Consider the following 57,671-nt stretch of genomic DNA (forward strand, 5'->3'; position numbering starts at 1 on the left):
TGAAAAGTGAAAAGTGAAAAGTGAAAAGTGAAAAGTGAAAAGTGAAAAGTGAAAAGTGAAAAGTGAAAAGTGAAAAGTGAAAAGGGGGGGCGAGTGATTCGCTCCCCTTTTTTTAGTGGCTACCGGGAATGGTTTTGACCTTGCGGGACAAAGATGGTATAAAACCCTTTCTTTTTGCGAAACAATCACGTTCCTGGAGGATATCATGAGCTTTACTGACTACCACGTAGCTGACCTTTCCCTTGCACCCTGGGGGCGCAAGGAGATGATTATCGCCGAAACCGAGATGCCGGGGCTCATGGCGATCCGCGAGGAGTTTGCCGCGGCGAAGCCCCTCAAGGGTGCCCGTATTGCCGGTTCGCTCCACATGACCATCCAGACCGCCATGCTCATCGAAACCCTGACGGTGCTGGGGGCCGAGGTGCGCTGGGCCTCGTGCAACATCTTCTCAACCCAGGATCACGCTGCGGCCGCCATCGCCGCAGCCGGCATCCCGGTCTTCGCCTTCAAGGGTGAGTCCCTGGCGGACTACTGGGAATTCACCCACCGGATATTCGAATGGCACGACGGCGGCGCCCCCAACATGATCCTGGACGACGGCGGCGATGCCACCCTGCTGATGCATCTGGGGAGCGATGCAGAGAAAGATCCTTCCGTCATCGCCAATCCCACCTGCGAAGAGGAGGAATTCCTGTTCGCCTCCATCAAAAAGCGGCTGGCTGAGAAGCCGGGGTGGTACGCGAAAACCGCCGCCGCCATCAAGGGGGTCACCGAGGAGACCACCACCGGCGTCCACCGGCTCTACCAGATGCACGAGAAGGGGCGGCTCAAGTTTCCCGCCATCAACGTCAACGACTCGGTCACCAAGTCCAAGTTCGACAATATCTATGGCTGCCGCGAATCTCTCGTTGATGGCATCAAGCGGGCCACCGACGTCATGGTTGCCGGCAAGGTTGCGGTCATCTGCGGCTATGGCGAGGTGGGCAAAGGTTCGGCCCAGGCGCTGCGTGGCCTCCAGGCCCAGGTCTGGGTGACGGAGATCGATCCGATCTGCGCCCTCCAGGCGGCCATGGAAGGGTACAAGGTGGTGACCATGGAGTATGCCGCCGACAAGGCTGACATCTTCGTTACCGCCACCGGCAACTACCACGTCATTACCCATGAGCACATGAAGCGGATGAAGCACAACGCCATTGTCTGCAACATCGGCCACTTTGACAACGAGATCGAGGTGGCAGCCCTCAAACAGTATACCTGGGAGAACATCAAGCCCCAGGTGGACCACATCATCTTCCCCGACGGCAAAAGACTCATCCTCCTGGCGGAAGGCCGCCTTGTCAACCTCGGCTGCGCCACCGGCCATCCTTCCTACGTCATGTCCTCCTCCTTCGCCAACCAGACCCTGGCCCAGATGGAGCTCTACTGCAATCCGGGCAAGTACCCGGTGGGGGTCTACATCCTTCCCAAGCATCTGGATGAAAAGGTGGCCCGGCTCCAGCTCCGGACCCTCGGTGCCATGCTCACCGAGCTGACCGACGAGCAGGCGGCATACCTTGGGCTGCCGAAGGAAGGGCCGTACAAGACCGACCATTACCGGTATTAATGTAATGGATCCCTTCTCCCTCTGGGAGAGGGGCTGCAGTGAACAGGGCCGTCGGAGAGCATTCTCCGGCGGCTTTTTTCTTGGTAACTATCCGATATTGCAATGTGATTTTTTGTTGGCAAGGCATATGCAAATTTACATAACCGGAAAAGTTGAGGATAAGTGTAAAACGTTGTTCGGTTTGGTTGTTGTCCCTTATGGAGGAGTGTAATGTGGTAGGAACGGGGAGGGATTTCCGCTAAATTACGTAATGGTCGTACGTCTTATTGCGTAGTTTCTGGTTTGTAATGATAATGACACGTGTCCCTGTCTTTCCGGGTGTGAGTTTTTTGTTTTCTCGTTTTGTATAACATTCTGATTGTCTCGGTCAAATGTGTTCAGCTTAGAGGATAGTGAAAAGGAGGGTGTATGAAAGGTTTACGTGGTTTCTGGAGCCGGATCATTCCGGTGGTAACGTTTCTGGTGCTGCTCGTCGGCGTGGCGTCGGCCCATGCCTGGAACATCAGCGGCACAATCAGCAACACGAGCGGCCGGACGGGGCGGGTCTACCTGTACCTCCAGCAGCAGTACGGCGGCGATACGGGACTCGGCCTGAGTATCGGTTCCACTGCTCCCACCTGGCCCAATTTCCAGATCCGAGGTGTCCCCAGCGGCAGCTACATCCTTAAGGCGTTCGTGGACGGGTCAGGCACTGGTGTTCCCCATCCCAATGACCCGACCTGGACCTCTCCCGGAACGATAACCATCTCCAATGGCGATTACACGCTCAACAGCACCACTACCGTCACCTTCACTTCCCGCCCGAATGTTGCTCCGGTGGCGCCAGCCGGAGCCATGATCCTTCCCGGCGCCAATGGCGCCTTCGTTGGTTGGGACGAGCCGAGGGATGGCAACGGCAACAAGATTGCCGACTCCTACAAGATCTACTGGTCAACCACAAGCTCCACGCCGAAGACGACGAACCCCTTGCAATACATTGCTGTTCCCGGTGGTGACAACGCCTTTGCCCTTTTAAACGTCAGTAACGGTACTCCCCTCTATGTCCAGGCAGCCGCCTTGGTCGGCACCACGGAATCGGCAGCCAGCCCGGTCGCCTCGACGACCATCAATCCGCCGGCAACAGGTGTGACGGTCTCCGGTACGGTCAACCTGTCGGGGATATCAGCTCCCACGGGGAACCTCTATGTAGCCTTGGTGCCGAGCGATGGGCCGCCGGCAGCCGTCGCCTGGGTGGCCAACCCTCCCCAGCTTTCCAACCCCTTCACCATATCCGGTGTGCCCGACGGGACCTATTCCCTCTACGCCCTGGGCGATGCGAACGGTGACGGGAAAATCGGCTCCGGCGATTATATGACCTCCGACCAGCAGGCGCTGGTGATCACCGTGGCGGGATCTTCTCTCACGGGCCAGACGGTCACCCTGGACGGCAGCAAGTCCTCTCCGTTCCTCACTACCAGTCATTACCAGGATTCCAATACGCCGCCCAACGACAGTTACAACGTGGTCATCGGTGCCCGCTCCATGACGGAGGTCCTGACGAATATCACGGTGACGGGCGGCCCTTCCGCTAACGGGCTTACCTATCCCATGGACCTCGGCATCAGCAGTTGGGGAGGGTTCCAGTCGTGGCTCAACGTCAACAACAACCGCCCCCAGGCGACCGATGCCTACAACGTGGCGATCAAGTATGCCGGCATAACGACGGCGGATACGGTCACCCTCAATCCAACGGTGGTCCTTGACAGCTTCGCGACTCCTACGGTGCCCCAGGGATATTTTACCTGGCCGATGCCGGACTCGAATCCTCTTACTTTCTCCTGGACTGCGCCGGCATCTCCTCCAGCCCAGTATACCTACTCCATGTGGGCCAATATCCCTGGCTTTAACTATAATTACAACAATATGCCGAGCAGTACGCTGTCGCAATCTGTTTCGGGATTGACAATCAACGACGGAAGCCGGAACGAGTGGACCATTTCCGTTCAGGACGCGGCCGGCAACCAGGCGCAGAAGAGCACCTGGTTCGTTTCTACTTCCAAGCCGGCCATTGCCACCTTTACCCCGACTACCGTGCTGCCGGGTGACACGGTGACCATCAGCGGATTCAATTTCAATACCACTGCCGGGAACAACAAAGTCATTTTCGGTTGCGGTGCAGAGGCAACGGCGGCAACCGCGACCGCGACCCAACTGACGGTGGTCGTTCCGACGAATGCCTGTAACTTCAATCTTCAGGTACAGGATACCTCAACCGGCAAGACCAGCGACAACAGTGCCGCGCAGCTCAACGTCCTGCAGACCCTCCAGATCAATGGTATGGTCACCGATGCCGGGACGATGGCCGGCATCACGGGTGCCACCGTCACCGCCTCCTTTACCCTCAATGGGACGCCCCACACGCCCAGCACCACCACCTCCTCCGGCAACTACGCCCTGAATGGTGTCGTCCCCCAGAACACGGATTTCACCCTTGGCTTCAGTGCCACTGGCTATGCGCCGGCCTACACCGGGACCATTAACACCAATCAGTTCAACCTGAGCCAGAACATGGCGCTTTACCCCGCTGCAAGCTTCACCGCCTGGAATGGTGGCGACACCACAACGGGAGTGATCCGCGGCCGGGTATACGACGCCACGAACACCGCCAACGGTGTCGCGGGGGTAGCGGTCAGTTCCACCTCTGGGACCGTCATGTATGACAACGGCAGCGGTACGCCGGTCGCCGGCACCTCTACCGGTGCCAACGGGGTTTTCTATATCACCCATCTGCTTGGTTCCGCAACGGTCACAGCTGCGAAGACCGGCTACCAGATCAATTCCGTCATGGCGAGCGGCTATGCCGGTGCCGTTACCAATGTGGATATGCCGGCGGCTTCCATCATCTCCGTTTCCGGGTCGGTCATCGACAACGCCGGTAATCTCCTGGGCAATATTTCGATAGAACAACTGGGCAGCACCAACACGGCCACCTCCGCTCCCGACGGTACCTTTACCCTCAACAACATTCCGTCCAGCGGCTTTGAACTGAGGATGAGCCAAGGGGCCACCTACGTACCGGTCTACACCGGCTGGCTCAACAGCCCGTCCAACGTGACGCTGCCGTATTCCTACAGGCTCTTGACCCCGACTGAAGTCTCCACCGTCCTCGGCGTTACCACCGGCAAGGGGGCCATCCTCGGCCGGCTCGTAAACAGTGCCAATCTCGCCGTTGCCATCAGCGGCGGGACTGTTACCGCGTACGGACCGAGTCCGAGCTATGTTGTCCGCTACTTTGATTCCGTTACCGGGCAGTTCACCGGCACGACGGCAACCGATGCCAGCGGTATGTTTCTGGTGAGGGACGTGGAAGATGGGGCGAATATCGGCATCAATGCAAACATTGGGACGGGTGGCAATGGCTTCCTGAACGTCACCACCCATGCCCCTGGCGTGTCGGAGATTGCGGTGCAGTGCAATGTGCCGCAAGTGGCGTTTAGTTGGCTCACTTCCCCTTCTGCCATTACGGTGACGACGACAACGTCGACGCCAAATATCTATGGCCAGGTGACGGTGTGGAATGTTACGACCGCAGGACCGGGGCCGGTAGCCGGCCTGGTTGGCGAAGTGGGGTACGGGCCCCAGGGGACCGATCCCAGCAGTCCGTCCTGGATCTGGAAGACGGCAACCTATAACACCCAACAGGGAGGGAACCACGAGTATGTAACGAACCTTTCCGTGACGACCGCCGGTTCCTACGACTACGCCTATCGCTTTTCCTACTTCGGTGGGCCGTATGTCTATGGTGATCTGACTGGTTCCAATGACGGGTACAGTAGTGCCAATGCCGGCAAACTGACGGTCAACCCCGCTGCCGGCAATACGGCTGCCAAGATCGGCATTTTCAGCGACGGCTACTGGTACCTGGATGCAAACCAGAGCTGGGCATGGGACGGTACGCCTACGGACAAACTCGGACTTTTCGGTCTGGGAATTGCCGGGGCAATTCCCGTGGTGGGTGACTGGAACGGCGACGGCAAGACCGAGATCGGGGTGTTCGTTGACGGCATCTGGTATCTCGATATGAACGGCAACGGCCAGTGGGATGGCGAGGGGATCGACGTCATGGGGATGTTCGGCGTCGGAGTCTCCAATGCAATTCCCGTGGTGGGTGACTGGAACGGCGACGGCAAGACAAAGATAGGTATCTATGCTGACGGCATCTGGTATCTGGACATGAACCAGAACTGGGCCTGGGACGGGGAAGGGACAGATGTCCGAGGCGTGTTCGGTGTCGGTCTTCCCAATGCCAAGCCGGTGGTCGGGGACTGGACCGGCGACCACATAACCAAGATCGGGGTCTACAGCGATGGAAACTGGTTCCTGGACAAGAACCACAACTGGGCCTGGGACGGAGCCCCAACCGACACGTTCGGCGTGTTCGGCGTCGGCCTTTCCAACGCGGTCCCGGTGACCGGAGACTGGACCGGGGACGGCATTACCAAGATCGGCATATACAGCGAAGGGAACTGGTTCCTGGACAAGAGCAACAACTGGGCCTGGGACGGCGAGCCTACGGACATCTACGGGATGTTCGGCGTCGGCCTCGGCAACGCGGTTCCGGTGGTGGGGAACTGGTAACGAAGCATAAGTCGACCTAAATCAAAGGGCTTGGTGTTTGCCAAGACCAGCTGGCAGATAAAAATCCCCGCCTAGGCGGGGATTTTTTTATGCTGGTGTGGCGGAAAACAGTCACGGCGGCGGGTCTGGGACTTGTCGTTGGGCTCGGGCTTTACTTTGACAGAAAAGGTCCTGCATGGCTTGGTCTGCATCCGGAACAGAGGCTGCGCTTTTCTGGTAACAACATCTGCCAAGGTATCGGTGCAGGCCATCAAAAGCAAACTGGCCGACGGCGACAAGCTGTGCAGGAGGGTGGGTTACGGTGGCTTTCGGGGATGTCCTACGGTGCCGTCACCTGCACCACGGCACTCTCCTCACCGTTCTGGTTGACGACCTGGAGGCGGAAGTTCTTGGGGGTGGAGTCGTAGGGATGGCGTTCGTAGACAAGGCGGTTGCAATCGAAGTAGATGAGCCGCTCCCGTTCGCCGGCCGGACCGCTGCTGCTCCCCAGCCGCTTGCCGTCAACGGTGAGCACCGATCCCTGTAGGAAGTTGCGCCCCTCGATGATCAGTTCATAGTAGTTGACGTAATCATTCCCCTGGGAAACGCTCGTTACTTCGGGTCGGCTGTTGATCATGAGGGCCAGGGGGATGGTCATGGTGTCCTCGGGGTTTTTCACCTGGATCTGGTGGAGCCCGCCGGCTACGGTGGGGGTGGTGAAGGAGAGGGCCTCCTCGGAGCCGAAGCGGCTGGCGATAACCGCCCCGTCGAAGAGGACCTGGGATCCTTCCTGGAAGTTGCGGCCGGTGAGGGTGACGTCCCGTTCCCGGCCGGTGGCGCAGCTCTGGATTGTGTCCGGCGTGAGGGAGAGGGCGACCGGCTTGAGGGGCATGACGGTGAAGGAGTATGTCTTGCTGGTGGTGCCGTCTTCCCGGCGCAGATAGATGGCGTAGAGACCGGGTGCCAGCCTGGGAATATCGAAGTTGAGCTGCCTTGCACCGATGACCCGGGGCTGAATCTCGTTGCTGCCGAGGAAAACGGTGGTCGTGTCGGAGAACCCTGCTCCGGAGAGGGTGACGTTGTTACCCGGTTCACCCTGGGTAGGGACAATGCTGAGGATGGAAATGGCGGGACGTTTGTCCTGGCCTGCCGGTTTGGAATTTGCGGATTTCTGGGCCAGCTGCTTACCGGCGGCCGGGGCGGTGACCGGGATCGCCATGAGCAGCAGGACGGAAACTGCTACGAACCGTATGGGCACGGCGGTTTCTCCTTTCGCGGTAACTGCATGCGACATGCTCCACCGCAATTAAAACACGGTCGCCCGGCTTGTCAACGGTTTACCGTCAGGGTCAGCCAGACCCCGATTGCGGCGAAGATGGCGTTGGCGGCCCAGGCGGCAATAAGGGGGGGAAGAACTCCCCCCTGGCCGAAGGTGATGAGGGTAGAGTTGATGACGAAGAAGCCGAAACCTATGAGGATGCTCAGGCCGATACCGACGGCGATGCCGCTGGAACGCCCGCTTTTCAGGGCGAAGGGGATGCCGAGGAACGCCATGACCAGGGTGGAAAAAGGGAGTGACAGCCGGGAGTGCATCTGGGTAAGGTAACGGGTGGCATCATACCCGCCGCTCTGGAGTTTCTCGCAGTAGTTGCGCAGGGCGATGAATCCCATGTTGTCGGCATACTTTTCCAGGACCTTGAGGTCGGCGGGTTTGAGTTGCAGTTGTACCGGTAATTCGGCAACGGTCCGTGTCGCGGTTACGTTGCCGTTGGCGAAGTCCCGGATGGTCACATTCCGGAACAGCCAGCCGTTGTCGGAGAGGGACCCCGTGCCGGCGTCGATGCGCCGGACCGGCCGCATGTCGGGAGCCAGTTGCCAGAAAGTTATCCCCTGAAGGGTCCGGGTGGCGGGGACGAAAAGCCGGGACTGGAGCAGGATGTTCTCTTCCCGGTGCCAGATGTTGCTCTGACGGAAAAAGGTGTCGGCGCTCTTTTTCTTGATGAGAATGTTTTCTATCTGGTCAAGCCGCGCGTTGGAGCGGGGGACGATGAATTCTCCGTTCAGGAGAACCGCCAGGCTGATGAGCAGGGCGGTGGCCAGGAGGGGGATACTTATGCGGACAAGGCCGACGCCGCAACTTCTCATGGCGATTATTTCGCTGTTTTTTGCCAGCGTGCCGAGGGTCAGCATGGTTGCCATCAGGGTAGCGAGGGGGGCGACCTGGTTGACCATTTCCGGGATCTTTACGGCGAAGTAAAGGGCGAGGTGCTGCAATTCAGGCTCGTACTTGGCAAGCCTGGTGACTTTTTCCAGGAAGTCGATCACCAAGTAGATGGCAATGAACGAGCCGCCACAGAGGCAGATCATCCGCAGGTAGACGGTGGTGATGTAGCGGCTGAGAATTCTCATGGCGTTCTTCCGGTAGTGAAGGCATGACGGATTCTGCGCCCTGCTTCCGCCAGCGCCGTGAACAGGTAGAGACGCCGCTCCTCTGCGGTCTGGTGAAACAGGTAGATGCCGAAGGCAACGAACAGGAGGTTGGGAGACCACATGGCAACCAGCGGTGTCACCATCCCTCGTTCACCCATGGCCTTGAAGGCTGTAAGAATGACATAGTAGACGATCAGCACGCCGATGCTGAGCGAAAAACCGGCCCCCTTGCCGGAGCGCTGGTTCTGAATGCCGAGGGGTATGGCGATCAGGGCAAAAACGAAACAGGCAAAGGGGAGTGAAAAGCGTCGCTGTACTTCCAGCTCCATGTCGGTGCGGAGCTTGCGGTCAAGGCGGGGCGAATTGATGTTTGCATACAGTTCGGACAGGCTCATGTCCATCTCGTTTTTCAGTACTTCCTGCGTAGCCTGGGGAATGTTTATCTTCAGGTCGTATTCCTGGAATTCCACCAGTCGGTAGCCGGTTTTCCCGACCGGGCGGTGAATTCCGCCGTTATAGAGGAGGAGGCGTATCTCCCGGGTTGCGGGATCCGAAAAAATTACGCCTGAGGAGGCAAAAATGGTTGACGGTTCGGCGGGGTTCCGGTCGTCCTGGATGAGAATGCCGGTGATGCGCTGGTCCTGGGGGGAATAGCGGTTGAGGTAGAGCATCAGGCCGGGAAAGTCATCGATGAAAACCTGTTCCTTGAGGGCCTTTGCCCCCCTTTCCTCGGCGATGCTCGTCACGAGTCGCCTGAAGGATGTGTTTCCCCAGGGGATGCCGTAGAGAGTTACGAGGGTAGTCGCTATATAGGCGAAGAGTGCGAAGGCGATAACGGGGGGAAGCAGGCCGTAGAGGCTTATGCCGCAGGCCTTCATGGCAGTTACCTCGCTGTCAGCCGAAAGCCGGCCGAAAGCCAGCAGCACCGCCAGCAGCACCGCCATCGGGATCGTGACGAGACAGAAGTAGGGAAGCAGATAGACGACCATCCAGAGAACGTCGCTGAAGGGAACCCCCTTTGCCACCACCATGTCGGCCAGCTTCAGAAGACGGCCCATGAGGAGGACGGAGGTGAAGGTTGTCATGCCGAGCAGGAACGGCACGCTTATTTCCCTGAAAAGATAGCGGTAGAGGGTGGCTTTCATAACCGGGGCATGATACATGAGATGGGGGGGGAAGTAAAGAGCGGGCGGCTTTGCGGGGGAAGCCGACGGCTGTGTCTTGACGTCTGCGGGTTGTGGTTGTATCAGTGCCCTTTCTGCAGCGGCACGAAATGCTTGTTGACTATGGCCTGCCCCTCTTTGGAGAGCATGAAAGATATGAACTGCCGTTCCTCGTTCCTCGGAGGGCTTTCCCTCACGAGCTGCAGCGGGATGGTGATGGGGTACCTGCCGGAGGCGATGTTGTCGGGGGTCGGTGCATAGTCGTTCATCATCACGACCTTGAGTCTTTTGCCGAAAGCCGGGTCCAGTGACGGGAATATGCCGAGATTGACGACGCAGATGCCATTTTCCGTACGGGCAGTATGTTTCAGCTGGTCCAGCGGGGACTCAATCTGCTTCAGCCCCTTGGCATAAGGTGCTCCGCCCATCACTATCTTTCGGAGCATCTCCACCGCAGCTCGTCCGCCGTTCGGGTCCTCGATGGTTGCTGCGATGGGGGCGTTTTCCCCTCCGACCTCCCGCCAGTTGGTGATCCTGCCAGTGAAAATGCCCTTGAGTTGTGCCGTTGAAAGGTTCTTGACCGGATTGTTCTGGTGGACAAAGATGCCGAGCGTATCGTAGCCGATGGTGATCGCGACCAGATTCCTGGCTTTTTCGGCGGGTGCTATCGGCCTTGTCAGTCCTGCCAGAGAGGCTTTTCCTTGCAGCAGCGCCTTGATTCCCTTGCCGGAGCCGGCTGTGTCGATGGACGTGAATTTTATGCCGGTCTTTTTTTCAAATGCATGGGAGGCGCCGGCCTGGAGGATGCCGATGCCGATGGAGATGGAGCCGCTGTAGTCGATGGTCCCCGCCGCACGCGCAGCGGACGTTAGAAAAAAAACGCTTACTGCCGCCATCGCAGCTGCAGACCATGCCCCGCAGAAAAATGTCTTGGTAATAAATATTCTCAAAGTGATATTTCCAAATACTCAGTTTTCCCAATCAGGTCCTTGAAAAATGGACGTTTTTGGTTGCGGTACGTTAGCAAATATTTGTTCGTAATACAAGCTTATTATAATAGTGTTTGTTAATATTGTTTTGTTCATCTTTGTTGAGGGATGGACTTGCTTCGCCGGGACGCGACGGTAAATTCTCCTTGCCAAACGGAAGCGCCTTGTGATATACAGAAATGCTTTTCAAATTCGCACGCACCCTTTGTGGCCCGGTGGTGTCCGCATGGCGCGGATTCCGGGAGAATGGGGGTGCGGAGGGAAAACCAAAAGGAGAAAAAACATGTCCAACATCACCATGAAGGAACTGCTGGAGGCCGGCGTCCATTTCGGCCACCAGACCAAGCGCTGGAACCCGAAGATGAAGCCGTACATCTTCGGCGCCCGTAACGGCATCTACATCATCGACCTGCAGAAGACGGTCCGCCTCTTCAAGAATGCCTACAACTACGTCGTTGATTCGGCCCGTTCCGGCGAAACCATGCTGTTTGTCGGGACGAAGAAGCAGGCCCAGGACGCGGTGGCAGAAGAGGCCTCACGCTGTGGCATGTACTACGTGAACCAGCGCTGGCTGGGGGGGATGCTGACCAATTTCGCCACCGTCAAGCAGAGTATTGACCGGCTCAAGAAACTCGACGCCATGTTTGCCGACGGCACCATCGATGCGTATACCAAGAAAGAGGCGTTGCAGCTCGAAAAAGAGCGGGAGAAGCTGGAAAAGACCCTCGGCGGCATCAAGGGGATGGGGAAACTCCCCGGAATGCTGTTCGTCATCGATCCGAAGAACGAAGAAATCGCCGTTGCGGAAGCGAAGAAACTCGGCATTCCCGTTGTGGCGATCGTCGACACCAACTGCGATCCCGACAGCATCGACTACGTCATACCGGGTAACGACGATGCCATTCGCGCCATCCGCCTGCTGACCAGCAAGATGGCCGATGCGATGACGGAAGGTGGCCAGGCCCGGAATATGGATCTGCAGGCCGACAAGTCAGGCGACGAGCAGGCTGAAGCCGCTGAAGTCGCCGCCGCCGAACCGGCTGCCGAAGCCTGATTCTGCCCTGCAAGGGGCGCGTGACATACTACCTGTCAGGCCCGCTACGGGCCGTTATGAACTGGAGGATATCGTGAGCATTACAGCAGCACAGGTTAACGAACTGAGAAAAGCGACCGGCGCCGGCCTGATGGATTGCAAGAAAGCACTGACGGAGACCGGTGGTGACCACGAGCAGGCCATCGACTACCTGCGCAAGAAGGGGCTGGCCGCTGCATCCAAAAAGGCTGGCCGGGCTGCCACGGAAGGGCTGGTCGGTTCCTACATCCATGCCGGCGGCAAGATCGGCGTGCTCGTGGAAGTGAACTGCGAGACCGATTTCGTGGCCAAGAACGAGAATTTCCAAGCTTTTGTCAAAGACGTCGCCATGCACATCGCCGCTGCCGGACCGCAGTTCGTGCGCCGCGAAGAGGTCACTTCCGACGTTCTGGAGCGGGAGAAGGAGATTTACCGGGCCAAGGCACGGGAAACCGGCAAGCCGGAGAACATCATCGAGAAAATCATCGAGGGGCAGGTCAACAAATTCTTTGCCGACATCTGCCTCATGGAGCAGGCCTACGTGAAGGACCCGGACAAGACCATCCAGACCTACCTGAACGAGACCATCGCCACCATCGGCGAGAATATCTCCATCCGGCGTTTCGCCCGGTTCGTCCTCGGCGAAGGTTTGGCCAAGAAAGAAAGCGACTTCGCCGCTGAGGTTGCTGCCACGGCCGGCCTTTAGAGTCAAGCCAACAGCCGGCCAGTCACATGGCCGGCTTTTTTGTGCACTATACCTGACAAGCGGAGAAAACATGGCGAAACCCTACTACAAGCGGGTGCTGTTGAAGCTTTCCGGTGAAGCCCTCGCCGGCGACCAGGGGTACGGTATCGATCCCCTCATCATCACAACCATTGCCAACGAGGTCAAGGAGGTGGTAGCGTGCGGGGTCGAGCTCGCGCTGGTGATCGGCGGCGGCAATATTTTCCGCGGGCTGGCGGCGTCCTCCAAGGGGATGGACCGGGCCAGCGCCGACTACATGGGGATGCTCGCCACCATGATCAACTCCCTTGCCATGCAGGATGCCCTGGAGAAGATCGGCGTCGACACCCGCGTCCAGTCCGCCATCGCCATGCAGGAAGTTGCTGAGCCGTATATCCGCCGCCGGGCAATCCGCCATCTGGAAAAGGGGCGGGTGGTCATCTTCGGGGCCGGTACCGGGAATCCCTATTTTACTACCGATACGGCGGCAAGTCTGCGGGCCATGGAGATCGGTGCCGAGGTTATTCTCAAGGGGACCAAGGTGGACGGGGTCTACTCCGCCGACCCGAAAAAGGATGCGACCGCGGTCAAGTATTCTACCCTTACCTATCTGGAAGTCCTGAAAAAGGGGCTCCAGGTCATGGATGCCACCGCGACCTCCCTCTGCATGGACAACAGTCTTCCCATCATAGTGTTCGATATCACGACCGACGGCAACGTGACGAAGGTGGTGTGCGGCGAGGATATCGGCACCATCGTGAAAGGAGCATAGCATGACCAAGAACGTTATCTCCGCCATGGACGTCCACATGGACAAGACCATTGACGCCCTGCGCAAGGAATTCCAGAAAATCCGTACCGGCCGTGCTTCGACGGCGCTTCTCGATGACGTGAAGATAGACTATTACGGCAACCCGTCTCCCCTCAGCCAGGTGGCGACCCTGGCCGTTCCCGAAGCACGGACCATTACCATCCAGCCATGGGAAGCAAAGATGATCCCGATCATCGAAAAGGCGATCATGAACGCCAACCTGGGGTTGACGCCGGCCAATGACGGCAAGGTGATACGCCTCAACCTCCCCCCCCTCACCGAGGAACGCCGCAAGGATATCGTCAAGCAGTTGAAGAAGATGGGGGAAGAATCCAAGGTGGCGTTGCGCAACATCCGCCGGGATGCCATCGACGACCTGAAAAAGCTGGAGAAGGACAAGAAGATATCCGAAGACGATCTGAAACGGGCGGAGAAGGAAGTCCAGGACCACACCGACAAGCACGTCGCAAAGGTTGACGAGGTGGTGGCGCACAAGGAAAAGGAAGTCATGGAAGTTTAGAGCACTATTTGCCCGCAAGCGAAGGGAGGATATACCTCCCTTTTTTGCTTGCGAAGTATCCGTAATTATGATTAAATCCCCTGCACCCCTGTGTTCATGGGGATTTTTTGTTTTAGGGGTTGTATGCACACCTTGAATCCCGACAGGCTCCCCCGTCATCTGGCCGTTATCATGGACGGGAACGGACGGTGGGCCAAACAGCGCATGCTGCGACGGATAGTCGGTCATCAGCGGGGGGTGGAAACCGTCAGGCTTATCGTCGAGGAATGCTCCACTCTCGGCATCGGGTATTTGACGCTCTACGCCTTTTCGACCGAGAACTGGCTCCGTCCCAAGAGCGAAGTCACGGCCCTGATGACGCTCCTCAAGAAGTACATCCGTTCCGAAACCCCCCGCATGATGAAAAACAACATCCGTTTCAATGTGATCGGCGACCGTTCCGAACTGCCGCCGGACGTGGAGCGCGAGGTGACGGACGCTCTGACCCAGACCGCCTCCAACAGTGGCATGGTGCTGACCCTGGCGCTTTCCTACGGGTCACGCCAGGAAATCGTCCGGGCTGCCCGGCAGCTGGCAGGCGACATGGCTGCCGGAAGGATTACTCTCGACGAGGTCGATGAGACGCTCTTCAACGGCTATCTCTATACCGCCGACATGCCCGACCCGGACCTGCTTATCCGGACCAGTGGCGAGATGCGCATCAGCAATTTCCTCCTCTGGCAGCTGGCGTACACTGAGCTGTATTACTGCGACGTCAACTGGCCCGATTTCGGGAAGAAGGAACTGCACCGGGCGCTTCACGATTACCAGGCCCGTGAACGGCGCTTCGGCCAGACCAGCGACCAGCTGCAGAAAAGGAGCTGAGTATCAAACGGTTACTGACAGCGGCAGTGGCACTCCCCCTCCTTATCCTCCTCATTCTCAAGGGGAGCGCGTTTCTCTTCGCCTGTTTCGTTCTGCTCCTCACCTTCCTGGGGCTGACGGAGTTCTATGGCATGGCGCTTCCGGAGAGGAGGCTCGAAGGGATACTGGCTTCACTGCTCGGCTCTCTCCTCCCCCTGGCCATGATCGGTACTGACCCCCTTCGCTTCCCGGCGCTCCTGACCCTCATTGTCCTGCTCTTTGCGCTCCATTTCCTGTTTCGCTTCCGGGATATCCGGCTGGCAGCAGGGGAGACCGCGCTGCTCTGTTTCGGCTTTCTCTATGTGCCGCTTCTCCTTGGCCATCTCGTTCTGCTCCGAATGGCGCCCCATGGGGTCCAGTGGATATTCCTCCTTCTCGTGATAGTCATGACCGGCGACAGTGCGGCATACTACGTGGGGAGCAGTTGGGGGAAGCGGAAACTCTACCCGGCGGTCAGCCCGAAGAAGAGCATCGAGGGGGCACTGGGGGGGGTGGCCGGCAGCCTGGCAGGAGCGCTTGGGCTCAGGTTTCTCTGGTTCCCCGAACTGGCAGTGGTCGACTGTCTTGTCGTGACCCTTTTGGCTGCTCCGCTCGGACAGCTGGGTGACCTGTTCGAATCGCTTCTGAAGCGGAGTTGCGGGGTCAAGGATTCGGGTGTGATCATTCCTGGCCATGGCGGCATCCTGGACCGTCTCGACAGCATACTGTTCGCCGCACCGGTACTCTTTTACTACCTGCACTACGTCATCCAGCGCGGATAATCCATCCCGTCCACAGAGGGGATTTATGAAAAAACTGAGCATACTCGGCTCCACCGGCTCCATCGGCGTGAGTACCCTGGAGATCGTCGCCGCCCACCGTGACCGCTTCCAGGTGGTGGCACTCACGGCGGGGAACAATCTGGAACTGCTGAAGGAGCAGATCGAGGCGTTCTCCCCCCGGTTGGTGGCGGTCATGACCGAGGAGCTGGCGGAAACGCTCCGGCGGATGCTCCCCGACCCGAAACCGGAAATACTTGCCGGTGTGCCGGGGCTCATAGCCGCCGCCACCACCAGCGAAACGGAGATGGTGGTGGCAGCCATCGTCGGTGCCGCCGGGCTGGTGCCGACCGCGGCAGCCATCAAGGCGGGGAAGGACGTAGCCCTGGCCAACAAGGAAACCCTGGTGACCGCCGGTCACCTCATCATGGGGATGGTGGCAGAGAAGGGGGTAAAGCTCTATCCCGTCGACAGCGAGCACAGCGCCGTTTTCCAGTCCATCGAGGGGCACCGGAACGAGGATATCAAAAAGATCATTCTGACCGCTTCGGGAGGACCGTTCCTCTCCTGGCCGGCGGAGCGGCTTGCCGACGTCACCATTGCCGATGCCTTGAACCACCCCAACTGGAGCATGGGGAAAAAGATCACCATCGATTCCGCCACCATGATGAACAAGGGGCTGGAGGTGATCGAGGCGCGCTGGCTCTTCGATGTGCCGGCAGCCAGGATCGATGTCAATATCCATCCCCAGAGCATCATCCACTCCATGGTGGAGTACATAGACGGCTGCGTCATCGCCCAGCTCGGCACGCCGGACATGAAGGCTCCCATTGCCTATGCCCTTTCCTATCCCGGACGGGTCGCGACCGGGGTAGCTCCCCTGGATCTGACCCGTTTTTCCGGGCTCACCTTTTTCCGGCCGGATCTGGCAAAGTTTCGCTGCCTGAAACTCGCCTATGACGCGCTTGACGCGGGAGAGAGCATGCCGGCAGTCCTGAATGCCGCTAACGAAGTGGCAGTGGAGGCCTTTCTCGCGGGGCGTATCCGGTTCGTCGATATACCGGCCGCCATCGAACGGACCATGTCCTTACACCAGCCCCATACCCTCGGCACTATTGAGGAGGTCCTCTTCGTCGACCGCTGGGCGCGGGATAAGACGCGGGAACTGCTGCACATCAGTGACTAGGGAACGGTCGGCACGTTTGTACTGCTGACCGCTTTCCGCTTCCCGGCTTTGAGGTTTTTTATGACCAGTATCATCTCTGCAATCATAGTCCTCGGTGTCCTCATCTTCGTTCACGAACTGGGACACTTTCTCTTCGCCAAACTGTTCGACGTCGGCGTGGAGAAGTTTTCCCTCGGTTTCGGCACTAAGATTGTCGGCTTCAGGAAAGGGGAGACCGAGTACCTGATCTCCGCATTCCCCCTTGGCGGCTACGTGAAGATGATCGGGGAGAACGGCGAAGGAGAACTCTCCGAAGCGGACCAGGCTCGCTCGTTTGCGGCCAAACCCCCTCTGCAGCGAATCGCCATCGTGGCGGCAGGACCGGTATTCAACCTGCTGTTCGCCTATCTGCTCTTCATCCTGATTTACATGGCAGGCGTGCCGGCGGCCACCACCAAGATCGGCGAGGTCATCAAGGACAAGCCGGCTGCCCGGGCGGGCCTCATGGCCAACGATGTGGTGACCGCCATCGACGGCAAACCGGTACAGCGCTGGGACGAGCTGGCAAAGACCATCGCCGAGGGGAAGGGGCAACCGGTGGAGTTGCAGGTTCGGCGCGGCGAAACCACCCTGACCATCCGGGTCACTCCGGAGTCGAGGAGCGGCAAGAACCTCTTCGGCGAGACGGTGACGTCGCCGGTCATCGGTGTGGTGGCGGCTGGCGAGATCATCACCGACCGGTTCGGGCCGCTTGACGCCTTTGTGAAGGGGAGCGCCCAGACCTGGAACGTCATCAAGCTGACCATGCTGTCGCTGGTCAAACTGGTGGAGCGTGCCATCCCTCTCGATACCATCGGCGGGCCGATCATGATCGCCAAAATGGCAGGGCAGCAGGCGGCGGCTGGCGGTGTGAGCTTTCTTGCCTTCATGGCTCTTCTTTCCGTCAATCTCGGCATCCTCAATCTTCTGCCCGTCCCTATTCTGGATGGCGGCCACCTGTTCTTCTATTTCTGGGAACTTGTTTTCCGCCGCCCGGTCAGCATGAAGACCCGGGAAATCGCCCAGCAGATCGGTCTGGTCCTGCTCATCGGTCTCATGGTACTTGCCTTCTACAACGACATTGCCCGCTATTTTCTCGGCCAGGGATAGACGAATCCGGCAAAAGTCCATCTGCTACGTTACGCTCCTCCTTTGTCGCTGCGGCGTAGCCGTGCTACGCCTTACCCCTCAGGACTCGCACGCCTTGCCTCTGGAGCTTTTTCCGAATTCGTCGATAGAACTTCATCTGAACGCTTGAGAAAAATATCATGAAACTTCTTGCCATCGACACCTCCACGAACACCTGCAGCGTTGCCCTATCCTGTGACGGGCGGCTGGTGGGAGAGTACCTGCTGGAGATGCAACGGACCCTGTCGGAGCGGTTGCTGGACGGCGTCGAACTGCTCCTGACAGGTGCAGGGTTGACGGTGCAGGATATGGACGGGTTCGGCGTTGCCCTCGGCCCCGGCTCGTTCACCGGCCTCCGCATCGGGATCGCCACGGTGAAAGGGCTGGCGCTGGCCACGGGGAAGCCGGTGGCCGGTTTCTCCTCCCTGGCCATGCTGGCCATGAATCTCCCCTGGGCCGACGCGCCCGTCTGCCCCATGTTCGACGCCCGCAAGAAGGAGGTCTACACGGGGCTCTACCGTTGTCGGGAGTTACCGGAACCTGTTATTTCCGACTGCGTGCTTTCTCCGGAAGCATTTCTGGAGCAACTGGATGGCCCTGTCATTTTCGTTGGCGATGGTGCCGTTCGGTACCGGGAACGTATCGAGTCCCGCCTTGGTGCCCGGGCACGCTTCGCACCGGCAAGCGTCACCCAGCCCAGAGCTGCAGCAGGTGCTCTTCTGGCGGAAGCGGAGTTCGCCCATGGCGCATCCGTTACGGCAGCGGCTCTCGCCCCCCTTTATATCCGCCCCTCTGAGGCGGAACTGGCCCGGTTACAGAGAGAAACCCCATAACATCATTCTATTCGTATTGACAGCTGTCGGTGAATGTATTATTGTTCCAATTTCACTCTTTACGACAAGTAACTCCTGTTAATTCCAGCGAATTTTTGATTTCTTCAAGCTTTGTTTGACGTCACCGAAATCCGTATTCAGTAGAGAGGCACCCCAGCATGCGCAGCGATACGATAAAAAAAGGTCTTGAGCGGACTCCGCACCGGGCGCTCCTCAAAGGGACCGGTATGCCCCAGAGTGCTCTGGAAAAGCCGTTCATCGGCGTGGCCACCAGTTTTACCGACCTGATCCCCGGTCATGTGGGGATGCGGGACCTGGAACGGTTCATCGAGAAGGGGGTTCACTCCGGCGGCGGCTATTCCCTGTTTTTCGGTATTCCGGGCGTCTGTGACGGGATAGCCATGGGGCACAAGGGGATGCACTACTCCCTTCCCACCCGCGAACTCATCGCCGACATGGTGGAATCGGTGGCCGAAGCGCATCGCCTCGACGGCCTGGTGCTCCTCACCAACTGCGACAAGATTACCCCCGGCATGCTCATGGCGGCTGCACGGCTCGACATCCCCTGCATCGTGGTGACGGCCGGGCCGATGATGAGCGGACGCGGCGAGGCGGGACGCAAGTATTCCTTCGTCACCGATACCTTCGAGGCGATGGCCCGTTACAAGGCAGGGGTCATTGATGCAAAGGAACTGGCGGTCTGCGAGGACAATGCCTGTCCCGGTATGGGATCGTGCCAGGGGCTCTTCACCGCCAACACCATGGCAATTCTCACCGAGACCCTCGGCATGAGTCTTCCCCGCTGCGGAACCGCCCTCGCCGTGTCAGCCCTGAAGCGGCGGATTGCCTTCGCCTCTGGGGAAAAAATTGTCGAGCTGGTCACCAACAACGTTACGCCGCGGCAGATCATGACCCGCGCCGCCTTCGAGAACGCCATCAGGGTGGACCTCGCGCTCGGCGGCTCGTCCAACACGGTCCTCCACCTGTTGGCTATCGCCCGGGAGGCGGGAGTGGATCTTCCGCTGGAGACCTTCGACATCCTGGCCAAGGAAACCCCCCAGCTCTCCTCCATGAACCCGGCCGGCGAGTTTTTCATGGAAGACCTGGACGCGGCAGGGGGTGTGGCCGGGGTGCTGAAGCAGCTGGGCGACAAGGTGAAGGAGAGTCGGACCGTCATGGGGCTCACCACCCTGCAACTGGCTGCCAGCGTGGAAAATGTCGATGAGCAGGTGATTCACCCCCTGACCGACCCGGTCAAGAAGGAGGGTGGGATCGCGGTGCTGTTCGGCAACATTGCGCCCAAGGGGGCCGTGGTGAAGCAGTCGGGGGTGTCCGCCGCCATGATGAACTTCGAGGGGACGGCCCGCTGCTTCGATGCCGAGGAACAGGCCATGGCCGCTATTATGGAGGGGCGCATAGTCTCTGGCGATGTGGTGGTCATCCGGTACGAAGGGCCTAAAGGTGGTCCTGGCATGCGGGAGATGCTCGCCCCCACCGCCGCCATCATGGGGATGGGGCTGGGGGATTCGGTTGCGCTCATCACCGACGGGCGTTTCTCCGGCGGGACCCGGGGGCCGTGCATCGGCCACATCTCCCCCGAGGCTGCCGAAGGCGGCCCCATCGCCCTCGTGGAGGACGGCGACCGGATTCGTCTCGATATTCCGAACCGGAAGCTGGAGCTCCTGGTGGACGAGGCGACGCTCACGGCCCGTCGGGCAGGCTGGTCTGCTCCCGAACCGAAGATAAAGACCGGCTGGCTGGCACGCTATGCGAAAGTGGTGACGTCGGCCCACACCGGAGCTGTCACGACAGCGGACTAGCGAGAATTTTCGCCGCAGGGACACAAAGAGAGCAAAGGTTTATTTTTCACAGCCGAAGTCATTACCCTTAGACGAGGGAGAACCCATATGAAGATGAACGGTGCACGCATATTGCTGGAGTGTCTCAAGCTGGAGGGGGTGGAGACGGTGTTCGGCTACCCGGGGGGGACGGTCATCAACCTCTATGATGAACTGTTCTCGTTCAAGGCTATCCGTCACATCCTTCCCCGTCATGAACAGGCCGGGGTCCATGCGGCTGACGGCTACGCCCGTGCCACCGGCAAGGTCGGTGTCGCCATTGCCACCTCGGGGCCCGGCGCCACCAATACCATCACCGGTATTGCCACCGCCTACATGGATTCCATCCCGCTGGTGATCATAACGGGGCAGGTCCCGACTGCCCTCATCGGCAATGACGCCTTCCAGGAGGTGGACATCATCGGCATCACCCGTCCCTGCACCAAGCACAACTTCCTGGTCAAGGATGTGAAGGATCTGGCGACCATCGTCAAGAAGGCTTTCTATATTGCCCGGAGCGGCCGTCCCGGCCCGGTCCTCATCGATCTCCCCAAGGATGTCCAGATAGCTACGACGGAGTTTTCCTATCCGGAGAGCGTTGATATTCGCGGTTACAAGCCGACCGTCGAAGGTCATCCTCGTCAGATAGAGAAAGCGGTTTCCATGATCCTGGCTTCCCGGAAGCCGCTGATCTACGTGGGGGGAGGTGTGGTCCTGGCCAACGGGGCCGAGGAGTTGACCGATCTGGCACGAAAGCTGGGTGTTCCGGTTACCACGACCCTCATGGGGCTCGGCTCGTTTCCGGAGAATGACCCCCTTTCCGTTGGTCTTCTCGGCATGCACGGCACCTACTGCGCAAACATGGCGGTGACCAACTGCGACCTGCTCGTTGCGGTCGGGGCCCGCTTCGATGACCGGGTTACCGGCAAGATCGCCACCTTTGCCCCCCATGCCAAGATCATCCATGTGGACGTGGACCCGACCTCCATCAAGAAGAACGTCCGGGTTGATCTCCCCATCGTCGGCGACGTGAAGGGCGTCCTCTCCCGGATGCTGAAGGTGGCGGCAGAGCAGTCTGCCAAGGTGAAGGCGTTTGCCAAGGATCTCGCTCCCTGGCGCGGTGAGATTGAGGCGTGGCGTGTAAAGCACCCCCTCGGCTACAAGTCGTCGACGTCGGTCATCAAACCCCAGCTGGTGATCCAGAAACTGCGGGAGCTTTCCGACCCTGACGCCATCGTGGCCACCGACGTGGGTCAGCATCAGATGTGGACCGCCCAGTTCTTCCAGTTCAACAAGCCCAGGACCCTCCTCTCCTCGGGGGGGCTCGGCACCATGGGGTACGGGCTCCCCGCTGCCATGGGCGCCCAGGCGGCATTCCCCAAACGGCAGGTCATGGTCATCTGCGGTGACGGCGGATTCCAGATGAACATGCAGGAGATCGCCACCCTGGTGCAGAACCGCCTGCCGGTGAAGATCGTCATCCTCAACAACAACTTCCTCGGTATGGTGCGGCAGTGGCAGGAGCTTTTCTTCGACAAACGCTACTCCCAGACCTGCATGGAGCTTCCCATCGATTTCGTCAAGCTGGCCGAGGCCTTTGGCGCCAAGGGGTTGCGGGCGACCAAGCCGGCCGAGGTCGAGAGCGTGATCAAGGAAGGGTTCAAGATTCCCGGGCCGGTCATCATGGAGTTCAAGATCGCCCGGGAGGAGAAGGTGCTTCCCATGGTTCCTGCCGGGGCTTCACTCAACGAAATGGTCCTGAACGCCTGATCAGTTAACGGTCGGTGCAGGGCGCTACTTACTGCGTCCTTTCTGGGCAACAGGTACTGCCCTTAAAATGAATGTGGAGGTCTTCCTATGTTGCACACCATTACCGTGCTGGTTGAAAACGAGTTCGGGGTCCTGTCACGGGTGGCCGGCCTCTTCTCCGGGCGCGGCTTCAATATCGATTCCCTTTCGGTGGCCCCCACCAACGAGGAAACCTTGTCCCGCATGACCATCGTCACCCGGGGGGACGATCAGATACTGGAGCAGATCACCAAGCAGCTCAACAAGCTGATCGACGTGATCAAGGTGATCGACTTCACCGACGGGAGCGCCATAGAGCGGGAGATGGCCCTTATCAAGGTGACGGCGGAGGATGTAAGCCGGGCGGAAGTGCTCCGGATCGTCGATATCTTCCGGGCCAAGATCATCGACGTGACCCCCAAGTCGTATACCATTGAGGCGACTGGCGCGCCGGCCAAGATAGATGCCATCCTGGAGCTGCTCCGACCCCTCGGACTGAAGGAGCTGGTGAGGACGGGGCCGGTGGCGATAGGGCGGGGAGCCAAGGGCTGGAAAGGGTAGCAACCGCCAGGATGAAAAATCGACAGTTGCATTGTGCATAGAGGAATTTATACAGATTCATTACGAATCAACATCACATGGAGGCAAGAAATGAAGATCTATTACGACAAAGACTGCGACCTGAGCATACTCAAGGGGAAGAAGGTGGCGATCATCGGCTACGGTTCCCAGGGGCATGCCCATGCCAATAACCTGAAGGATTCCGGCATCGACGTGGTTGTCGGGCTCAAGTCTGATTCCTCTTCGGTTAAGAAGGCTGCCAATGCCGGTCTTACCGTTCTCTCCACCCAGGAGGCGGCAAAAGTGGCGGATGTGGTCATGATACTCCTCCCCGACGAAATACAGGGGGATGTCTACCGCGAGGAGATCGGTCCGTACCTCAAGCAGGGAGCCTACCTGGCGTTCAGCCACGGCTTCAACATCCACTTCGGCCAGATCGTGCCGCGTCCCGACATAAACGTCATCATGATCGCTCCCAAGGGACCGGGGCACCTGGTTCGCCACGAATACCAGAAAGGGGGCGGCGTCCCCTCTCTTATCGCGATTCATCACGATCCGGCCGGGAACTCCAAGGCGGTGGCCCTTGCCTATGCCTCGGCCAACGGCGGCGGGCGTGCCGGCATCATAGAGACCTCCTTCAAGGAAGAGACCGAAACCGACCTGTTCGGTGAGCAGGCGGTTCTCTGCGGCGGCATTTCCGCCCTGATCCAGGCCGGCTTCGAGACCCTGGTGGAGGCAGGTTATGCTCCGGAGATGGCCTACTTCGAGTGTCTCCACGAGACCAAGCTGATCGTCGACCTGATCTACGAGGGAGGCATCGCCAACATGCGCTACTCCATCTCCAACACTGCCGAGTACGGTGACTTGACCCGCGGCCCGCGCGTCATCACTGACGAGACCAAGAAGGAGATGAAGAAAATCCTGACCGAGATCCAGACGGGTGAGTTTGCCAAGGAGTGGATGCTGGAGAACAAGGCCAACAAGCCGGTCTTCAGTGCCCTTCGCCGCAAGGGTGCGGAGCACCAGATCGAGGACGTTGGTGCACGTCTCCGTTCCATGATGGCCTGGATCGGCGCCTCCAAGATCGTGGACAAGTCCAAGAACTAGCGGTCAGCAACTGGCAACCGGAAGGCCGGGCGGGGGAATTGCGTATAATTCCTTGCAGCCCGGCCTTTTTCTGGTTACTATAGCGCAGTTTGTTTCGCTCCAAAGGATGATTGATGCGTAATCAAAATACACCTGTCGCGCTGGAAGGGATTCCATTTCTGGCGGTTGCCGGTGCGGCAACCCTGGTCCTGATCCTGTTGACCGGCCGTTTTCCCCTGCTCGCCGTTCTTGCAGTGCTGGCTCTGGTTTTGACCCTGTTCATCGCCTTCTTTTTTCGCAACCCACAACGGCTAACCCCGGCGGACGAGCGGTCGGTCGTGGCTCCGGCAGACGGCGTGGTCATCTACTGCGGGCCGGCCCGGGAAGAGTATTCGGGGGAGGAGATGCTGAAGATCAGCATCTTCATGTCGGTCTTCAATGTCCACATCAACCGGGTTCCAGTGACCGGTCGGGTGGCGGACACCTTCTACCGTTCCGGCAAATTCCTCGATGTACGGGATGAGCGGGCCACTTTCGAGAATGAGCGACTCGGCATGGTGCTGGATACCGTTGCCGGTGCGAGGCTTGTGGTGGTGCAGGTGGCAGGGTTAATCGCCCGACGTATTGTCTGCTACGCCAAAGAAGGTGATAGCCTGCGGCGCGGCGAACGTTACGGTCTGATCCGTTTTGGCTCCCGCCTCGACGTCTACTTGCCGCTCACCACGGAACTGAAGGTGGCTCTGGGGAACAAAACCGTGGCTGGCGAAACCGTACTGGGGATACTCGCGTGAGCGGCGAAAAAATTGACATGACGGAAAGTATGCGGAAGGGGATATACATCCTTCCCAACCTCTTCACCACCGGCAGCCTGTTTGCCGGTTTTTACAGCATGGTTGCGACCACCAATGGCGATTTCCGGACCGCCGCCATCTGGATTCTCGTTTCGTCCATCTTTGACGGCCTGGACGGCAAGGTCGCCCGGCTTACCGGCACGGCCAGCAAGTTCGGCGTTGAGTACGACTCCCTTGCCGATCTGGTTGCCTTCGGGGTGACGCCGGGGCTTCTCATGTATTCCTGGGCGCTCAAGCCCTTCGGCCGTCTCGGCTGGGTTGCGGCGTTTCTCTTTGTCGCCTGCGCCGCCCTGCGTCTGGCACGCTTCAATGTGCAGGTGGCCACGGTGGAGAGCAAGCGTTTCGTCGGCCTCCCCACGCCGGCTGCCGCCAGCATGGTTTCTTCCACCGTCCTTCTCTTCTATCACTTTGGTTGGCCCAGTTCGTTCAAGAAGCTCGCCATCCTCATTCTCATCTATTTCGTCGCGTTCCTCATGGTTTCCAACTTCCGCTATTATTCTTTCAAAGACCCTGAACTCATCAAGCGCCAGCCCTTCGTCTTCCTGGTCCTGGCGGTCCTTCTCCTTACCATCATCGCGGCGCAGCCGGTGATAATGCTCTTTGTCGTCTTTCTGTGCTACGTTTTCTCCGGACCGGTTGCCTATGTGATGACCTGGCCCCGGCGACGACGGCTGGAGAAAGCAGTGCACAAGGGGCATGAGGCGGTAAGTCAGGGGGAAAGGCACGAGTAGAGACGGTAGTGTCTGACCGGAGAAAGTTACCTTTTTGGCAAACTTTGTTTGAAACCACGGAAATAATTAAAATGACAAAGAAAATCCCTTGACAGCCGTCGGGGGATTTTCTTATTATCAGTCAAAATCAAAAGGCAGTGAAGAGGAGTAGTAGCCGTTCATTCCCTTAGACCATGGTGACAGATGGTCGTCAGAGAGCTGGTGGGTGGTGCGAACCAGCAAGCGGAAACGGTGAACTCGCCTCGGAGCCGCTTCAGTGAACCAGAGTTTGATGGCTGGCTAGCCGAAGACGTCGTGCCCACGTAACGGGTAAATGAAGGTTCCTGTCGGCGTGCGGGTGAGTCGAGAGGGACGAATGAGGGTGGTACCGCGGAGCTTCGAGCCTTCGCCCCTTATACAGGGCGGGGGCTTTTTTGCATTCTGCGAGCCCCGTTTTTTTCGACATCCGGTAGTGTTCCGGAAATTATGTGGAATACTTTAGCGTGCAAAACGAAAGCAGCATACTTTTGCAGATCATCAAAGGAGGTTTCAGGACATGGCCAAGCAGAAAAAATCTGAACTCAAAACCATCAAAATTTTCGATACCACGCTGCGGGACGGGGAACAATCCCCCGGTGCCAGCATGAACATCGAGGAGAAACTCAGGATTGCCAAGCATCTGCAGAAACTGAACGTGGATGTGATCGAGGCGGGCTTTCCCATAGCCTCGGAGGGTGATTTCGAGGCGGTGAAGAAGGTTGCCCAGACCATCAAAGGGCCGGAGATCGCGGGGCTGTGCCGGTCCGGTTTCAAGGATATCGATCGTGGCTGGGAGGCACTCCAGTACGCGGGGGAGAAGGGACGCATCCATACCTTCATCGCCACGTCGGACATCCACATGAAGTACAAGCTGAAGATGACCCCATCCCAGGTACTCGATGCAGCGGTGAAGGCGGTGAAGCGAGCAAAGTCCTATACCCCCAATGTGGAATTTTCCTGCGAGGATGCGGTGCGGACCGACCTCAAGTTTCTTGGCGAAGTCGTGGGTGCGGTCATCGATGCGGGGGCAACCACGGTCAACATCCCCGATACGGTCGGCTATACCATTCCCTTCGAATACTTCAACATCATCACCTACCTGAAGGAGAATGTGGCCAATATCGACAATGCGGTGATCTCGGTGCACTGCCACAACGACCTGGGGCTTTCCGTGGCGAACTCCATCGCCGCCGTACAGGCGGGGGCAGGCCAGGTAGAGTGCACCATCAACGGTATCGGCGAGCGGGCGGGAAACTGCTCTCTTGAAGAGTTTGTCATGACCCTCAAGACCCGCGGCGACATTCTCCCCTTCAAGACCAATGTAGTGACGGAGCAATTGACCCCGGCCAGCCGCCTCCTCACGACGGTGACGGGCATTGTGGTGCAACCCAACAAGGCGATTGTCGGTGCCAACGCGTTTGCCCACGAGGCGGGAATCCACCAGCACGGCGTACTCATGGAGAAATCCACCTACGAGATCATGACGCCTGAGTCGGTGGGGCTCAAGACCAACGTGCTGGTGCTCGGCAAGCACTCGGGACGGCACGCCTTCAAAAAACGGCTGGAAGAGCTGGGCTACGAGCTGAGTGACGAGATGCTCAACAAGGCGTTCGAACGCTTCAAGGCCCTGGCGGACCTGAAGAAGGAAGTGTACGACGAAGACCTGGATGCCATCGTCACCGATGAGGAGTTGCTGCGTGCCGAGGAGAAGTACATGCTCTCCCACATCACCGTGACCTGCGGTTCCTTTGCCGTTGCCACCGCCACGGTGCAGATGGAGATCGACGGCACCCCCTGTCGGACCGCCGAACTGGGGGACGGGCCGGTGGATGCAACCCTCAAGGCGATCAAGAAACTGACCAAGACCAAGGCAAAGCTGACCCAGTACAACGTCGGCTCCATCACCGGCGGTACCGACGCCCAGGGCGAGGTTACGGTGCGTCTGGCGGACGGTGAGCGGACGGTCATCGGTCGCGGGTCATCCACCGACATCATCGAGGCATCGGCCAAGGCTTATATCCACGGGCTGAATCGGCTTGCCCTGAAGAAGGACCGGGTCACCGACAGTCTCTAAGAAGCTCTGCTTGTTCAGCGGTCGGGGCAGGGGTGCGCTTTTGCACCCCTGCCTTTTTTAAATCCCGGAGATCGGTGGCCTGACGGGCGCTTTGCTCCTTTGTCCATGGAGCTGGATTTGCCGTGCATTCCCTGGTATGCTTGGGCAACGTCACCCCCGCGACAAGGAGTCTTTCACCTATGCTGAAGACCATGGCACTTTTGCCGGTTATCATGACTCTGCTCGTAACCTGTTGCTGGGGTGAGGAGGGGGGGGCGCAGGGGTGGCGGCGGTTCGCCTTTAACGGCAGGGATTTCCAGGAAATTGCGCAGCCGAGGAAAATCTCCATCCAGTTGAAAAACGGGTATCTTCCCGATATTGTCATGGCAGGCGAGGCGCCTCGTGAAGATGCGCTGCCGGAAGGAACCGGCGGTGTGGCCGGTATCTGCTACATCGAGAACGTTGGAGGTAAGCAGAAGCGGGGAGGCCATATTCCCCTGGCGGGTGCAGCCATCGAACTGTCCCGCGGTACGTGGCGAATGGCTGCAAGGGCCGACGCACGAGGTTACTTTGTGCTGGCACTGCCGCCAGGAGAGTACGAATTGAAGCTGTTCGGGTTCAGTGGCAGATTCCGTGTCGAAGCAGGGAAAAACGCGCTCGTTGCGGTCAGAGGGGGGAGGCAGGCGGCAGACTAGACTCCGTCGCCGACTGCCGGTTGAGATGAAAAAAGCCCTGCCAGGAGTGCCTGACAGGGCTTTTGGTTGTCACAGCTGAAAGCTGTTACAGTTTTCTGACGTTGGCGGCCTGCAGCCCCTTGGGACCGTTGACCACGTCAAAGGTAACTGCTTCACCTTCTGCGAGGGACTTGAACCCCTCGGACTGGATTGCGGAGAAATGCACGAAGACATCTTCGCCGTTCTCCTGCTCGATGAAGCCGAACCCTTTTGCGTCGTTAAACCATTTTACCTTACCCTGAGCCATCTTTCCTACCTCCTTTGTGCGCCTCCGGATCATGTGCCGGAACTTCGTTGATGCAGTTTCCGGAGTCTTGAGGCAGGAAACGGCTGACTTCTGATGAGCATGTGCCAATTTCCAGGTTCTGCAAAAACTTCCGAAACTTGCTACTGTGGCACATTAACAAGGTCAACAGGGCATGTCAAGGGGAAATTAAGCCCAGGATAAATTTTTTTTCACGTGAAAAGCCGGGCTATTTCATCCCGCCTCAAAACAAGTTGATCCTGCCGATGAAGGCCATGAGCAGACCGTAATGCTGGTGGTCGAAGTGAAGTGCCAGGCGCGGCAGCTTCAGAAGGTCCGGTTCGTCCGCTTCCTCCGGCAAGGGGCTGGTGCGGGTTATCCTGGTACCGGGGGCCAGTAGCTCCGGAAACTCGCTTTGCAGCTCCTCGATGTTTTCCTGTGACAGCTCCTTGGTGAGCCTGATAATGAGCCGGCCGTCAACAAAGCGGATGGAGTGGTAGTTCTTGTAGAAACCGTCGATGACCGCAATTGCCTCTTCCGTGCTGCGGGTTATGGAAAAAATCGAAAAGTCCTCGGCGGAGATCAGTCCCTTGCCGAGCATCCCGGCCTTGATGAACTCGAACCAGAGGTCCCAGTAGCCACTTTCGTCGTCTATCAGGACAAGCGGCTTCGGCGATGTCTTGCCGGTCTGGACCAGGGTGAACACCTCCATTGCTTCATCCAGGGTGCCGAATCCACCCGGGAAAACTGCTATGGCGTCCGACTCCTTGACAAAAGCGACCTTACGGTTGAAAAAGTATTTGTACGTGATGAGCCGCCGGTTTTTCAGCATCACCGGGTTGGGAGACTGTTCGAAGGGGAGGCGGATATTGACGGCAAAGGAGTTCTCGCTTCCCGCTCCTTCGTTGCCGGCCTGCATGATCCCGGGACCGCCACCGGTGATGATCATATAACCGTGTTCCACCAGCTGTCGGCTGAAACCGACGCATTTCCGGTAAATGGGTTCGTGGGGTTCGGTTCTGGCCGAGCCAAAGATCGTCACTTTCTTTTTCTGCCGGTAGGGGGCGAATACCTTGCTGGTATAACGCATTTCCTTCATGGTGTTGTTGAGCATCTTGAGGTCGGCGAGGTAATCGCTTTCCTGGCCCGACTTGAGGGCCGAAATGATCATCTCCCGCACCAGCTCGGCATGGTGAACGCCTTCCGCCTGCTGAATGAGGGCATCGATCATCTCGTCGATCCTGCCGTTAGTCCTTTTAAAGCTTAGTTCCATGGGAGAAGCCCCTTTTCGTGGCTAAATTCGCGCGATTATAGCATCGGGAGCCGTGGGAGGCAAATGTTAAGGGGAATCGAACAAATATTAAATTGATTTATCCCCCCGATTTGTTTACATTACCACCCGTAAAATACCATTTTACGGGTGAAAGGAACGAGTTGAATGGGCAAGACGATAGCAGAAAAGATATTTGCCAGCCACCTGGTGGATGAACCCTTTGCCGGGACCCATGTGTTGAGGCTGGATGCGGTGCTGTGCCACGAGATCACTACCCCCATTGCCATTGCAGATCTGATGGCGAGAGGGAAGGACCGGGTATTCGATGCGACCAGGATCAAGGCGGTGATCGACCATGTAACCCCGAGCAAGGATACGAAAACCGCCACCCAGGCCAAGATCCTCCGGGACTGGGCAAGGCGTCACGCCATACGGGACTTTTTCGACGTGGGGCATAACGGGGTCTGCCACGCCCTCTTCCCCGAAAAAGGATTCATCCGGCCGGGCTACACGGTGATCATGGGCGATTCCCACACCTGCACCCACGGCGCCTTCGGTGCCTTTGCCGCCGGGGTCGGGACCACCGACCTGGAGGTGGGGATCCTCAAGGGGGTCTGCGCCTTCCGGGAGCCGAAGACAATCCGCTTCAATCTCCATGGCACTCTCTCCAAGGGGGTGTATGCCAAGGATGTCATTCTCTTCCTCATCGGCCAGATCGGCGTGAACGGGGCCACCGACCGGGTCATGGAATTCCGTGGCCCGGTGGTCGAAGCCATGACCATGGAGTCCCGCATGACGCTCTGCAATATGGCGATCGAGGCGGGGGGGACCTCCGGCATCTGCATGCCCGACCAGGTAACGGTCGAGTATCTCTGGCCGTTTATCCAGAACGATTACCCCTCCAAGGATGCTGCCCTTGCCGAGTTCAAGAGATGGTGGTCCGATGACGACGCGGTCTATGAGAAGGTGCTCGATTTCGACGTATCGACGCTGGAGCCGATCGTTACCCACGGCTACAAGCCGGACCAGGTAAAAACCATCACCGAGATGGCCGGCACCCCGGTGGACCAGGTCTATCTCGGTTCCTGCACCAACGGCCGTCTGGAAGACCTCCGCATTGCAGCCGGGATACTGAAGGGGAAAACAATCGCCCCGACGGTGCGCGGCATCCTCTCGCCGGCTACCCCGAAGATCTATCAGGACGCCCTTCACGAGGGACTCATCGATATCTTCATGGCGGCCGGTTTCTGCGTCACCAACCCGACCTGCGGGGCCTGCCTCGGCATGTCCAACGGCGTGCTGGCGGAAGGCGAAGTCTGTGCCTCCACCACCAACCGGAACTTCATGGGCCGGATGGGCAAAGGGGGGATGGTCCACCTCATGTCGCCCGCCACCAGCGCCGCGACGGCCATAGAGGGGAAGATGGCCGATCCCCGAAAGTATCTGTAGGGATCGTGGCTTTCCAGTAGATAAGCCATGGGCGGGATTCAGTGGACGCCTTGCGCTCGTCCAAAATCCGGACCTGAGAGTCGGTTTGTTACTTTACCCATCTGAAGGAGAAATAACCTATGAAAACATTCGGCGGCTCCGTGCTGTATCTTGACCGCTCGGACATCAATACCGACGAGATCATCCCGGCCAAGTACCTGACCGAGATAACCAAGGAAGACCTGAAACCCTATATTCTGGAGGACCTGAAGCTGCCCGGATTCGACCCGAAGGGGGCAAAGACGCGGGAAGCCCGGGTGATCGTCTCCCGCGCCAATTTCGGCTGCGGTTCTTCCCGTGAACACGCGCCGTGGGTCTTCGAGGTGAATGACATAACCGCGGTGGTGGCCGAATCCTTTGCCCGTATCTTCCGGCAGAACATGTTCAACTGCGGCATGGCGGCTATCGAACTCCCGAAGGAAAAGATCGATCTTCTGTTCAGTTATGCCGGTTATCCCGACACCACGATGGCGGTGGATGTGGCGGGCCAGACCGTGACCGTCAGGGGTGGCGGGAAAGAGGAAACTATTTCCTTCGCTATCTCTCCCTTCGACAAGGCGCTGGTCCTCGCAGGAGGCTGGGTGGATTACGCCGACACGAAGTACTAGCAGAAGGGGATACAATGGCAGGATATTGGCAACGGCCCGTTGGCGAACGCGGGCCGTTTCTTTTTTGTATCATGGGCAATACCGTTGTTTTTAGTTGACGGGTGCGGTGCGTGGAGATACTATTCGTGCTTATATATTAATGAGTAAGGACCTATGGGGAGAGCTAAAGCATTAGTCATAGCCTGTTGTCTGGCCTGCTGCGGTTACGCATCCCCCCTTCTTGCGGCTGAAGAGGGGGGAAGGGTGCACGAGGGGACGATATTCACCCTCTGGCCCCTCGTGGATTATCGGGAAAGCCCCCGCGACCAGTACCGCAACCTGTCCCTGCTGGGGCCGCTGTTCAAGTTCCAGAGCCATGGTGACGACAGCACGCTGGCCGTCCGGCCGTTGCTGTACCGGACCGAAGACCGACGTGAGCAGACCGCGCAGACCTCCTATCTCTATCCCCTCGCCTCGACCGATTCCTCGCCACGGGCAACGACATTCCAGGTGATGCAACTTCTCCAGAAAAACGTCTATCGCAAGGGGGAGGAGGGGGAGGAGCGGACCAGCCAGTTCTTTCCCTTCTACCTGCAGGGGAGGTCGGAAAAGTACGGCCCCTATACGGCGGTGTTCCCCCTCTATGGCGACATATATGAACGTCTCTGGAGGGATGAGATCCATTTTGTCCTGTTTCCCCTCTACAGCCGGACCGTCAACAAGGGAACCACCTCCCGCAATTACCTCTATCCATTTTTCAACACGATAGAAGGGGATAAGGAGAGTGGCTTCCAGTTCTGGCCCCTCTACGGGCAGGCCGCCAAGGAAGGGGTCTACCGGAAGCGTTTCTTCCTCTGGCCGTTCTTCCTGAGTGAAACCAGGGACATCAACACGGACAATCCCAAGGACCGGCTCTATCTCTTTCCGTTCTATGCGGCACTCGATTCGCCACAACGGACGTCCCGCCATTACTTCTGGCCGTTCTTCGGTCATACGGTGGACCGGGGGAGCGGGACGGTACCGGAAAAGCCGGCAGGCCCCACGTTCGAAATTCCTGACGGGGATGAGGAGCGAAACACGGGGAAACTGGAAGAATGGGACTATTTCTGGCCGTTCTGGTATACTGTCCGGAGTGCCGAACGGAATGAGGTCAGCTGGCTTCCCTTCTATGCCGGTACGGTGAAGAAGGAAACAGAGAAACATTGGTACATGTGGCCTCTTTACCGTACGGACAAGATGGATTCAAAGCTGTTCAGGCAAGAGCGGGACAGGGTGCTGTACTGGCTCTATAGCGATAAACGCGAATCCTGGCCCGTGGACGGCACGTCGCGGCGCAAGGTGGCGTGCTGGCCTCTCTATGTTTACACGAAGGACCCGAAAGGGGTGATGGGCTTCTCCTTCCCCGCGCCCGTGGAGCCGATTCTGGACAAGGAGGGGATCGAGAAGAACTGGGCTCCCCTCTGGCGCATCTACCAGCAGCGGTGGAACGAACAGGGGGACTCGGCCGTATCCTTCTTCTGGAATCTTTACTGGCACGAGGCACGGGGCACGGACCTGGCCTACGAGTTTTTCCCGCTTCTTGCCTATCGCAGCGAGAGTGAATTTACCGATTTCCGGTTGCTCAAGGGACTCATCGGGTACCGGAACCGGGCCGGTGCGAAGCAGCTGACTCTCTTCTGGCTCCCGTTCGGGGTCAACTGGGGCAAGGAAGCCGTTTCGCAGTCCGCCGTAACGTTGCAGCCCGGGACAGGGAGTAGACCGTAATGTTTGAAAGGATAGGGAAAAAGATCCTCAATTTCTGCGAGATCGTCGGCGATCAGCTGATCATGCTCAGTCAGACCCTCTATTTTTTCCGGGAGGCGCCGCGCAATCTCCAGAGCATCTTTACCCAGATGGCGATCATCGGCTACGAAACTGTACCGGTCGCCTCGGTGATGGCGTTCTTCGTCGGCATGGTCCTGGCGTTGCAGACCGGCGTGGAGCTGAACAAGTACGGCGGGCAGAACATCATCGGCGCCATTGTCGGACACTCAATGGTGCGGGAACTCGGGCCGGTCATGACCAGTTTCCTCGTGGCGGGGCGTGCCGGTTCCGCCATGGCGGCCGAGTTGGGGGTAATGCGGGTCTACGAGGAGATTGATGCCCTGAAGACCCTGGACATCAACCCGGTGCGTTATCTGGTCATGCCGCGGCTTATCGCGAGCCTCATCTGCGTCCCGGCGCTGGTCATCTATTCCGATGCCATCGGGATCATCGGTGGTGCGATCATCAGCAACCTTCATCCCAAGATATTCGTCTCCTACACGACGTACTACGACAGCGTGACGGATGCCCTGAAGCTTCGTGAAGTAGGGAACGGCCTCATCAAGTCGGTGGCGTTCGGCGGTATCATTGCCCAGATCTGCTGCTATGTCGGGTTCAAGACATCCGGCGGAGCACGGGGGATCGGCCTCTCCACCACCCGGTCGGTGGTCTGGTCGTTCATGCTCATCCTCGTTGCGGACTATTTGCTGACCAGGATTTTAATGTAAGCCGGGCCAGCCCCCGGTGGGTGTGTGGTTCAAGATTGCAGGAGGGAGTTAAGATGGCCCTGTCCGTGGAAAAAAAGGTTGGCGTATTTTTTATTGCCGGGCTGATCACGCTCGGCATCATGCTCGAGATCGGCGAAAAGTGGAATCCCTTTGAGAAGAGGGTTTTTTACCGGACCTACCTGACGAGCATAACCGGCCTCAAGGTGGGAGACCCGGTCCGGCTGTCCGGCGTGGATGTGGGGAAGATCACTACCATTACCATCCTGGATGACAAGATCCAGATCGATTTCGAGGTGAAGCCCGACACCAAGATCCGGACCGATTCGGTGGCGGGACTGAGGCTCACCAACCTCCTGGGTGGGCAGTTCCTCGGCATCACCTTCGGTTCCCCCAATGCCCCGCTCCTGGAGCCGGGGGGGACGGTAAAGGGGAAGGACGTCGCCAACATCGACATCATTGTGGACAATGTGAGTGACCTGACCAAGGATGCCAAAAAATTCATCGAAGAGTTGAACAAGAACCAGAATGAGGTTATGCACAAGATATCCGGCATACTTGACGATAACCGCGCCAACCTGCGGGATTCCATTGCCAACCTCAACAGCATAACCACCAAGTTCGACCGGGGTGAAGGCTCCCTTGCGCTTCTCCTCAACGACAAGGCGCTGTATAACAACACCAATGAGACAACCACCTATCTCAAGGATATCACGGGGAAGATCAGCCGCGGAGAGGGGAGCGTCGGCAAGCTGGTTAACGACGATGCCTTTTACAACGATGCCAAGGTGGCGATGTCCGATATCCGGGACAGCATGAAGGACGTGAAGGATATCGCTTCCAAGATCAACAAGGGTGAGGGAACCATGGGGAGGCTGGTGAACGACGAATCCCTCTATACCGAGTTGCGGGATGCATCGAAGAACATCAGCGAGATCTCCCGGAAGATCAACGACGGGCAAGGAACGCTCGGCAAACTGGTGAACGAGGACGGTCTCTACCGGGATACGACAGCGGCCATGAAAAAGGTGGAGAAGGCGGCTGAAGGGCTCGGCGACAGCGGTCCCATCTCGGTCATCGGTTCCATCATCGGGACCCTTTTTTAGCTGAATATTGAGCGGTAATGCGGTCTGATGAACAATAAATGGCGCGAATTCGCGCCATTACTTTTAGGAGCACCCATGGATGATTTCCTGCAGATAGCCGTCGGCACGTTTACCATGCGGCCGTACGTGTTCGCCTTCCTAGCGGTTTACCTCGTGGCGGCGGTCCTGCATCTGGGGTGGCGGACGACCCTTCTCTTCATGGTCTGCGGCTATCTGGTCTCCTTTGCCTCGGAGCTCTGCTCTATCAACACCGGATTTCCCTATGGCTGGTACTACTACCTGGACGCCACGAAAGATCGCGAACTCTGGATTGCCGGCGTACCGTTCTTCGATTCCCTTTCCTACGTCTTTCTCTGTTACTGCAGCTATGCCACTGCGCTTTGGACGCTGTCACCCGTCAAGTCAAGGAAATGGGACATCGTTCCCCTGGAGACCCGTGCCATACGGCGTTCCTTTGCGGCTCTCCTCCTCGGCTCCCTCTACCAGACCTTTCTCGACATCATCATCGACCCTGTCTCATTGCAAGGCTCACGCTGGTTCCTCGGCCAGATTTACGGCTATCGGGAACCGGGGCTCCATTTCGGCGTTCCCGTTTCCAACTACCTGGGGTGGTGGCTGGTGAGCGGGGTGATGATTTTCGTCCTGCAACGCATCGATTCCGCCACCCAGCGACGCCTGTCGGGCGATGCTCCGCCGTGCGGCGTGCGGTACGTGCCGGGCAAGGCGCTTCTCGGTCCCGTCCTCTACCTGTCGGTGGTGATCTTCAACCTGACCGTGGCCTGGCAAATCGGGGAACGGCTCCATTTTCTGACGGGGGTCTTCATCTATACTCTCCCGACGGCCATCGTTCTCGTGCTGCTCGTCCGCAGGGCCAACCGCTACGGCAAGGACGAACTGGCCGAACATCTGCACGATTATCCCTGGTCATCCCTGACCGGCCGCAAAGGATAGCTTCAGAGTTCCGCCAGAAGGGACTCCACCACGCGTGCCAGATTTCCCCCCGCCCGTTTTGAATTCCGCGCCAGCCGCATGAGCTGGGGGACCAGCCAGGGGCGGCGTGTCAATGACCAGAACACCCGGTGTACCTTGATGTTCATGTTTTTGTCGGTGAAGTCGGTGATGTTGAATTCCAATTCTTCAGACGCGTCGTCGCTGATGGCCCGTACCGCCAGCAGCGGCACGCCTTCCCGTGCCGCTATCTTTGCCACCGCAGCCGTCTCCATCTCCAGCACCGGATTGACCAAACCGGCGGGCAAAAGCCGGGCAGTCTCCCGTTTTGCCAGGATTGCGCCGCTTGTGACGCAGGTTCCCCGGCAGATGAGGAAGGGGGTTGCCGGATTACGCTGCAGCAGATCGAGGGCGGTTACAGCCAATTGCGGCGATAACCCCTGCTGCTCCGAGAAGAGCCGTTCCCGGGCAAACAGAATCCGTTGCGCTATGACGACGTCGCCCACCCTGAGACCGGGGGTTGCCGCACCACCCAGGCCGAAGTTGATGACGAGGTCGGGCGCGGCAGCGGCGATCAGTGTGGCGGTTGCCCGGGCCGCCTTTTCCGGTCCGAGACCCGACTCCACCAGGCACGCATCGCGGCTGCCGGCACGAAACCGGTACATGGTGAAGCTGCCGGCCGTTTCCCGCGAGTATGTTTCTATGCGGGCGAGGAGCGGCTTGATCTCTTCCGGCATGGCGGCTATGAGGCCGATGGTTGCCATAACGTCTCCCGGGGACTTGGTTGCACGACAATCGAAATCTAGCAGACAGGCTGTTGCCAGGCAACCGAAAAGCGGCGGCATCGGTCTTTAACCTTGACAAAAATCCCCCCCCCGTCTATTTTACAAGTTTGCTTTTTTCGAAAAAAGATGAGCAGTTACAGGAGTTTTTGATGAAACCCTTATTTCTTAATCCCCCCACCTTCGAAGATTTTGACGGCGGCGCCGGTGCCCGTTACCAGGCGTCCCGCGAGGTGACGTCGTTCTGGTATCCCACGTGGCTCTGTTTTCCGGCCGGAATGATTCCGGGCTCCCGGGTGGTCGATGCTCCGGTCCAGCGGTTTGACCTGGATGCCTGCCTCGCCATCGCAAAGGAGTTCGACATGGTGGTGATGTACACGTCCACTCCGACGCTCGCCCTCGATATCGCCACCGCCCGGCGCATAAAGGAGCAGAAGCCGGGGACGGTTACGGTACTGACCGGCCCCCACGTGTCGGTTCTCCCCGAGGAGTCGCTCCGCCAGGGGGAAGGGATCATCGACATCGTCTGCCGCGGCGAGTTCGACTACACCACCAAGGAACTCTGCGAGGGGCGGGAGTGGGACCGGGTGGATGGCATCAGCTTCTGGAAGGACGGCAGGGTGCACCACACCCCGGACCGGCCACCCATCCAGGACCTGGATGCGCTTCCCTTCGTGGCGCCTGTCTACAAGCGTGATCTGCCAATCGCGGAATATGTCATTCCCCACTTCAGGAATCCCTACGTCTCCATCTACTCCAGCCGTGGCTGTCCGTCCAAGTGCATCTACTGTCTCTGGCCCCAGACCTTCTCCGGCCGGGCCATGCGGACCCGTAGCCCCCAGAACGTATACGACGAGGTGAAGTGGATCGTCGACAACATCCCCGAAATGCGGGAACTCTCCTTTGACGACGACACCTTCACCGCCGATCGCACCCACGCCCGGGAGGTGGCGGCCAAGCTCAAGCCCCTCGGCATCTCCTGGACCATCAACGCCCGGGCAAACTGCGACTACGAAACCCTGAAGGTCATGCGCGAGGCCGGGTTGCGCCACGTGGTGGTCGGCTACGAGACCGGCAACGAGCAGATACTGAAGAACATCAAGAAAGGCGTCACCAAGCAGCAGGCGATCGAGTTCACCCAAAACTGCAAGAAGCTCGGTCTCTCGGTCCATGGGGCCTTCATCATGGGGCTCCCCGGGGAGAGCCACGCCACCATCCGTGAAACCATCGAGTTCGCCAAGGCGCTGGACCTCAACTCCATCCAGGCGTCGCTGGCCTCGCCGTATCCCGGCACCGAGTTCTGGGACCTCTGCCGGGCAGAGGGATGGATCGCCTCCGAATCCTACATCGACGACACGGGGCACCAGATGTGCGTCATCAACTACCCCCACCTCTCCAACAAGGAAATATTCGACGCCGTCGAGCTCTTCTACGACAAGTTCTACTTCCGCCCCAAGTACATCCTGCGAAGTATCGGCAAGATGATCGTGGACGGAGAGGAGCGGAAGAAGCTCCTCAAGGAAGGAAAGCAGTACCTGGCCTACATGCGCAAACGCAAAGAGGCGGGCACGTGCTGAACGTCCCCGTTTACGGATTCGTGCCATGAAGGAACTCATCATCAATGCCGACGATTTCGGGCTTTCCGCTGGCGCCAACCGGGCCATCATCAAGGCGTGGCGGGAAGGAATCCTGACGAGCGCCTCCCTGATGGTCCGCGGCGAAGGATTCACCGAAGCGGTTTCCCTGGCCCGGGAGAATCCCGGTCTGCAGGTGGGGCTTCACCTCACCCTCGTGCAGGGGCGGGGAGTGCTCCCCTACGAGAAGTTCCCCTCCATCGTGGACCGCGCCGGCAATTTCACCAACGATCCGGTCCATGCCGGAATGCGTTATTTTTTCATCAAGCAGCTCCACAAGCAACTTCGGCGGGAGATCGAGGCCCAGATCACGGCCTTCCGGGAGACCGGCCTCACTCTCTCACACGTCGACGGCCACCTCAACATCCATATGCACCCCACCGTATTCGATATCCTCCGGGAGCTCATGCCCCGCCATGGCATCACCAGTTTCAGGCTGTCCCGGGAGAATCTCGCTGCCGAACTGGCGGTGGACCGGAAACGTCTGCTGGGGAAGTCTGCCGATGCCTTCATCTTCAGCCGGCTGGCCAGCCGCTGCCGGCCGCACCTGGACCGGCAGGGAGTAACCTACGCCGCAGAGGTGAAAGGGTTGCTCAATTCCGGGCGGATGACGGAGGAGTACCTGTTGCGGGCCCTTGACCGGTTGGGGGAGGGGGTGACGGAGATCTATTTTCACCCCGGTTGCCATCCCGATGGGGAGCTTGCCCGGTGGATGCCGGACTATCAGCACGAGGCGGAGCTAATGGCGCTGACGAGCCCGCGGGTGAAGGAAAAGCTCCGAAGCTTGGGAATAAAACTCAGAAACTATCGGGGGGAAGAGAAAGCATATGCTTAAGACAGTTGTGGTTATGCTCATGGCAGTGACCGCCGGGACCGTCGGCGACCTCTTGCTGGCCAAGGGGATGAAGGAGATGGGGGATATCTCGGCCATGAACCTGCGGGGGATACTGAATGTGGCAATTCAGGCGCTCACCACCCCCAAACTGATTATCGGTACGGCCATGCTGGCCATCTTCTTCTTTCTCTGGCTTGCGGTTCTCTCCTGGGAAGACCTGACGGTCGCCCTCCCCATGCAGGCCCTCAATTACGTTCTCGTTGCCTTTCTCTCGCAGTATTTCCTCGGAGAGGTGGTTTCTCCCACCCGCTGGGCCGGGACCATCCTCGTCTGCATCGGGGTGATGCTCATTACCAAGAGCAGCGGGGCATAGATGTCCGTTGCATGCGTGGAGGATGAAAAAAAGGGAGCCTGTCTGGCTCCCTTTTGAGTTCTGAACCGGCGGATCACCAGCCGCGCTATTTCTTCTGCTGTACCTCTTTGACTGCCTTCTCGAAAGTTCCCTGATTAAACCCTTTGAGTATCTTTTCATCATTGCCGATGACGAGGACCGGCACCCCCTGGCTCCGGTATTTTTTCGTGAGGTCCTCCATCGCCGCGTCGTCCAGTTCCACGTCACGGTTGATGAAGGGGATGTTGTTCTTCGTGAAGTATTCTTTGGCCTGCTTGCAGTGGGGGCACCAGGAGGTGGAGTAGAGCACTATTTTGGGGTAGCTCGTGGCCTGGGCCGTGGGCTTGAGGGGGCTTTGGGGTGCATCAGCCGCCGCAGCGGCGAACCCGGCGAAGGTGAGGGTACAAAAGACGGCGATGGCGATGAAACGGATCGATCCGGACATGACGGGCCTCCATGGACATGGTTAGTGGGACGCTACGGTGATTTTCCCCCTTTGGGGAGTACCAACTGGCGGCGAGTGAGTTCAAAGATGAGCGGTCTAGAGGTCCCCGGCCGTCGGACCCGGAGAACCACCTTGGTGCCGGCCTGGCCCCGCAGGCGGTAATTGACCATCTGCGAAAAATTGCTCCCCCTGGTCGGTTTGCCGTCGATATGGGTGATGATGTCACCGACCTGCATCCCTGCCAGATGGGCCGGTCCGCCGGCAACGAGTTGCTTGACCACGATCTGGCCATCGGCCCACGGGTCGCCGTCGATGCCGACCCCGCCGAAGTTGCGGCCTGAATTGCCGGCAAGGGCCGGTGCCAGCAGGGCAAGGCAGAAGCAGAGGGAGTATATGCATAATCTCAGCGCGGACACGAAAAAACTATACCCCATGGGTGGGGGGAGGTCAAAATAAATCAATTCCCCAACTATGCTTTGGCGCGGGGCGCCTGCTGTGCTAGAATTACCGCCAGATGCCACTCAGGGGGATGAGCCGGATGGGGAAACGGACAAGAATCAGGGAGATACTTTCTGCCAGCGAAGCGGGAGTGGAGGCGGTTGTCAAGGGGTGGGCGCGGACGGTGAGGGTGGGGAAAGATGTGACCTTCATCGCCCTCAACGACGGTTCGTGCATGTCCAGCCTGCAGGTGGTGGCAGGGCCGGAGCTTTCCAACTATGCCGACGTGGCCCGCCTCGGCACCGGCAGTGCGGTGGCGGTGACCGGCCTGCTGGTGGAGTCGCCGGCCGCAGGCCAGCGGTTCGAACTGCAGGCACGAACCGTGGAGATTGTCGGCCCGGCCGACGAGAGCTACCCGATGCAGAAGAAACGTCACAGCTTCGAGTACCTGCGGACGGTGGCCCATCTCCGCCCCCGCACCAATACCTTCGGTGCCGTGTTCCGGGTCCGTTCCATGCTTGCCCAGGCGGTGCACCGCTTTTTTGCCGACAAGGGATTCCTCTATGTCCATACCCCCATCATCACGGGAAACGACTGCGAGGGGGCGGGGGAACTGTTCCGGGTCACCACCCTCGACATGGCGCGGCCACCGCTGGTGAACGGCGCGGTGGATTATGCCGCTGACTTTTTCGGCCAGGCGACGGGGCTCACGGTGAGCGGCCAGTTGGAAGGGGAACTGTTTGCCCTCGCCTTCGGCGACATCTACACCTTCGGTCCCACCTTCCGGGCGGAAAATTCCAACACTGCCCGCCACGCCGCCGAATTCTGGATGATCGAGCCGGAGATGGCCTTTGCCGACCTGATGGCCGATGCGGCGCTTGCAGAAGAGTTTTTCCGGTACCTCTGCCGCTTTGTGCTTGACCATTGCCGGGAGGATATGGCCTTTTTCAACGAGCATGTGGACCGGGGGCTCCTTTCGCGTATCGAAGGGGTGGCGTCGACCCCCTTTGCCATGATGGAGTATACCGAAGCCATCACCCACCTGAAAAAAGCGCCGGTCGCCTTCGAATTCCCGGTGGAGTGGGGGCTCGACCTCCAGTCGGAGCACGAGCGCTATCTCACCGAGCGGGTGGTGGGTGGGCCGGTATTCATCATCAACTATCCCAAAGAGATCAAGGCATTCTACATGCGGCAGAACGACGACGGGCGGACCGTGGCAGCCATGGACCTGCTGGTCCCCAAAGTGGGGGAGATCATTGGCGGAAGCCAGCGGGAGGAGCGGCTCGATCTCCTTGAGGCAAGGATGTCCGAAGCGGGGATCGCCCCTGCCGGCCTCTGGTGGTACCTGGATTCCCGTCGCTGGGGTTCATGCCCCCATGCCGGTTTCGGCCTCGGCTTCGAACGGCTCATCATGTATCTGACGGGGATGGAAAACATCCGGGACGTGATGCCGTTTCCCCGGACGCCGCGCCACGCGGAGTTCTGACTTTGTGCTGCTTTGTCAGGAATGAAGCATTCCGGCCGCTCTAGGTACTAGATGCTACAGCTGTTGACGAAAGGACTCATACAATGGGCGATACGATGGTGCAGATTGTCGTGATTTTTCTGTTTTTTGGCTTGCCGGGGCTGGCGGGGGGATGGCTTGCCTGGACCAAGGGGCGCAACCTGATTGGCTGGTTTCTGCTCTGTTTCTTCTTTCCTCCGACACTGATGGTCATCCTGTTTCACAAGCCGCTCCGGGAGGTGTCCGGCCACTACCGCCAATGCCCCAATTGCCGGGAATTTCTCAAGTGGCGGAATACGGTCTGCAAATACTGCAATACGGAGCAGCCGTCCAGGATGTGAACAGGGTTAGTGACAATGTGATGGTGACGCAAAAACGGCCCCGTTCCTTATGGATGGGGCCGTTACTCGTACGGGGGGCAGGCAGACGCTGAAGAACAAGGCTGAACGTCACGGAATCACCGACATCCACTGATTCCGGTGGGAGCATCATGCTTTGCCAAGAGCGACCGTGCAGACGTCAGGCCGCCCCTTGTTGAGGCTGCCGGCGACGTTCCTGGTCGCGATGAACGGCCTGTCGGCGTTTCCGGACCGGATCGACGCCGATGGTCACCCAGCCGCTGGAACGCTGAAATTTAACGATCTCTCCCCTGTCGATCAGGTCATCCAACTGGTACTCCTTGACCATGTCGTGGCGACTGTCGGTACGAACTACCCGAATCAACATGGCATATCCCCCTTTTGCAGGTGTTTGTTAGGACGTTACGGTGCTCTTCTATTATAGTCGATTAATGCCGTTTGTCAGCACGCAATTTTTGCCGTAGGGGTGATTTGAAGGCATATCGTATTTTACCGATGGGGGGAGAACCGGTAAATTTTTGTTCTCAAATTTGCCGATTCGGGGTATTCTAACCTGTCAAGCGGCCTCCGGCGGTCATCCGACTCAATTTCAAAGGAGCTATCCATGAAGGACAGCCTTATTCAGAGCACCGATTCGGCATACAGCTATCCGCTTCTTATCAAGAACCTCCTGCAGGCGCCATTGGTGAGTGCCCCCGACCAGGAGATCGTCTACCGGGGTGACCGCCGTTTTTCCTACCGGGAGTTTGCCGAAAGAGTCCGCCGGCTGGCAAGCGCCCTCACCTCTCTCGGCGTGAAGGCGGGGGATACGGTGGCGGTCATGGACTGGGACAGCCATCGTTACCTGGAATGCTTCTTCGCCGTGCCGATGATCGGCGCTGTCCTGCACACCATCAATGTCCGGCTGTCGCCGGAGCAGATACTCTACACCATCGATCATGCCGAGGACGATGTCCTGCTGCTCAACAGTGAGTTTCTCCCCATCCTCGACCAGATCAGGGGGCGTATCGACACGGTGAAGGATTACGTGCTGCTCCATGACGATGGTCCCGTGCCCGACAGTCACCTGACCTTTTCCGGCGAGTACGAATCACTCCTTGCCGCCGCCTCGACCGACTACCTCTTCCCCGATTTCGACGAGAACACCCGCGCCACCACTTTCTACACCACGGGAACCACCGGCTTCCCCAAGGGGGTCTATTTCAGCCATCGCCAGCTGGTGCTCCATACCCTGGGAGTTCTTGCCGCCTTGAGTACGCCGGCGGTGCAGGGGCGCCTCCACCGGGACGATGTCTATATGCCGATCACCCCCATGTTCCACGTCCATGCGTGGGGACTCCCTTACATAGCGACGACCATGGGACTCAAGCAGGTCTACCCCGGCCGGTACATGCCCGACCATCTGCTGGAGCTCATCGACCGGGAGAAGGTCACCTTTTCCCACTGCGTGCCGACCATCCTCCACATGCTCCTCAAATCCCCCCTGAGCCGCACGATCGACCTTTCCCGCTGGAAGGTGATCATCGGCGGTGCGGTCATGACCAGGGCGCTCTGTCTCGAAGCCATGCAGCTGGGGATCGACCTGTTCACCGGTTATGGCATGTCGGAGACCTGCCCGATTCTCACCCTTGCCCATCTTAAGCCCGAAATGCTGGATGAGTCGCCGGAGGTGCAGGCCGACATCCGCTGCAAGACCGGTCTTCCCTTGCCGTTGGTGGACCTGAGGGTGGTAAGCGACGGTATGGAGAACGTCTCCCGGGATGGCCGAAGCACCGGCGAGATCGTGGTCCGTGCCCCCTGGCTTACCCAGGGATACCTCAAGGACCACAAGAACTCGGAGAAACTCTGGGAGGGTGGCTATCTCCATACGAACGATGTCGCTACCATCGACCACCAGGGGTACGTCAAGATTACCGACCGGACCAAGGATGTCATCAAGGTTGCCGGCGAGTGGCTTTCCTCCCTGGAACTGGAGGACATTCTCCTCCATCACCCGGCGGTCGGCGAAGTTGCCGTTATCGGCCAACCCGACGAGAAGTGGGGGGAGCGTCCCCTGGCGTTGGTGGTTCCCAAGGCCGGCGCCACGGCCCCGGTAACGGAAAAGGCTATCCTGCTTCATATGCGGGGATATGCGGACAAGGGGTTGATATCCAAGCAGGTGGTCCTCCTTCGCGTCCGTTTCGTCGAGGCCATTGACAAGACGAGTGTCGGCAAGATCAACAAGGTTGCCCTGCGGGAGAAGTATCTGGCCTGAAGAGCATCAACCATAGAGGATTCGGGGGAACAAGGCCCGGGACACAGGATACCATAGACAATCATGATAAAACGACAGACAACCATCAACCGTATCTTCAAGCTGGCCGGCATCGGCCTCCATACCGGCCGGGAAGTCACCCTTGAGTTTCTCCCCCGACGGGAGCCCGGTATCGCCTTTGTGCATAAGGGCTGTCTCATCCCTGCCCGGTATGACAAAGTCGCCGACACGAGGCTCTCGACCCAGATCGCCGAAAACGGGTCGTCGGTTGCAACCATCGAGCATCTGATGGCGGCATTTTACTTCTCCGGCATCACCAACTGTTTGGTCTATATTGACGGACCAGAGGTGCCGATCATGGACGGCTCCGCCTGGGAGTTTTACCATGAACTCTGGCGGGCGGGGGTCTACGAGTTTCCCGAGACCGGTGTCTACCTCAAGGTGCTGCGCCCGGTAGAGGTCCGGAACAACGATGCCTATGTCAAGGTCAAACCTCTCAATACGTTCGACATCACCATGACCATCGAGTTCCGGCCCCCGGTGGGACGGCAGAAAAAGCGGGTCATGGATGTGGAAAACGCCATCTCCATCATCAACTCCCGTACCTTCGGTTTTCTCGAGGAACTGGAGGCGATCCAGAAGGCTGGCCTGGCCAAGGGGGCGTCGCTTGACAATGCCGTGGCGATCGGAGAGGACTCCATCGTCAATCCCCAGGGGCTCCGCTACAAGAAGGAGCTCGTGAACCACAAGATCCTCGACCTGATCGGTGATTTCTATACCTGCGGCTACCGCATGCTGGGGCGGGTGGAGGCGCACAAGACGGGCCATTACCTCAACAATCTGCTGCTCAGAGAGATATTCTCCGACCCGGACAATTACGCGATCTACTGAACAAGGCCCGCCTCAATTGCCACCTGGTATCAACAGAAAACCCCGACCTTTGAAAGCAAGCCGGTGGCTAAACGTGTGGTAAAAAATTGCTAATGTAGACCCATCACCCCCGACCTTTTCAGGCCGGGGGTTTTGTTTTGCCTTGTGAACAGGGAGTCTACGGATTATTGGCGATGATATACTGAATGGTCACGAGGCACAAGATTTCCGGGGAAGATATCTTTTCTGAGAATCGTCAACATGTTTAACGAGTCACAAATAATTACTCTAAACGTGACACGGGCACGCGGTATAACCTGGTGCCCTGCAAAACATCCGTAACCCAAAAAAATGCCCGTGCGTAACGCACGGGCATTTTTGTCTGTTTGTCACGGACCAGCAAGCCCCCCAATCGAGCAAAGCGTAGACGAGGGAGGCTCTCGTTACTATTTCTTCCGGCCAGTTTGTTTTTGTCTCGGTCTCTCGATTGTCGCTGCGGTGAAAGACGCAAAGTAAGCAGCCTCGACGGCAGCGACTTCGTCTTCCTTCAATAAGCGGAATTCCTTTCCTCGCGCACGCTTTGAGAGGTGCCCAGCATTTTGGTGAAGAAAGCGAAATAACTGGTCGATTGTGCGAGTTGGCATTTCGAGAATGGTTTCTATGCTGGTACGAAACTGATCGTAACGTTTCAAAAACTCAGTCTCGCGTGGCAGGTCTTCCTCGATTGTCTGTCTGACGCAATTGTAAAGGAACTCGGCATGAGGTGTGGCATCAAAGTACCGATAGAAGTCAGCAGTTTCGTTCAGTACCTGTACATTCCCGTCCTTTGTAGGTTGCCATTCAATCATGGGCAATAGCCGGACAGAATAGCTTTCGAGGGCGGCTCGGTACTCGGCTATTCGTGCGAGGATTGACGCTGAAACCGGAAATACGACGCCGGCAGGATTAAAGCCACGCTGAGCGAGGACATGATGGATGAGATAACGATGGATACGGCCATTCCCATCCATAAATGGGTGGGCGTACACAAACCCAAAAGCAAGCACGGCGGCGGCGATTACCGCGTCAAGGCTCAACGCTGCTCCACGATCGAAAGCAACCATACCGTTTACCAACGACTGAAGGTCCTGCGGCTTTGCACTGATATGGTCAGGGATAGGGGTGCGGGCATCCCGGTCATGCTCGCCGACAAATCCGCCTTCCTTGCGCAATCCCAGGCGCACAAAGCGCTCCTCACCAATGACAATTGCTTGTAGTCGCAGGAGTTCTTCCAGTTCGAGCGGTCGCCTTCCAGACTCGCCTATAGCGCGGCCCCAACGCCTGATGCGATCATGCGAGGGGCTTTCCCCTTCAATGGCAAAACTAGACCTTGAGTCTTTCAGCAGAAGAAACGCTGCGGTCCTTGCAAGAATATCCTTTGGCACATCTGCCACAACTTCTTGTGCGCGGCTTGCAAGGTTCATTGCAGCGAAGTTATCGAGTGCTTTTGTCCGAAATACCAATGGACAAAAGCCTGGCGTGCCAGGCAGATTGTTTTTAACACGGTGCCGATGCGAAGCCTCTCCTGAGATTGCCCATTGGAGTTTAGGGTCCACTACCGGCTCATACGGCCCGTTTGTGGCGTCTGGAAGATCCAATCGGCTGCCGAGAAGCCATTCATAAAGGAACCAGATGCGCCGGGAGTACCTTCCGGTGGGCTTTGCACGCACAATAGCTTCTATCTCTGCGGCACCAACTGCCACAAAGAGATGCTTAAGAACAGCTAGGTCGAGGCCCTCATGTTTCAGCGCGAAAGTAAGATGCGCTTCCAGGTTGGGTTCCGGAGCGTGGCGCGGAGTAAAGATATGCCACCCAGATTCAGTCCTTACAATGTGGCGCTCGCCTGTTGCAGCGAGCGTCAGTGGCAGTGGCGCCCGCAGGCCATATGCATCAATGAGAGCAGCGTAACCAGCTGGTGTCGCCGTTTCCGGCAGCACCAGTTCGTGAAAAATCTTCACGGGTCCTGGGAAACGGTGCCGGTGTGCCTTGTGCGTAACCATGAATCCTCCTTTCTTTTTTGTTTCATGCGTACCAATGAAAACAATAATGTGCCATGAAAAACGTTAAGTCAATAGCGTCAACCGTGAAAAACGTTAACTAATCGTGAAAAACGTTAACTAAAGTGTGCTTTGCATGAAAAACGTTAACGGCGAGTTGGCGTCTCAAACAGCAGAAAATGGGCGTTAGTGCTGTGTTGGTGGGAGTGTTGTTGATGAGCTGGAGGGCGTTTCCGAATTCTGGTCGGTACGTTTCCGTCAGAGAGCGATCTCAGGGATCGTAGAAAGATTGTTACAAGAATGTCTACTTTAAATGTCGTGGCCGGTCAAGACATATTATTCATCTTGTGATGCCACCAAAGCTATATCGGAGGGAAAAAGAAGGTTGAAGAGGATGCCAAAGCTTTGGTCGATAGGGTATGGACCGGATTCACGGCGGCGCGCGAGTTGGTAACTCGCTCTGAACCGTGATATACGTTCACGCCATGGGTCATGCGGCTTTCCCTGTCGGCGCCTTTTGGTCCCTGCCGCATCATCCTGGGCAAGCAAGACGGATATGGTTCCAGCGCGGTTGGCCACAGTGAGGAAGTAGTGAACGAGTTCCGGGCAGTTGTCCATGGCGTAGTTGGCAACCTCAAGCAGCGTCTTGTGTCCAAAGCCAACCGGGTGGCCTGCTTGCGCTGACAAACACAGCCAGGCAAAGCGCAGAAGATCCCGTGTCGGTTCTGATTGAACAATAATACCTGCATCAGCCAGTTTGTTTATAAGGCGCTGACAGGCGTCATGGCGGGCCTCATCAGGGATGGCGTCATAGGTGAGCCAGAAGTCGATGAACTGCTCCCGTAACAGCTCCCGTGCTCGCGCCTCCTGCATTGCGACTACGGCAGCCCTGGCCGCCTCGTTGTCAAAGTAGAATACCCGTTGGCGCGGCAGGTCGATTGTCAATTCGGGAAAAGTTATCAGTCGTTCGCGCCACAGTTCTGGACCGTCAAGCTGTGGCTCCAGATAGAAACAGCGTAGAGTTAGGCAGCAGTGCTTCTGGGACAGCTCTCGCGTCTCGTCATCAACGACGAAAAGGTTGCTGTTGTTGGTGAAGAAGACATCATCCTGCATCTGGCGAGGGTCCACCTGTTGTGCCTCGCGAAATATCCAGAAGAGCAGGCCGCCGTTCTCGCGGTAGAACTGGTGCCGCTCTCGCATGACATTGAGGAAGGTGGTCGATAGCTGAACCTCGAAGGCGATCCGGATACCATCGCGAACAGCAGTTACGTCGGGGGTGCGCCACTTGGATTCGTCTACAACACCCCACCAGCGCTGTTCAACCGCGAGCGAGTCCGGAGCGACCTCCGGGTCGGCCTGCAAGCTTTCTTTAAGAAGCTTTTTAAGGCGCTGATGGTCGGCGCCTTCTTTCAAGCCATTGTAGCGCATGGCGTCAATGAGACGTTGGTTCCGGCCATCGCAGGTCTGGTAGGGACAGTCCCCGTCTCCTTGGTAGTGCCGAAAGAATCGGCGCCGACGCGGTGACATCCGTGGCTTTACCGGTCGATGGCAGGCCGCACAGCGGGCAATCGGATGCTCCGCAAGGATGGCGTCTTCGTAGGCACTCCGCATTTCGGCCCAGGCTCGGCGGTCGAGTAACAGAAAGTCGCTTGCAGGCTTGGTCTCACCGGTTTCACAGAGAATAACTGCGTCAATGAGTGGGGCTGTTACGCTATCAATCTCCTCTGTCTGCACGTTATGCCCCTCCATGCTCCAGTAATTGCACTTCCCGTGTAGCACAACCGAGAGACAGCTTACGTCATAAAACACCAACACGAAAGCAGAAATACCGCATGAACCATCTAGCTGACGGCATTATCTCGGCAGATAGTAGATGATATCCTCCACCTTCGCCGGCCCCTTGGCTATTCCGAGCCGCATGGCCGGCGTCTTGCCGTCCTCCCCCACCTTGACGTAGTTGTAGAACACCCGGAAAATCTCGATGACCTTGGCGATGTTTTCCGGCTTGTAGGGGCTGTAGCCATACCAGGTCCTGCCCATGGCACTGCTTGTCTTGATTGGACGCTCCAGAAGCGAAATACGGCGGCGCAGCTGCATGAAGAACCGGTCGATGCCGTGCAGCGACGCCTTGCTGTACAGCCTGGCGAGATGAAAGCTGCTGTACCGCCTGTCCTTCATGTCGGTCTGCCAGGACACCAGCTTCTCGGGTTCGTTCATTGGCGGCGCCGGGTAGTCCAGCCATTGATCCTTGAAGTTGCCAATCTCTCGCAGCTCCCCGTTTTCCAGCATTTCCTCAATCAGCAGCTGCCGCAGGCTGGTATCGGATATCTCCAACGGATGCTTCTTCTTGTCCCTGAAATCTTCAAGGTCGCGCTTGCCCCTCTGCACCAGATTCTGCCGCTGGTGGACGTTGAGGTCCTTGTTGATTGACACAAAAAAGACGTCACAGCGGGCATTCTTGACCTCTTCCGCGAAGGCCGCCAGGCAGGCGGCGCGAAGGCCCGGTTCTCGTTCTATGAAGAACCGTATCTTGCGCACGTTTGGCAGGAGCTTGTGCAGGAAATGCATGTGCCCGTACATGGTGTACTCAGCGTGGATCTGCAGTCCGTTGTTGGGTAGCTTGACGGCGGACGACATCTCTTCGTAGGCCTCGATGTCTTCACGGGCCTGGGCTGCATCATAGTCCTCCTTGAGCGCCTCCTTGAGCTTCTTGCCCTTTGTCGCCGCCTTGAGTCCTTTGGCATATGCTTTGGACTCGATGTAGTCGCAGGGCAGCCAGAAGCGGGCAAACCTCCTGAACGGTGGCAGAACATCTGCGTCATTGCACAGCCTTGCGTTCTTTTCTATGTCCGAGGACCTGAAACCAGGGTCAAAATTCAGATGCATGCCGAAAACAAAACCTGACTTGTTGTCGGCGCTGCCGAGTGCATTTAGCACGATGTTGCGCTTGTCGTTGGTGCTCGCCCAGTTAACTACATGGTCTTGTCGATCCAGCGAGATATATAGACGGTCTTTCTTCAACTCCATCAGCTTGCGTTCGTAGTTGCCGGCGAACAGGCGGCACTGCTTGTACAGGAAATCGATTTTCCTGTAGAGGGTGTGCATGTCCATGTCCAGGACCTCGCAGATCCGTTGGAATGGCATCTTGTTGACAATCAGTTTGAACAGCAGCAGGTTCTTGTAGGACGTGCTTTGGGGCTTTGTCGTCGTTGTCTTGATTGAAAAGGTTTTGCGACAGGCTTTGCACATGTAGCGCTCAGACTTACCTTTTGTGGCTCCATGATAGGTGTAAAGCCATTTCCAGTCAGCAACGGGCAGGTTGTATGTTGCGCATCCCTTTGTCCTGCAGGCTGGCGATTTGGGCGGCTTCAAATACGCTATCATGCGCTGGATCTCTTCGTTGACGCCTTTATTGCTCTTGACGGGAGGCCTTTGTTTGCAGATGTTGCACGTCATTTGGAGTATCTTGCGCCCGCCTTTACTGCTTTTGCCAACCGTATAGTTGTCCCTGTGCCGCCGACCGGTCGCCGCCCCCGGCGTAGCAGGCAATGTCAGGCCCTTGATGTTCTCCAAGGCCGGCACTCCAAAGTTCCTGCAAGACGGGTTCTTGCAGAAGTTCACCTGGATTCCTTCGCTGGCGGGCGGAACGCGCTGTCTGCGACTTGGTTTTTTCGGTGCTGACGTTGGTGATGTCGGCGCAGGCATAAAAAAATCCCCCTTTTGTCTGTTTGATTATCATATACAGAGAAAAGAGGGAAGGGTAAGCAAGGGGACAGAAAAAAAATAGCTCCCTCCAGAAGCGAAGGGAGCCATTTTTAATCGAAATCCATTACCACACGTTTAGCCACTGCCTTGCTTTGAAAGGACGGGGTTTTTTTGTGTCTCGCTGCTCCCGTGCCACGGGCATTGTCAGAGGATAGAAGATTCTCCGCTGTTTCTACTGCTGGTTCGGGGTAATGAAGATGGTAACCCGGCGGTTCAGCTGCCGTCCTGCTTCGGTGTCGTTGTCTGCCACCGGTTTGCTTTCTCCGTAACCGACGGTGGTGATGCGGGCGGGGTTCACCCCTTCGCCGACCAGGGCATTCTTCACGCTCTCCGCCCGCTTTTCGGACAGTTTCTGGTTGAGTTCCTCCGAGCCGGTGCTGTCGGTGTATCCGGCAACGGTCATGCGCGTCTCGGGATACTGGTTGAGGACCTTGGCGACACGGGATATCTCGTCGAAGGCTCCACCTTTGAGTGTCGAGGAATTGACGGCGAAGAGGATGTCTGATTTGAAGGTTACCGCCAGGGTGTCCAGATTGCGCTGTACATTTGCCCCTTCCACATTGGACAGGGTCTGGCGCATGGCCTCTTCCTGCTTGTCCATGTAATTTCCGATGAATCCGCCGGTAACACCCCCAACTGCGGCACCGACAGCGGCGCCAATGAGTGTCGAACCTGTGTCGCGGCCGATTGCCTGACCCAGAGCTGCCCCTGCAGCAGCGCCGGCACCGGTACCGATCGCGGCACCTTTTTGTGTTTTGGTCATTGGCTGGGCGCACCCTGCCAGCGTGGCGAGCATCATGAACATGCAGATTTGCGTACGCATACGGTCTCTCCTTGATGTGCTTTGCCGCCTTGTTGCTGGCGGATGGGAACTGCTTGACTGAAACAGGTATACCACCGGATTGTTGGTTATGCAAATCTCCCCGGATATCTTTTTCCTGTTTTCAGGGTACCGCAAACGTGCCGTAAACCGGGTTGGACAGCAATCCGCGCCAGTCGGTCAGATAGATGGTAAAAGTGTAGCCGCCGGGGAACAGGGTGATGTAGTCGATGCTGAAGAAGATAGTGCCGGCGGTGTATCCCGCGAACGACCGCAGGTCGGTGATGGTTCGGGAGACCTCCCTTCCTGCTCCATCGGAGACGATGACCGTCATGGTGTCCAGATCGGTGTCGGGCGCGGTAAAGTCGATGGTGCCGACGATAAACTTCTGCGCGGCATCCTTGTGAAACTGGAGCGCCGTGATCGATGGTGGATAGATCACCGGATCGGGTAACGGTACCGTCGCGGTGACCGTCACTTCGCCGCCGCATCCCGTGAGCAGAAAAAAGATCCCCGCGAGTAAGAAAAACCTGATTGTTTTCATGATGCCCCCCTCGGTTCCGGATATTTGCTGCTACGATACCAGAAGGAATGGGGGTTCGCCATGGACATCGCCATGCCTGCAACCCGATGTCGGGTACCGGAGTCGGCCGATTGCCGTGCAACTGCGGGGCTGGAATGGAAACAGCCCGGAAGTCCGGGCTATTTTAAACCATGCAGGTTCATGGTTGGAGTCGTCTACTCAGCCACCAGGATGCTGGTGATGTAGTACTCGGTCTCGCCAAAGCATCGGGTCGGCACACCCTTGTGTTGTTCATAGTGGAGCACCACCCGTTTCCCCATGGAGCGGTTGATCTGTTCGGCAACCGCATCGCTCCGGACGCTGAACATGAACTTCTCGGGGATTGAGCCCGGTACGGGGACCATGGCAAGTTCCCCTTCCCATGTCTTGCAGAGCCAACCCTTATGAGAGAACTTCTGGACGTAACCCGCACGTTCCCCGCTGGAAAAGCTCCAGGTCAGGGTAAACCAGGTGTAGCCGGCGGCGGCGCCGACGATGAGCACTACGACAATGAAGAACCAGAGGAGAATTTTTGATTTCTTGATGGGCATGGGGAGGAACTCCTTCCGTGTCAGGCATGATCAGATTCATGAGGTAGGTTTCACGTTGTGGAGGATACCCGTTTCTTCCATGCTGGTCAAGGGGAGAGAAAAACTGCGTCGAAGTGGCGTATTATTCTTCCGAGCAGATGAAGCGACGGCAGATATCGGGACGGTCCCCGTAAATGGCGCATCTCCCCTGGGAGAGGAACTCGCAGCCATTCTCGATGATCAGCTTGTGGTGCCCCGTCAGGGAGAAGTGGAGGCGGGTGGCCCCCAGGGCGAGCAGTCGCTCGTACTCGTCCCAGGTTAGTTCTACCGCGGGGAAAGAGCGGCAGCAGGCGCCGTCGCACCCTTTGCAGCGGTCGGGGTCATCGGCCGGCCGGTCGAGGAGCGCACCGTGAAGCTTCGTTTTCGAGCGTTCGCGCCAGAGCATGTCAGACTCCCGGACAGTGGTTGACGCTACATTCAGCCCGACCAGCCTCACTCCCTGTCGAGTGTGAGAAGAAAGGGGTTGAGGAGGTCGTTCTGATCGAGAAAACTCGTGGTTATCTCAAATCCCTGGGGGATGATGCCGCTTATGCCATGTTCCCGTTCCAGGTGGATGAGATAGGGGAGGTTGCCGTAGAGGGAAAACCCGTACCGGTTGGCCATCTCCCGCGCGATGTCCGTTTCCAGCGCCTGTCCCCGCTCCTGGGTAGCGGCCACGTAGTGGAGAGGAAAGGCGGTTACGGCCCGGTCGAGACTTTCGACAAAAGCCCGCTTTTCCTCCGGCGACAGTTGGGCAAAGTCGAGACCGCACCAGCGGCTTTCCCTGGTGGAGAGGAGGGCGCGGCAGGAAAGGGGGCGCTCCTGGTAGATGCCGCAGTTGCCGGTATCATCGAGAAACGGGCAGTGGCCGATCTCCTGCCGGTGCATCCTGAGATAGGACTTCAGGTCGGCAACCTCACGGACATGTGACAAGAGGCGGCCCGCGTGTCCCAGAATCCTGGCGGCCTGGGATTCGGAGAGGGTTGTTGAGATACGAAGCGCTTCGGGAAAGGTGCAGTTAACCGCCAGGGTACAGCAGTTACTGCACCCCTTGCCGCAGAAGAGCCTTCCTCCCTCTTGTGTGTACCCGTCGATCCACGACGCGATTTCGCTGTCGAAGAGGGCCTGCTGCTCACGTACCGCGTCGGTTAGGTGCTGCCACATGGTGTGCCTTTCCCTGGTGCAAGCTGGGGGGATGGAGAAAAGAGTAGCCGGATCGGCTGCGGAGGTCAAGGGGTATGCTGCTCTCCTGCATAGGGCGTTATTCTCCTTGACAGGGGTTCCCTAAAGCTGCTAGGGTCATTACTACTACAAGCGGTTCCCGGATAAACAACGAAATCATCGTAAGCCCCGGAATATCCCCGGGGCTTTTTTCTTGCGGAACACGGAAAGAAGGAAACCCAGATGCAGTTCAAGAAATTCAACCTCCACCCCAACGTGACAGCCGGCGTCACTGCGGCGGGTTACGTGGAGCCCACGCCGATCCAGACCCAGGCGATTCCATCCGTCATGGAAGGGCGCGACGTCATGGGGCTTGCACAGACCGGCACCGGAAAGACGGCCGCCTTCGCGCTCCCGATCCTGCACCGCCTCATGCAGGGGGGCCGCGGCCATGTCCGCGCCCTCGTCATCGCCCCCACCCGCGAACTGGCGGAACAGATCCATGAGTCCATCGTCGCCCTGGGGAAGCAGACCCGCATCCGGAGCGTCACCGTCTACGGCGGCGTCAACATCAATCCCCAGATCGACAAGCTGAAACGGGGCGTCGAGGTGGTCGTCGCCTGCCCCGGAAGGCTCCTGGATCACATTGGTCAGGGGACCATCGACCTTTCCCGGCTGGAGGTGCTGGTCCTGGACGAAGCGGACCAGATGTTCGACATGGGGTTTTTCCCCGACATCCGACGCATCCTCAAGCAGCTTCCCTCAAAGCGACAGACTCTCCTCTTCTCCGCCACCATGCCCGACGAGATCCGGAAGCTTGCCCACGAGGTCCTGACCGACCCGGTTACCGTCCAGGTGGGGAACACCGCCCCGCCGGTCACCGTCAGCCATGCCCTCTACCCGGTGGAGCAGCACCTCAAGACCCCGCTTCTCCTTGAACTTCTCCACCACACCGATACCGAATCGGTCCTCATCTTCACCCGGACCAAGCACCGTGCCAAGCGGCTGGGAGAGCAACTGGAGAAGGCCGGCTACAAGGCTGCCTCGCTCCAGGGGAACCTGTCCCAGAACCGGCGCCAGGCGGCGCTCGACGGGTTCCGGGACGGCACCTTCCAGATCCTCGTCGCCACCGACATTGCCGCCCGGGGAATCGACGTTTCCCAGGTCTCCCACGTCATCAACTACGACATCCCCGATACGGCCGAGGCCTACGTTCACCGCATCGGCCGGACGGGGCGCGCGGCAAAAAGCGGCGACGCATTCACCCTAGTGACCGGTGAAGACGGCGTGATGGTGCGCACCATCGAGCGGAAGCTCAATGCGTCCATCGAGCGTCGGACGGTGGAAGGTTTCGACTACAAGGTGCCCGCACCACGCAAGGACACCGAATTCGCCCGCCCGCCGCGGCAACCGATGCCGGGCCGCAAACCCCAGGGAGACAAGAAAAAAAGCCCACACAGCGCGACCTCTCCTAAGCCGGAAGGCGCAAAGCCCCATGTAGCTGGCCGGGGGGGACAGCAGCCGGGGGCGCCATCCCGGACCCACGTCAACCGGGCGCGCCGGGGGAACTGACCCGGTTCAGGAACGTCGCGTTGAATGATTCGCTGCAGACAGAAAAGCCCGCTTTTGGCGGGCTTTTTCGTTGGCGGGGAAAGGCGCTCATTGCAGGTATCCTTTCCTCTTCCTCCAGTCAGTACCGGTCAGTGAATGAAGCTGAAGAACGTTTTTGCTTCCCGTTCCGGGGGGGTGATGGTCCCTTTGCCCTGTTCCACCAGTTTCATCAGCCAGGCCATGTTCTTTCCCAGGACCCGCATGATCTGTACGCCCTCCATGTCCTGAGTCACCTCTCCCGGCACTCTGCCGTGAATCACATTCCAGTAGTTCGACGCCGGCATCAGCATTTCGGCGTAGTTCAGGAAGTTGTTCAGCTGGTCAAAGGTCGGCAGGCCGCCGGAACGCCGCACCGCAACCACGGCGGCTCCAACCTTGTGGCGGAGCATGCTGTCGTTGACACTGGTTACGAAGAAGGCGCGATCAAGAAACGATTTCATGGTCCCGCCGATGGCGGAGAAATGCACGGGAGAGCCCAGGATGATGCCATCCGCCCGTTTCATCTTCTGGATCCAGGCGTTCACCTCGTCACCGGGCAGCACGCACTGCTCATTCTTGTTCTTCACGCACTGGTAACAGGCGGTGCAGCCCCGTATCGCCTTGTTGCCCACATGCACAATCTCGGTCCCGATCTCCTCACTCTCCAGTTCCGCAGTCACCATCTTCAGCGCGTGCCACGTATTTCCTTCCTTGTTCGGACTGCCGTTAAATGCTACGACGTTCATACGTCCTCCTTTGTCGTGGTATTGTTCGAATACCTTTTCTTGCGACAGCATGTGCACTATCATTGCTCATAGACGACATGACGTCAATAGTCATGCGAGCCCCTGCGATTTTCAATCTGCAGCGGTACGGCGAAAGGAGACCCACTATGAACGATAGCAAGGTGATCACGGAGCACCTGCTGACCGGGACTGCTATTGCGGGCGTTCTGGACGAGCTGGCGACGCTCCGTCTCCATATCTTCCAGGAGTATCCCTATCTGTATGAGGGACGTCGGGAAGACGAGCTCACGTATCTGGAGACCTATGCCAAGACACCCGATGCCTGCGTCATTCTCGCCTGTG

The 57,671-nt window shown here is 58.2% G+C and carries 53 protein-coding genes and 1 other annotated feature (1 of these 54 running past the window's edge); of the genes, 34 read left to right on the forward strand and 19 right to left on the reverse strand.

What is annotated here, in order from left to right:
- Positions 1-205: 205 nt before the first annotated feature.
- Positions 206-1,603, forward strand: a complete 1,398-nt coding sequence (ahcY, locus tag KI810_RS14325) for an adenosylhomocysteinase (RefSeq protein WP_214176253.1) — start codon at positions 206-208, stop codon at positions 1,601-1,603.
- Positions 1,604-2,011: 408 nt separating this feature from the next.
- The gene (locus KI810_RS14330) at positions 2,012-6,220 is read left to right on the forward strand and encodes a beta strand repeat-containing protein (RefSeq protein WP_214176254.1); all 4,209 of its coding nucleotides are present in this window, start codon (positions 2,012-2,014) and stop codon (positions 6,218-6,220) included.
- Between the two features lie 319 nt (positions 6,221-6,539).
- Here KI810_RS14330 and KI810_RS14335 read toward each other — a convergent pair whose 3' ends face one another.
- From KI810_RS14335 to KI810_RS14350, 4 genes are all read right to left on the reverse strand, one after another.
- Positions 6,540-7,457, reverse strand: a complete 918-nt coding sequence (locus KI810_RS14335) for an IPT/TIG domain-containing protein (protein ID WP_343213512.1) — start codon at positions 7,455-7,457, stop codon at positions 6,540-6,542.
- A 71-nt stretch (positions 7,458-7,528) separates the two neighbouring features.
- Positions 7,529-8,608: an LPS export ABC transporter permease LptG gene (gene lptG / locus KI810_RS14340; RefSeq protein ID WP_214176256.1), complete on the reverse strand. Its 1,080-nt coding sequence runs from the start codon at positions 8,606-8,608 to the stop codon at positions 7,529-7,531.
- Positions 8,605-9,774, reverse strand: a complete 1,170-nt coding sequence (lptF, locus tag KI810_RS14345) for an LPS export ABC transporter permease LptF (RefSeq protein WP_214176257.1) — start codon at positions 9,772-9,774, stop codon at positions 8,605-8,607. The genes lptG and lptF overlap by 4 nt, the downstream gene beginning before the upstream one ends.
- Before the next feature lie 101 nt (positions 9,775-9,875).
- The gene (locus KI810_RS14350; protein ID WP_214176258.1) at positions 9,876-10,688 is read right to left on the reverse strand and encodes a phosphate ABC transporter substrate-binding protein; all 813 of its coding nucleotides are present in this window, start codon (positions 10,686-10,688) and stop codon (positions 9,876-9,878) included.
- A 376-nt stretch (positions 10,689-11,064) separates the two neighbouring features.
- Between KI810_RS14350 and rpsB the strand changes: the two genes are divergently transcribed.
- From rpsB to KI810_RS14435, 17 genes are all read left to right on the forward strand, one after another.
- Complete coding sequence (rpsB, locus tag KI810_RS14355) at positions 11,065-11,835, forward strand: 30S ribosomal protein S2 (RefSeq protein WP_214176259.1); 771 nt, start codon at positions 11,065-11,067, stop codon at positions 11,833-11,835.
- A gap of 73 nt (positions 11,836-11,908) precedes the next feature.
- On the forward strand, positions 11,909-12,559 hold the full coding sequence (tsf, locus tag KI810_RS14360; RefSeq protein WP_214176260.1) for a translation elongation factor Ts: 651 nt from the start codon (positions 11,909-11,911) through the stop codon (positions 12,557-12,559).
- A 70-nt stretch (positions 12,560-12,629) separates the two neighbouring features.
- A complete protein-coding gene (gene pyrH / locus KI810_RS14365; RefSeq protein WP_214176261.1) occupies positions 12,630-13,349 on the forward strand; it encodes a UMP kinase in 720 nt (239 codons plus the stop codon).
- Between the two features lies 1 nt (position 13,350).
- Positions 13,351-13,908: a ribosome recycling factor gene (frr, locus tag KI810_RS14370; protein ID WP_214176262.1), complete on the forward strand. Its 558-nt coding sequence runs from the start codon at positions 13,351-13,353 to the stop codon at positions 13,906-13,908.
- Positions 13,909-14,031: 123 nt separating this feature from the next.
- Entirely contained in the window at positions 14,032-14,772 is a 741-nt protein-coding gene (uppS, locus tag KI810_RS14375; protein ID WP_214176263.1) for an undecaprenyl pyrophosphate synthase, read from the forward strand.
- A gap of 2 nt (positions 14,773-14,774) precedes the next feature.
- A complete protein-coding gene (locus KI810_RS14380; RefSeq protein WP_214176352.1) occupies positions 14,775-15,572 on the forward strand; it encodes a phosphatidate cytidylyltransferase in 798 nt (265 codons plus the stop codon).
- A 25-nt stretch (positions 15,573-15,597) separates the two neighbouring features.
- Positions 15,598-16,755, forward strand: coding sequence for a 1-deoxy-D-xylulose-5-phosphate reductoisomerase (locus tag KI810_RS14385; protein ID WP_214176264.1), 1,158 nt, complete (start codon positions 15,598-15,600; stop codon positions 16,753-16,755).
- A 60-nt stretch (positions 16,756-16,815) separates the two neighbouring features.
- On the forward strand, positions 16,816-17,883 hold the full coding sequence (gene rseP / locus KI810_RS14390; protein WP_214176265.1) for an RIP metalloprotease RseP: 1,068 nt from the start codon (positions 16,816-16,818) through the stop codon (positions 17,881-17,883).
- A gap of 158 nt (positions 17,884-18,041) precedes the next feature.
- Entirely contained in the window at positions 18,042-18,734 is a 693-nt protein-coding gene (gene tsaB, locus KI810_RS14395) for a tRNA (adenosine(37)-N6)-threonylcarbamoyltransferase complex dimerization subunit type 1 TsaB (protein ID WP_214176266.1), read from the forward strand.
- A 158-nt stretch (positions 18,735-18,892) separates the two neighbouring features.
- A complete protein-coding gene (gene ilvD, locus KI810_RS14400) occupies positions 18,893-20,554 on the forward strand; it encodes a dihydroxy-acid dehydratase (protein ID WP_214176267.1) in 1,662 nt (553 codons plus the stop codon).
- 87 nt (positions 20,555-20,641) lie between these two features.
- On the forward strand, positions 20,642-22,342 hold the full coding sequence (gene ilvB, locus KI810_RS14405; RefSeq protein WP_214176268.1) for a biosynthetic-type acetolactate synthase large subunit: 1,701 nt from the start codon (positions 20,642-20,644) through the stop codon (positions 22,340-22,342).
- 87 nt (positions 22,343-22,429) lie between these two features.
- On the forward strand, positions 22,430-22,921 hold the full coding sequence (gene ilvN / locus KI810_RS14410; RefSeq protein ID WP_214176269.1) for an acetolactate synthase small subunit: 492 nt from the start codon (positions 22,430-22,432) through the stop codon (positions 22,919-22,921).
- 90 nt (positions 22,922-23,011) lie between these two features.
- A complete protein-coding gene (gene ilvC / locus KI810_RS14415; RefSeq protein WP_214176270.1) occupies positions 23,012-24,028 on the forward strand; it encodes a ketol-acid reductoisomerase in 1,017 nt (338 codons plus the stop codon).
- A gap of 113 nt (positions 24,029-24,141) precedes the next feature.
- Positions 24,142-24,798 carry a phosphatidylserine decarboxylase family protein gene (locus KI810_RS14420; protein ID WP_214176271.1) on the forward strand — a complete coding sequence of 219 codons (657 nt, stop codon included), beginning with the start codon at positions 24,142-24,144 and terminating at the stop codon, positions 24,796-24,798.
- A gap of 29 nt (positions 24,799-24,827) precedes the next feature.
- Positions 24,828-25,589 (forward strand): CDP-diacylglycerol--serine O-phosphatidyltransferase, encoded by a 762-nt coding sequence (pssA, locus tag KI810_RS14425; RefSeq protein WP_214176353.1) that lies wholly within the window; start codon positions 24,828-24,830, stop codon positions 25,587-25,589.
- Between the two features lie 128 nt (positions 25,590-25,717).
- Positions 25,718-25,985, forward strand: a binding site (T-box leader).
- Positions 25,986-26,124: 139 nt separating this feature from the next.
- Positions 26,125-27,681, forward strand: coding sequence for a 2-isopropylmalate synthase (locus KI810_RS14430; protein WP_214176272.1), 1,557 nt, complete (start codon positions 26,125-26,127; stop codon positions 27,679-27,681).
- Between the two features lie 179 nt (positions 27,682-27,860).
- Complete coding sequence (locus KI810_RS14435; RefSeq protein ID WP_214176273.1) at positions 27,861-28,355, forward strand: carboxypeptidase-like regulatory domain-containing protein; 495 nt, start codon at positions 27,861-27,863, stop codon at positions 28,353-28,355.
- Between the two features lie 85 nt (positions 28,356-28,440).
- On the opposite strand, the gene KI810_RS14440 is transcribed toward KI810_RS14435, so the two are convergent.
- Both KI810_RS14440 and KI810_RS14445 read right to left on the reverse strand, forming a co-directional pair.
- Positions 28,441-28,641, reverse strand: coding sequence for a cold-shock protein (locus KI810_RS14440; protein WP_214176274.1), 201 nt, complete (start codon positions 28,639-28,641; stop codon positions 28,441-28,443).
- A 241-nt stretch (positions 28,642-28,882) separates the two neighbouring features.
- A complete protein-coding gene (locus KI810_RS14445; RefSeq protein WP_214176275.1) occupies positions 28,883-29,911 on the reverse strand; it encodes an LOG family protein in 1,029 nt (342 codons plus the stop codon).
- Positions 29,912-30,076: 165 nt separating this feature from the next.
- Between KI810_RS14445 and KI810_RS14450 the strand changes: the two genes are divergently transcribed.
- From KI810_RS14450 to KI810_RS14475, 6 genes are all read left to right on the forward strand, one after another.
- Positions 30,077-31,360: a 3-isopropylmalate dehydratase large subunit gene (locus tag KI810_RS14450; RefSeq protein ID WP_214176276.1), complete on the forward strand. Its 1,284-nt coding sequence runs from the start codon at positions 30,077-30,079 to the stop codon at positions 31,358-31,360.
- 119 nt (positions 31,361-31,479) lie between these two features.
- Entirely contained in the window at positions 31,480-32,007 is a 528-nt protein-coding gene (locus KI810_RS14455) for a 3-isopropylmalate dehydratase small subunit (RefSeq protein ID WP_214176277.1), read from the forward strand.
- Between the two features lie 153 nt (positions 32,008-32,160).
- Positions 32,161-33,750, forward strand: coding sequence for a hypothetical protein (locus tag KI810_RS14460; RefSeq protein WP_214176278.1), 1,590 nt, complete (start codon positions 32,161-32,163; stop codon positions 33,748-33,750).
- A complete protein-coding gene (locus KI810_RS14465; protein WP_214176279.1) occupies positions 33,750-34,517 on the forward strand; it encodes an MlaE family ABC transporter permease in 768 nt (255 codons plus the stop codon). Before KI810_RS14460 ends, KI810_RS14465 begins: the two co-directional genes overlap by 1 nt.
- A 53-nt stretch (positions 34,518-34,570) precedes the next feature.
- Positions 34,571-35,620 carry an MlaD family protein gene (locus KI810_RS14470; RefSeq protein WP_214176280.1) on the forward strand — a complete coding sequence of 350 codons (1,050 nt, stop codon included), beginning with the start codon at positions 34,571-34,573 and terminating at the stop codon, positions 35,618-35,620.
- Positions 35,621-35,695: 75 nt separating this feature from the next.
- A complete protein-coding gene (locus KI810_RS14475) occupies positions 35,696-36,571 on the forward strand; it encodes a carotenoid biosynthesis protein (protein WP_214176281.1) in 876 nt (291 codons plus the stop codon).
- Between the two features lie 2 nt (positions 36,572-36,573).
- On the opposite strand, the gene KI810_RS14480 is transcribed toward KI810_RS14475, so the two are convergent.
- Positions 36,574-37,332 (reverse strand): phosphorylase family protein, encoded by a 759-nt coding sequence (locus KI810_RS14480; RefSeq protein ID WP_214176282.1) that lies wholly within the window; start codon positions 37,330-37,332, stop codon positions 36,574-36,576.
- 170 nt (positions 37,333-37,502) lie between these two features.
- On the opposite strand from KI810_RS14480, the gene hpnJ reads away from it, so the two are divergent.
- From hpnJ to KI810_RS14495, 3 genes are read left to right on the forward strand one after another with little or no spacing between them, the layout of a single operon-like run.
- Entirely contained in the window at positions 37,503-38,927 is a 1,425-nt protein-coding gene (gene hpnJ, locus KI810_RS14485; protein WP_214176283.1) for a hopanoid biosynthesis associated radical SAM protein HpnJ, read from the forward strand.
- A 25-nt stretch (positions 38,928-38,952) separates the two neighbouring features.
- A complete protein-coding gene (gene hpnK, locus KI810_RS14490; RefSeq protein WP_214176284.1) occupies positions 38,953-39,819 on the forward strand; it encodes a hopanoid biosynthesis-associated protein HpnK in 867 nt (288 codons plus the stop codon).
- Positions 39,812-40,192: an EamA family transporter gene (locus tag KI810_RS14495; RefSeq protein WP_214176285.1), complete on the forward strand. Its 381-nt coding sequence runs from the start codon at positions 39,812-39,814 to the stop codon at positions 40,190-40,192. Before hpnK ends, KI810_RS14495 begins: the two co-directional genes overlap by 8 nt.
- Positions 40,193-40,277: 85 nt before the next feature.
- On the opposite strand, the gene KI810_RS14500 is transcribed toward KI810_RS14495, so the two are convergent.
- Together KI810_RS14500 and KI810_RS14505 are read right to left on the reverse strand one after the other, a co-directional pair.
- Positions 40,278-40,655: a glutaredoxin domain-containing protein gene (locus KI810_RS14500; protein WP_214176286.1), complete on the reverse strand. Its 378-nt coding sequence runs from the start codon at positions 40,653-40,655 to the stop codon at positions 40,278-40,280.
- 32 nt (positions 40,656-40,687) lie between these two features.
- Positions 40,688-41,071: a S41 family peptidase gene (locus tag KI810_RS14505; protein ID WP_343213513.1), complete on the reverse strand. Its 384-nt coding sequence runs from the start codon at positions 41,069-41,071 to the stop codon at positions 40,688-40,690.
- Positions 41,072-41,193: 122 nt separating this feature from the next.
- Here KI810_RS14505 and asnS point away from each other — a divergent pair, with 122 nt between their 5' ends.
- Together asnS and KI810_RS14515 are read left to right on the forward strand one after the other, a co-directional pair.
- On the forward strand, positions 41,194-42,579 hold the full coding sequence (gene asnS / locus KI810_RS14510) for an asparagine--tRNA ligase (RefSeq protein ID WP_214176287.1): 1,386 nt from the start codon (positions 41,194-41,196) through the stop codon (positions 42,577-42,579).
- An 83-nt stretch (positions 42,580-42,662) separates the two neighbouring features.
- Positions 42,663-42,938, forward strand: coding sequence for a hypothetical protein (locus KI810_RS14515; RefSeq protein WP_214176288.1), 276 nt, complete (start codon positions 42,663-42,665; stop codon positions 42,936-42,938).
- Between the two features lie 178 nt (positions 42,939-43,116).
- On the opposite strand, the gene KI810_RS14520 is transcribed toward KI810_RS14515, so the two are convergent.
- Entirely contained in the window at positions 43,117-43,323 is a 207-nt protein-coding gene (locus KI810_RS14520) for a GSU3473 family protein (protein WP_214176289.1), read from the reverse strand.
- A gap of 237 nt (positions 43,324-43,560) precedes the next feature.
- Between KI810_RS14520 and KI810_RS14525 the strand changes: the two genes are divergently transcribed.
- Together KI810_RS14525 and lpxC are read left to right on the forward strand one after the other, a co-directional pair.
- The gene (locus KI810_RS14525; protein ID WP_214176290.1) at positions 43,561-45,210 is read left to right on the forward strand and encodes a fatty acid--CoA ligase; all 1,650 of its coding nucleotides are present in this window, start codon (positions 43,561-43,563) and stop codon (positions 45,208-45,210) included.
- Positions 45,211-45,273: 63 nt separating this feature from the next.
- On the forward strand, positions 45,274-46,101 hold the full coding sequence (gene lpxC / locus KI810_RS14530) for a UDP-3-O-acyl-N-acetylglucosamine deacetylase (RefSeq protein ID WP_214176291.1): 828 nt from the start codon (positions 45,274-45,276) through the stop codon (positions 46,099-46,101).
- A 425-nt stretch (positions 46,102-46,526) separates the two neighbouring features.
- Here lpxC and KI810_RS14535 read toward each other — a convergent pair whose 3' ends face one another.
- The 8 genes from KI810_RS14535 to KI810_RS14570 form a co-directional block, all read right to left on the reverse strand.
- Entirely contained in the window at positions 46,527-48,119 is a 1,593-nt protein-coding gene (locus KI810_RS14535) for a Fic family protein (RefSeq protein ID WP_214176292.1), read from the reverse strand.
- Between the two features lie 333 nt (positions 48,120-48,452).
- Entirely contained in the window at positions 48,453-49,850 is a 1,398-nt protein-coding gene (locus KI810_RS14540; protein ID WP_214176293.1) for a DUF6035 family protein, read from the reverse strand.
- Positions 49,851-49,970: 120 nt separating this feature from the next.
- Positions 49,971-51,365, reverse strand: coding sequence for a hypothetical protein (locus KI810_RS14545; protein WP_214176294.1), 1,395 nt, complete (start codon positions 51,363-51,365; stop codon positions 49,971-49,973).
- A gap of 688 nt (positions 51,366-52,053) precedes the next feature.
- Positions 52,054-52,704, reverse strand: coding sequence for a YiaD family glycine zipper/OmpA-like lipoprotein (locus tag KI810_RS14550; RefSeq protein WP_214176295.1), 651 nt, complete (start codon positions 52,702-52,704; stop codon positions 52,054-52,056).
- Positions 52,705-52,825: 121 nt separating this feature from the next.
- The gene (locus KI810_RS14555) at positions 52,826-53,245 is read right to left on the reverse strand and encodes a hypothetical protein (protein WP_214176296.1); all 420 of its coding nucleotides are present in this window, start codon (positions 53,243-53,245) and stop codon (positions 52,826-52,828) included.
- Between the two features lie 194 nt (positions 53,246-53,439).
- On the reverse strand, positions 53,440-53,814 hold the full coding sequence (locus KI810_RS14560) for a hypothetical protein (protein ID WP_214176297.1): 375 nt from the start codon (positions 53,812-53,814) through the stop codon (positions 53,440-53,442).
- Positions 53,815-53,935: 121 nt separating this feature from the next.
- Positions 53,936-54,238: a YkgJ family cysteine cluster protein gene (locus KI810_RS14565; RefSeq protein WP_214176298.1), complete on the reverse strand. Its 303-nt coding sequence runs from the start codon at positions 54,236-54,238 to the stop codon at positions 53,936-53,938.
- Positions 54,239-54,285: 47 nt separating this feature from the next.
- Positions 54,286-54,996, reverse strand: a complete 711-nt coding sequence (locus KI810_RS14570; RefSeq protein ID WP_214176299.1) for a YkgJ family cysteine cluster protein — start codon at positions 54,994-54,996, stop codon at positions 54,286-54,288.
- A 240-nt stretch (positions 54,997-55,236) separates the two neighbouring features.
- Here KI810_RS14570 and KI810_RS14575 point away from each other — a divergent pair, with 240 nt between their 5' ends.
- On the forward strand, positions 55,237-56,565 hold the full coding sequence (locus tag KI810_RS14575; RefSeq protein WP_214176300.1) for a DEAD/DEAH box helicase: 1,329 nt from the start codon (positions 55,237-55,239) through the stop codon (positions 56,563-56,565).
- Positions 56,566-56,693: 128 nt separating this feature from the next.
- Here KI810_RS14575 and KI810_RS14580 read toward each other — a convergent pair whose 3' ends face one another.
- Complete coding sequence (locus tag KI810_RS14580; RefSeq protein WP_214176301.1) at positions 56,694-57,329, reverse strand: flavodoxin family protein; 636 nt, start codon at positions 57,327-57,329, stop codon at positions 56,694-56,696.
- A 146-nt stretch (positions 57,330-57,475) separates the two neighbouring features.
- Between KI810_RS14580 and KI810_RS14585 the strand changes: the two genes are divergently transcribed.
- Positions 57,476-57,671: the beginning of a GNAT family N-acetyltransferase gene (locus tag KI810_RS14585; protein WP_214176302.1), read on the forward strand. Its footprint extends 407 nt past the window's final position; only the first 196 of its 603 coding nucleotides appear in the window; it begins with the start codon at positions 57,476-57,478; its stop codon lies beyond the right edge, outside the window.

The organism is Geomobilimonas luticola, from assembly GCF_018476905.1.
GTDB lineage: Bacteria > Desulfobacterota > Desulfuromonadia > Geobacterales > Geobacteraceae > Geomobilimonas > Geomobilimonas luticola.

What these genes read in the sequence shown, in the direction of transcription:
- KI810_RS14535 (WP_214176292.1), bottom strand. Translation starts at nt 48,119, where the DNA reads ATGGTTACGCACAAGGCACACCGGCACCGTTTCCCAGGACCCGTGAAG.
- KI810_RS14580 (WP_214176301.1), bottom strand. Translation starts at nt 57,329, where the DNA reads ATGAACGTCGTAGCATTTAACGGCAGTCCGAACAAGGAAGGAAATACG.
- KI810_RS14560 (WP_214176297.1), bottom strand. Translation starts at nt 53,814, where the DNA reads ATGCCCATCAAGAAATCAAAAATTCTCCTCTGGTTCTTCATTGTCGTA.
- KI810_RS14445 (WP_214176275.1), bottom strand. Translation starts at nt 29,911, where the DNA reads ATGGAACTAAGCTTTAAAAGGACTAACGGCAGGATCGACGAGATGATC.
- KI810_RS14450 (WP_214176276.1), top strand. Translation starts at nt 30,077, where the DNA reads ATGGGCAAGACGATAGCAGAAAAGATATTTGCCAGCCACCTGGTGGAT.
- KI810_RS14440 (WP_214176274.1), bottom strand. Translation starts at nt 28,641, where the DNA reads ATGGCTCAGGGTAAGGTAAAATGGTTTAACGACGCAAAAGGGTTCGGC.
- ilvB (WP_214176268.1), top strand. Translation starts at nt 20,642, where the DNA reads ATGAAGATGAACGGTGCACGCATATTGCTGGAGTGTCTCAAGCTGGAG.
- KI810_RS14550 (WP_214176295.1), bottom strand. Translation starts at nt 52,704, where the DNA reads ATGCGTACGCAAATCTGCATGTTCATGATGCTCGCCACGCTGGCAGGG.
- KI810_RS14460 (WP_214176278.1), top strand. Translation starts at nt 32,161, where the DNA reads ATGGGGAGAGCTAAAGCATTAGTCATAGCCTGTTGTCTGGCCTGCTGC.
- lpxC (WP_214176291.1), top strand. Translation starts at nt 45,274, where the DNA reads ATGATAAAACGACAGACAACCATCAACCGTATCTTCAAGCTGGCCGGC.
- KI810_RS14420 (WP_214176271.1), top strand. Translation starts at nt 24,142, where the DNA reads ATGCGTAATCAAAATACACCTGTCGCGCTGGAAGGGATTCCATTTCTG.
- pssA (WP_214176353.1), top strand. Translation starts at nt 24,828, where the DNA reads ATGCGGAAGGGGATATACATCCTTCCCAACCTCTTCACCACCGGCAGC.
- lptG (WP_214176256.1), bottom strand. Translation starts at nt 8,608, where the DNA reads ATGAGAATTCTCAGCCGCTACATCACCACCGTCTACCTGCGGATGATC.
- KI810_RS14525 (WP_214176290.1), top strand. Translation starts at nt 43,561, where the DNA reads ATGAAGGACAGCCTTATTCAGAGCACCGATTCGGCATACAGCTATCCG.
- KI810_RS14575 (WP_214176300.1), top strand. Translation starts at nt 55,237, where the DNA reads ATGCAGTTCAAGAAATTCAACCTCCACCCCAACGTGACAGCCGGCGTC.
- KI810_RS14475 (WP_214176281.1), top strand. Translation starts at nt 35,696, where the DNA reads ATGGATGATTTCCTGCAGATAGCCGTCGGCACGTTTACCATGCGGCCG.
- KI810_RS14435 (WP_214176273.1), top strand. Translation starts at nt 27,861, where the DNA reads ATGCTGAAGACCATGGCACTTTTGCCGGTTATCATGACTCTGCTCGTA.
- KI810_RS14515 (WP_214176288.1), top strand. Translation starts at nt 42,663, where the DNA reads ATGGGCGATACGATGGTGCAGATTGTCGTGATTTTTCTGTTTTTTGGC.
- KI810_RS14480 (WP_214176282.1), bottom strand. Translation starts at nt 37,332, where the DNA reads ATGGCAACCATCGGCCTCATAGCCGCCATGCCGGAAGAGATCAAGCCG.
- lptF (WP_214176257.1), bottom strand. Translation starts at nt 9,774, where the DNA reads ATGAAAGCCACCCTCTACCGCTATCTTTTCAGGGAAATAAGCGTGCCG.
- tsaB (WP_214176266.1), top strand. Translation starts at nt 18,042, where the DNA reads ATGAAACTTCTTGCCATCGACACCTCCACGAACACCTGCAGCGTTGCC.
- ilvC (WP_214176270.1), top strand. Translation starts at nt 23,012, where the DNA reads ATGAAGATCTATTACGACAAAGACTGCGACCTGAGCATACTCAAGGGG.
- ilvD (WP_214176267.1), top strand. Translation starts at nt 18,893, where the DNA reads ATGCGCAGCGATACGATAAAAAAAGGTCTTGAGCGGACTCCGCACCGG.
- KI810_RS14565 (WP_214176298.1), bottom strand. Translation starts at nt 54,238, where the DNA reads ATGCTCTGGCGCGAACGCTCGAAAACGAAGCTTCACGGTGCGCTCCTC.
- KI810_RS14495 (WP_214176285.1), top strand. Translation starts at nt 39,812, where the DNA reads ATGCTTAAGACAGTTGTGGTTATGCTCATGGCAGTGACCGCCGGGACC.
- rpsB (WP_214176259.1), top strand. Translation starts at nt 11,065, where the DNA reads ATGTCCAACATCACCATGAAGGAACTGCTGGAGGCCGGCGTCCATTTC.
- asnS (WP_214176287.1), top strand. Translation starts at nt 41,194, where the DNA reads ATGGGGAAACGGACAAGAATCAGGGAGATACTTTCTGCCAGCGAAGCG.
- rseP (WP_214176265.1), top strand. Translation starts at nt 16,816, where the DNA reads ATGACCAGTATCATCTCTGCAATCATAGTCCTCGGTGTCCTCATCTTC.
- ilvN (WP_214176269.1), top strand. Translation starts at nt 22,430, where the DNA reads ATGTTGCACACCATTACCGTGCTGGTTGAAAACGAGTTCGGGGTCCTG.
- KI810_RS14385 (WP_214176264.1), top strand. Translation starts at nt 15,598, where the DNA reads ATGAAAAAACTGAGCATACTCGGCTCCACCGGCTCCATCGGCGTGAGT.
- KI810_RS14555 (WP_214176296.1), bottom strand. Translation starts at nt 53,245, where the DNA reads ATGAAAACAATCAGGTTTTTCTTACTCGCGGGGATCTTTTTTCTGCTC.
- pyrH (WP_214176261.1), top strand. Translation starts at nt 12,630, where the DNA reads ATGGCGAAACCCTACTACAAGCGGGTGCTGTTGAAGCTTTCCGGTGAA.
- KI810_RS14470 (WP_214176280.1), top strand. Translation starts at nt 34,571, where the DNA reads ATGGCCCTGTCCGTGGAAAAAAAGGTTGGCGTATTTTTTATTGCCGGG.
- KI810_RS14545 (WP_214176294.1), bottom strand. Translation starts at nt 51,365, where the DNA reads ATGTGCAAAGCCTGTCGCAAAACCTTTTCAATCAAGACAACGACGACA.
- KI810_RS14465 (WP_214176279.1), top strand. Translation starts at nt 33,750, where the DNA reads ATGTTTGAAAGGATAGGGAAAAAGATCCTCAATTTCTGCGAGATCGTC.
- KI810_RS14430 (WP_214176272.1), top strand. Translation starts at nt 26,125, where the DNA reads ATGGCCAAGCAGAAAAAATCTGAACTCAAAACCATCAAAATTTTCGAT.
- KI810_RS14520 (WP_214176289.1), bottom strand. Translation starts at nt 43,323, where the DNA reads ATGTTGATTCGGGTAGTTCGTACCGACAGTCGCCACGACATGGTCAAG.
- hpnK (WP_214176284.1), top strand. Translation starts at nt 38,953, where the DNA reads ATGAAGGAACTCATCATCAATGCCGACGATTTCGGGCTTTCCGCTGGC.
- KI810_RS14500 (WP_214176286.1), bottom strand. Translation starts at nt 40,655, where the DNA reads ATGTCCGGATCGATCCGTTTCATCGCCATCGCCGTCTTTTGTACCCTC.
- KI810_RS14330 (WP_214176254.1), top strand. Translation starts at nt 2,012, where the DNA reads ATGAAAGGTTTACGTGGTTTCTGGAGCCGGATCATTCCGGTGGTAACG.
- ahcY (WP_214176253.1), top strand. Translation starts at nt 206, where the DNA reads ATGAGCTTTACTGACTACCACGTAGCTGACCTTTCCCTTGCACCCTGG.
- hpnJ (WP_214176283.1), top strand. Translation starts at nt 37,503, where the DNA reads ATGAAACCCTTATTTCTTAATCCCCCCACCTTCGAAGATTTTGACGGC.
- KI810_RS14350 (WP_214176258.1), bottom strand. Translation starts at nt 10,688, where the DNA reads ATGGCGGCAGTAAGCGTTTTTTTTCTAACGTCCGCTGCGCGTGCGGCG.
- frr (WP_214176262.1), top strand. Translation starts at nt 13,351, where the DNA reads ATGACCAAGAACGTTATCTCCGCCATGGACGTCCACATGGACAAGACC.
- KI810_RS14570 (WP_214176299.1), bottom strand. Translation starts at nt 54,996, where the DNA reads ATGTGGCAGCACCTAACCGACGCGGTACGTGAGCAGCAGGCCCTCTTC.
- KI810_RS14455 (WP_214176277.1), top strand. Translation starts at nt 31,480, where the DNA reads ATGAAAACATTCGGCGGCTCCGTGCTGTATCTTGACCGCTCGGACATC.
- uppS (WP_214176263.1), top strand. Translation starts at nt 14,032, where the DNA reads ATGCACACCTTGAATCCCGACAGGCTCCCCCGTCATCTGGCCGTTATC.